At 38.1% G+C, this 57,671-nt stretch carries 47 protein-coding genes, 3 pseudogenes and 1 riboswitch (1 of these 51 running past the window's edge); of the genes and pseudogenes, 37 read left to right on the top strand and 13 right to left on the bottom strand.

From position 1 onward, the window contains the following. A protein-coding gene (locus ACQKL5_RS03530; RefSeq protein ID WP_427606650.1) for a heavy metal translocating P-type ATPase crosses the window boundary here: on the top strand, positions 1–2,328 show its 3' portion. The gene continues 81 nt to the left of window position 1, outside the view; only the last 2,328 of its 2,409 coding nucleotides appear in the window; the start codon falls outside the window, past its left edge; its stop codon occupies positions 2,326–2,328. 103 nt (positions 2,329–2,431) lie between these two features. Here the strand turns inward: ACQKL5_RS03530 and ACQKL5_RS03525 are convergent, their stop codons facing one another. Next, on the bottom strand, positions 2,432–2,806 hold the full coding sequence (locus ACQKL5_RS03525) for a DUF2294 domain-containing protein (RefSeq protein ID WP_427606649.1): 375 nt from the start codon (positions 2,804–2,806) through the stop codon (positions 2,432–2,434). A gap of 245 nt (positions 2,807–3,051) precedes the next feature. Then, positions 3,052–3,194: riboswitch (cyclic di-AMP (ydaO/yuaA leader) on the top strand. A gap of 583 nt (positions 3,195–3,777) precedes the next feature. Between ACQKL5_RS03525 and kdpA the strand changes: the two genes are divergently transcribed. The 7 genes from kdpA (at position 3,778) to ACQKL5_RS03490 (ending at position 12,963) form a co-directional block, all read left to right on the top strand. After that, positions 3,778–5,451: a potassium-transporting ATPase subunit KdpA gene (kdpA, locus tag ACQKL5_RS03520; RefSeq protein WP_427606648.1), complete on the top strand. Its 1,674-nt coding sequence runs from the start codon at positions 3,778–3,780 to the stop codon at positions 5,449–5,451. Positions 5,452–5,473: 22 nt separating this feature from the next. Then, positions 5,474–7,513: a potassium-transporting ATPase subunit KdpB gene (gene kdpB, locus ACQKL5_RS03515; RefSeq protein ID WP_427606647.1), complete on the top strand. Its 2,040-nt coding sequence runs from the start codon at positions 5,474–5,476 to the stop codon at positions 7,511–7,513. A gap of 25 nt (positions 7,514–7,538) precedes the next feature. After that, positions 7,539–8,096 carry a potassium-transporting ATPase subunit KdpC gene (gene kdpC / locus ACQKL5_RS03510; protein ID WP_427606646.1) on the top strand — a complete coding sequence of 186 codons (558 nt, stop codon included), beginning with the start codon at positions 7,539–7,541 and terminating at the stop codon, positions 8,094–8,096. A gap of 61 nt (positions 8,097–8,157) precedes the next feature. Then, on the top strand, positions 8,158–10,488 hold the full coding sequence (locus ACQKL5_RS03505; protein WP_427606645.1) for a universal stress protein: 2,331 nt from the start codon (positions 8,158–8,160) through the stop codon (positions 10,486–10,488). Positions 10,489–11,113: 625 nt separating this feature from the next. Beyond that, the gene (locus ACQKL5_RS03500) at positions 11,114–11,650 is read left to right on the top strand and encodes a VanZ family protein (protein ID WP_427606644.1); all 537 of its coding nucleotides are present in this window, start codon (positions 11,114–11,116) and stop codon (positions 11,648–11,650) included. Between the two features lie 5 nt (positions 11,651–11,655). Next, positions 11,656–12,060, top strand: coding sequence for a hypothetical protein (locus ACQKL5_RS03495; RefSeq protein WP_427606643.1), 405 nt, complete (start codon positions 11,656–11,658; stop codon positions 12,058–12,060). A 342-nt stretch (positions 12,061–12,402) separates the two neighbouring features. Continuing rightward, on the top strand, positions 12,403–12,963 hold the full coding sequence (locus ACQKL5_RS03490) for an ATP-binding protein (protein ID WP_427606976.1): 561 nt from the start codon (positions 12,403–12,405) through the stop codon (positions 12,961–12,963). A 373-nt stretch (positions 12,964–13,336) separates the two neighbouring features. Here ACQKL5_RS03490 and ACQKL5_RS03485 read toward each other — a convergent pair whose 3' ends face one another. Both ACQKL5_RS03485 and ACQKL5_RS03480 read right to left on the bottom strand, forming a co-directional pair. Then, complete coding sequence (locus tag ACQKL5_RS03485; RefSeq protein WP_427606642.1) at positions 13,337–14,668, bottom strand: gluconate:H+ symporter; 1,332 nt, start codon at positions 14,666–14,668, stop codon at positions 13,337–13,339. Positions 14,669–15,200: 532 nt separating this feature from the next. Continuing rightward, positions 15,201–15,956: an IclR family transcriptional regulator gene (locus tag ACQKL5_RS03480; RefSeq protein ID WP_427606641.1), complete on the bottom strand. Its 756-nt coding sequence runs from the start codon at positions 15,954–15,956 to the stop codon at positions 15,201–15,203. A gap of 651 nt (positions 15,957–16,607) precedes the next feature. Between ACQKL5_RS03480 and ACQKL5_RS03475 the strand changes: the two genes are divergently transcribed. The 3 genes from ACQKL5_RS03475 (at position 16,608) to ACQKL5_RS03465 (ending at position 18,825) form a co-directional block, all read left to right on the top strand. Continuing rightward, positions 16,608–17,852, top strand: coding sequence for an MFS transporter (locus ACQKL5_RS03475; protein WP_427606640.1), 1,245 nt, complete (start codon positions 16,608–16,610; stop codon positions 17,850–17,852). Positions 17,853–18,096: 244 nt separating this feature from the next. After that, the gene (locus ACQKL5_RS03470) at positions 18,097–18,429 is read left to right on the top strand and encodes a hypothetical protein (protein WP_427606639.1); all 333 of its coding nucleotides are present in this window, start codon (positions 18,097–18,099) and stop codon (positions 18,427–18,429) included. Positions 18,430–18,531: 102 nt separating this feature from the next. Continuing rightward, positions 18,532–18,825, top strand: coding sequence for a DUF2087 domain-containing protein (locus tag ACQKL5_RS03465; protein ID WP_427606638.1), 294 nt, complete (start codon positions 18,532–18,534; stop codon positions 18,823–18,825). A gap of 389 nt (positions 18,826–19,214) precedes the next feature. On the opposite strand, the gene ACQKL5_RS03460 is transcribed toward ACQKL5_RS03465, so the two are convergent. After that, positions 19,215–19,997, bottom strand: coding sequence for an SDR family NAD(P)-dependent oxidoreductase (locus ACQKL5_RS03460; RefSeq protein WP_427606637.1), 783 nt, complete (start codon positions 19,995–19,997; stop codon positions 19,215–19,217). Between the two features lie 200 nt (positions 19,998–20,197). On the opposite strand from ACQKL5_RS03460, the gene ACQKL5_RS03455 reads away from it, so the two are divergent. Then, positions 20,198–20,539, top strand: coding sequence for a winged helix-turn-helix transcriptional regulator (locus ACQKL5_RS03455; protein ID WP_427606636.1), 342 nt, complete (start codon positions 20,198–20,200; stop codon positions 20,537–20,539). Between the two features lie 393 nt (positions 20,540–20,932). Here ACQKL5_RS03455 and ACQKL5_RS03450 read toward each other — a convergent pair whose 3' ends face one another. Next, positions 20,933–21,787 (bottom strand): helix-turn-helix transcriptional regulator, encoded by an 855-nt coding sequence (locus ACQKL5_RS03450; protein ID WP_427606635.1) that lies wholly within the window; start codon positions 21,785–21,787, stop codon positions 20,933–20,935. Between the two features lie 246 nt (positions 21,788–22,033). Between ACQKL5_RS03450 and ACQKL5_RS03445 the strand changes: the two genes are divergently transcribed. The 4 genes from ACQKL5_RS03445 to ACQKL5_RS03430 all read left to right on the top strand — a co-directional run bounded on the left by ACQKL5_RS03445 (position 22,034) and on the right by ACQKL5_RS03430 (position 25,410). Further along, positions 22,034–22,828, top strand: coding sequence for an SDR family NAD(P)-dependent oxidoreductase (locus ACQKL5_RS03445; protein ID WP_427606634.1), 795 nt, complete (start codon positions 22,034–22,036; stop codon positions 22,826–22,828). Positions 22,829–23,315: 487 nt separating this feature from the next. Then, positions 23,316–23,726, top strand: coding sequence for a hypothetical protein (locus tag ACQKL5_RS03440; RefSeq protein WP_427606633.1), 411 nt, complete (start codon positions 23,316–23,318; stop codon positions 23,724–23,726). A 257-nt stretch (positions 23,727–23,983) separates the two neighbouring features. Further along, positions 23,984–24,664, top strand: coding sequence for a FadR/GntR family transcriptional regulator (locus ACQKL5_RS03435; protein WP_427606632.1), 681 nt, complete (start codon positions 23,984–23,986; stop codon positions 24,662–24,664). Positions 24,665–24,741: 77 nt separating this feature from the next. Beyond that, positions 24,742–25,410: an MOSC domain-containing protein gene (locus ACQKL5_RS03430; RefSeq protein ID WP_427606631.1), complete on the top strand. Its 669-nt coding sequence runs from the start codon at positions 24,742–24,744 to the stop codon at positions 25,408–25,410. Positions 25,411–25,577: 167 nt separating this feature from the next. On the opposite strand, the gene ACQKL5_RS03425 is transcribed toward ACQKL5_RS03430, so the two are convergent. The 3 genes and pseudogenes from ACQKL5_RS03425 to ACQKL5_RS03415 form a co-directional block, all read right to left on the bottom strand. After that, positions 25,578–26,405, bottom strand: coding sequence for an alpha/beta fold hydrolase (locus tag ACQKL5_RS03425; protein WP_427606630.1), 828 nt, complete (start codon positions 26,403–26,405; stop codon positions 25,578–25,580). Positions 26,406–26,640: 235 nt separating this feature from the next. Continuing rightward, positions 26,641–26,850 (bottom strand): annotated as a pseudogene (locus tag ACQKL5_RS03420) (IS1595 family transposase); the annotation flags it as partial. A 57-nt stretch (positions 26,851–26,907) separates the two neighbouring features. After that, positions 26,908–27,234 (bottom strand): annotated as a pseudogene (locus ACQKL5_RS03415) (CGNR zinc finger domain-containing protein); the annotation flags it as partial. Between the two features lie 623 nt (positions 27,235–27,857). Here ACQKL5_RS03415 and ACQKL5_RS03410 point away from each other — a divergent pair. Beyond that, positions 27,858–28,988, top strand: coding sequence for an MFS transporter (locus tag ACQKL5_RS03410; protein WP_427606629.1), 1,131 nt, complete (start codon positions 27,858–27,860; stop codon positions 28,986–28,988). 126 nt (positions 28,989–29,114) lie between these two features. Continuing rightward, positions 29,115–29,939, top strand: coding sequence for a methyl-accepting chemotaxis protein (locus ACQKL5_RS03405; protein ID WP_427606628.1), 825 nt, complete (start codon positions 29,115–29,117; stop codon positions 29,937–29,939). Positions 29,940–30,186: 247 nt separating this feature from the next. Here ACQKL5_RS03405 and ACQKL5_RS03400 read toward each other — a convergent pair whose 3' ends face one another. After that, positions 30,187–31,083 carry a LysR family transcriptional regulator gene (locus ACQKL5_RS03400; protein ID WP_427606627.1) on the bottom strand — a complete coding sequence of 299 codons (897 nt, stop codon included), beginning with the start codon at positions 31,081–31,083 and terminating at the stop codon, positions 30,187–30,189. Between the two features lie 226 nt (positions 31,084–31,309). On the opposite strand from ACQKL5_RS03400, the gene ACQKL5_RS03395 reads away from it, so the two are divergent. The 10 genes from ACQKL5_RS03395 (at position 31,310) to ACQKL5_RS03350 (ending at position 44,467) form a co-directional block, all read left to right on the top strand. Then, the gene (locus tag ACQKL5_RS03395; RefSeq protein ID WP_427606626.1) at positions 31,310–33,118 is read left to right on the top strand and encodes an assimilatory sulfite reductase (NADPH) flavoprotein subunit; all 1,809 of its coding nucleotides are present in this window, start codon (positions 31,310–31,312) and stop codon (positions 33,116–33,118) included. Positions 33,119–33,144: 26 nt separating this feature from the next. Beyond that, positions 33,145–34,872, top strand: a complete 1,728-nt coding sequence (gene cysI / locus ACQKL5_RS03390; protein ID WP_427606625.1) for an assimilatory sulfite reductase (NADPH) hemoprotein subunit — start codon at positions 33,145–33,147, stop codon at positions 34,870–34,872. Positions 34,873–35,090: 218 nt separating this feature from the next. Beyond that, positions 35,091–35,609, top strand: coding sequence for an NUDIX hydrolase (locus tag ACQKL5_RS03385; protein WP_427606624.1), 519 nt, complete (start codon positions 35,091–35,093; stop codon positions 35,607–35,609). Between the two features lie 439 nt (positions 35,610–36,048). Then, positions 36,049–36,738: a GntR family transcriptional regulator gene (locus ACQKL5_RS03380; RefSeq protein ID WP_427606623.1), complete on the top strand. Its 690-nt coding sequence runs from the start codon at positions 36,049–36,051 to the stop codon at positions 36,736–36,738. A 232-nt stretch (positions 36,739–36,970) separates the two neighbouring features. After that, entirely contained in the window at positions 36,971–38,287 is a 1,317-nt protein-coding gene (locus tag ACQKL5_RS03375; protein WP_427606622.1) for an MFS transporter, read from the top strand. A gap of 227 nt (positions 38,288–38,514) precedes the next feature. After that, the gene (locus tag ACQKL5_RS03370) at positions 38,515–39,309 is read left to right on the top strand and encodes a class I fructose-bisphosphate aldolase (RefSeq protein WP_427606621.1); all 795 of its coding nucleotides are present in this window, start codon (positions 38,515–38,517) and stop codon (positions 39,307–39,309) included. A gap of 273 nt (positions 39,310–39,582) precedes the next feature. Continuing rightward, positions 39,583–41,100: an FGGY-family carbohydrate kinase gene (locus ACQKL5_RS03365; protein ID WP_427606620.1), complete on the top strand. Its 1,518-nt coding sequence runs from the start codon at positions 39,583–39,585 to the stop codon at positions 41,098–41,100. A gap of 4 nt (positions 41,101–41,104) precedes the next feature. Then, positions 41,105–41,863 carry an SDR family NAD(P)-dependent oxidoreductase gene (locus tag ACQKL5_RS03360; protein ID WP_427606619.1) on the top strand — a complete coding sequence of 253 codons (759 nt, stop codon included), beginning with the start codon at positions 41,105–41,107 and terminating at the stop codon, positions 41,861–41,863. 37 nt (positions 41,864–41,900) lie between these two features. Continuing rightward, complete coding sequence (locus ACQKL5_RS03355) at positions 41,901–42,905, top strand: 2-hydroxyacid dehydrogenase (RefSeq protein ID WP_427606618.1); 1,005 nt, start codon at positions 41,901–41,903, stop codon at positions 42,903–42,905. Positions 42,906–43,459: 554 nt separating this feature from the next. After that, a complete protein-coding gene (locus ACQKL5_RS03350; RefSeq protein WP_427606617.1) occupies positions 43,460–44,467 on the top strand; it encodes a thiamine pyrophosphate-dependent dehydrogenase E1 component subunit alpha in 1,008 nt (335 codons plus the stop codon). 133 nt (positions 44,468–44,600) lie between these two features. Here ACQKL5_RS03350 and ACQKL5_RS03345 read toward each other — a convergent pair whose 3' ends face one another. Continuing rightward, the gene (locus tag ACQKL5_RS03345) at positions 44,601–45,623 is read right to left on the bottom strand and encodes a hypothetical protein (protein ID WP_427606616.1); all 1,023 of its coding nucleotides are present in this window, start codon (positions 45,621–45,623) and stop codon (positions 44,601–44,603) included. Between the two features lie 154 nt (positions 45,624–45,777). Further along, positions 45,778–46,689 carry a LysR family transcriptional regulator gene (locus ACQKL5_RS03340; protein WP_427606975.1) on the bottom strand — a complete coding sequence of 304 codons (912 nt, stop codon included), beginning with the start codon at positions 46,687–46,689 and terminating at the stop codon, positions 45,778–45,780. Positions 46,690–47,005: 316 nt separating this feature from the next. On the opposite strand from ACQKL5_RS03340, the gene ACQKL5_RS03335 reads away from it, so the two are divergent. From ACQKL5_RS03335 to ACQKL5_RS03305, 7 genes are all read left to right on the top strand, one after another. Beyond that, positions 47,006–47,977: a TAXI family TRAP transporter solute-binding subunit gene (locus ACQKL5_RS03335; RefSeq protein WP_427606615.1), complete on the top strand. Its 972-nt coding sequence runs from the start codon at positions 47,006–47,008 to the stop codon at positions 47,975–47,977. 61 nt (positions 47,978–48,038) lie between these two features. Next, entirely contained in the window at positions 48,039–48,557 is a 519-nt protein-coding gene (locus ACQKL5_RS03330; protein ID WP_427606614.1) for a DUF1850 domain-containing protein, read from the top strand. Then, positions 48,550–50,550, top strand: a complete 2,001-nt coding sequence (locus ACQKL5_RS03325; RefSeq protein WP_427606613.1) for a TRAP transporter permease — start codon at positions 48,550–48,552, stop codon at positions 50,548–50,550. The genes ACQKL5_RS03330 and ACQKL5_RS03325 overlap by 8 nt, the downstream gene beginning before the upstream one ends. A gap of 329 nt (positions 50,551–50,879) precedes the next feature. Next, on the top strand, positions 50,880–52,952 hold the full coding sequence (gene ggt, locus ACQKL5_RS03320; RefSeq protein WP_427606612.1) for a gamma-glutamyltransferase: 2,073 nt from the start codon (positions 50,880–50,882) through the stop codon (positions 52,950–52,952). A gap of 597 nt (positions 52,953–53,549) precedes the next feature. Continuing rightward, positions 53,550–54,110 (top strand): GNAT family N-acetyltransferase, encoded by a 561-nt coding sequence (locus tag ACQKL5_RS03315; RefSeq protein WP_427606611.1) that lies wholly within the window; start codon positions 53,550–53,552, stop codon positions 54,108–54,110. A 230-nt stretch (positions 54,111–54,340) separates the two neighbouring features. Then, positions 54,341–54,496: a hypothetical protein gene (locus ACQKL5_RS03310; protein WP_427606610.1), complete on the top strand. Its 156-nt coding sequence runs from the start codon at positions 54,341–54,343 to the stop codon at positions 54,494–54,496. A gap of 28 nt (positions 54,497–54,524) precedes the next feature. Beyond that, on the top strand, positions 54,525–55,193 hold the full coding sequence (locus tag ACQKL5_RS03305) for an SOS response-associated peptidase (RefSeq protein WP_427606609.1): 669 nt from the start codon (positions 54,525–54,527) through the stop codon (positions 55,191–55,193). Between the two features lie 195 nt (positions 55,194–55,388). Here ACQKL5_RS03305 and ACQKL5_RS03300 read toward each other — a convergent pair whose 3' ends face one another. Continuing rightward, the gene (locus ACQKL5_RS03300; RefSeq protein ID WP_427606974.1) at positions 55,389–55,538 is read right to left on the bottom strand and encodes a Spo0E family sporulation regulatory protein-aspartic acid phosphatase; all 150 of its coding nucleotides are present in this window, start codon (positions 55,536–55,538) and stop codon (positions 55,389–55,391) included. A gap of 343 nt (positions 55,539–55,881) precedes the next feature. Here ACQKL5_RS03300 and ACQKL5_RS03295 point away from each other — a divergent pair, with 343 nt between their 5' ends. Continuing rightward, positions 55,882–56,154 carry an HU family DNA-binding protein gene (locus ACQKL5_RS03295; RefSeq protein ID WP_402872569.1) on the top strand — a complete coding sequence of 91 codons (273 nt, stop codon included), beginning with the start codon at positions 55,882–55,884 and terminating at the stop codon, positions 56,152–56,154. Positions 56,155–56,320: 166 nt separating this feature from the next. Here ACQKL5_RS03295 and ACQKL5_RS03290 read toward each other — a convergent pair whose 3' ends face one another. Then, entirely contained in the window at positions 56,321–56,521 is a 201-nt protein-coding gene (locus ACQKL5_RS03290; RefSeq protein WP_402872572.1) for a cold-shock protein, read from the bottom strand. Between the two features lie 425 nt (positions 56,522–56,946). On the opposite strand from ACQKL5_RS03290, the pseudogene ACQKL5_RS03285 reads away from it, so the two are divergent. Beyond that, positions 56,947–57,671 (top strand): annotated as a pseudogene (locus ACQKL5_RS03285) (hypothetical protein); the annotation flags it as partial.

Below are 57,671 nucleotides of genomic sequence, written 5' to 3'. Positions count from 1 at the left end.
AAGATGGAAGGCGTCGAAGCGGCTACTGTTAATTTGGCCCTAGAAAAATCAGTCATTTCATATGACGCAGAAAAAGTAAAAGTCCAGGATTTGGAGAGTAAAATACAAGATTTGGGATATGACGTGGTGAAGGAGAAAAAAGAACTCGCCATCACGGGCATGACGTGTGCGGCCTGTGCCAATAGAATAGAAAAAGGGCTTAATAAGATGGATGGGGTTTCCTTGGCTACTGTAAATCTTGCGCTTGAAAATGCGACCATTGAATTTAACCCCTCTCAGACTTCCACTCAAGAAATCATTCAGCGAGTCGAGAAGCTTGGATATGGCGCGTTGATCAAGGAAAACGAGCAGGAAGCGGTGGATTATCGCCAGAAAGAAATTCAAAAGCAAAAGAGGAAATTCATTATTTCCCTCATTCTATCGCTGCCTTTGTTATGGACGATGGTCGGGCATTTTAGTTTTACTTCATTTATATATATGCCAGATTTCCTGATGAATCCCTGGGTGCAAATGGCTTTCGCTACCCCCGTACAATTCATAATCGGTGGACAATTTTATGTAGGAGCTTATAAGGCTCTGAAGAATAAAAGTGCTAATATGGATGTTTTGGTCGCCATGGGGACATCCGCTGCGTATTTTTACAGTGTATACCAAGCAATCCTTTCTATTGGAGCACATCATCATACGGCACAGTTATATTTCGAAACAAGTTCGATACTGATTACACTCATCCTCCTAGGTAAGCTTTTTGAAGCCAGGGCCAAAGGGCGTTCCTCGGAAGCCATTAAAAAGCTGATGGGGCTTCAGGCCAAGACGGCATTGGTGCTGAGGAATGGAGTCGAACAAACGATATCTCTTGAAGAAGTCATGGTGGGAGATATGGTCTTGATTAAACCCGGTGAAAAAATCCCGGTGGATGGAGAAGTCATGGAAGGCAATTCCGCTGTCGATGAATCCATGTTAACAGGAGAAAGCATTCCAGTTGATAAAAGTATTGGAGACACGGTAATTGGTTCCACATTAAATAAAAATGGTTTCTTAAAAATGAAAGCTGTCAAGATTGGAAAAGACACGGCTCTTTCACAAATCATCAAGGTGGTTGAAGCAGCTCAAGGCTCGAAAGCACCGATTCAAAGGCTGGCAGACAAAATTTCTGGCGTTTTCGTACCTATTGTTGTGGGCCTAGCGATTTTAACTTTCCTCGTAAGGATAATTTGGGTGAATCCAGGTGAATTTACGCCAGCTTTTGAAACGATGATTGCAGTACTGGTCATTGCTTGTCCCTGCGCCTTAGGTTTAGCTACACCAACATCGATTATGGCTGGTTCCGGTCGTGCGGCAGAGTTCGGCATTTTATTCAAGGGTGGGGAGCACCTGGAAACGACTCACCATATTGATACGGTTATTTTAGATAAAACAGGAACTGTCACAAATGGAACTCCCATATTGACTGATGTCATCATTGAGAATGGAATGGATGAGACACAGTTTTTATCTCTGATTGGAGCTGCTGAAAAGCAATCTGAACATCCTCTTGCGGAGTCTATTGTGAAAGGTATACAAGAAAAGGAAATTCCTCTTGGGCTGGTTCAGGAGTTCGAGGCTATACCAGGTTTCGGCGTAAAAGCACTCGTGAATCAAAAAGTGTTATTGGTAGGAACCCGAAAATTGATGAAGCAACATCATGTGGATGTTACAAAAGCGTTGGCCATGATGGAACACCTTGAAGGGCAGGGCAAAACATCGATGCTTGCTAGTGTTGATGGTGAATATGCAGGTCTCATAGCAGTGGCTGATACAATCAAACAGACATCTCAAACAGCCATAAATCGATTAAAAGCGATGAATATTCAAGTTATCATGATAACGGGTGATAATGAGAGGACTGCTAAAGCGATCGCCAATCAAGTCGGGATAGATCAAGTGATTGCGGAGGTGTTGCCTGAAGGGAAAGCGGAAGAAGTGAAAAAATTGCAGGCGTCCGATAAAAGGGTCGCAATGGTTGGGGATGGAATCAATGATGCACCGGCTCTTGCACTCGCTGATATCGGAATGGCAATCGGAACGGGAACGGACGTCGCCATGGAAGCCTCGGATATTACGCTTATCCGGGGGGATTTGAATAGCATTGCGGATGCCATTCTCATGAGTAGAAAAACGATGCGTAACATCAGGCAAAATTTATTTTGGGCATTTGCTTATAACGTGGTAGGGATACCAATCGCTGCATTTGGTTTTCTCGCACCGTGGCTTGCAGGTGCCGCAATGGCCTTTAGCTCGGTATCTGTAGTACTGAATGCCCTTCGTCTTCAAAGGGTGAAGCTTTGAACTTTGGTATTGATCGGTAAGTCTTTTTCAAAAGGGGCAGAAATGTTGTTTATCAACGTTTCTGCCTTTTTTAGGTTTGGTTATTGTTTCCTAAAACGACCCTTTATTTGAAACTTTCCAAATGTTTTTCCAAATCTTTATCAACAATGAATACTTCGATCCGTTCACCGGTTTTGGTACTAATATCACTATGGGAGGATAGGACCTTACAGCTTGTTAGTTCTTCAACTATTTTTTCATACTCCTCACTGTACATTTCACGAAGAAGTGAGCGCATTTTCTTTACAAGTTTCTTTCCAGAATCCTGACTGACAAGATGTTTTTCTTCGACAGTCAAAACTCCCTTGAAACGAGTGATGATCATGTCATTTATTATGTAGGTTTTGACTTCTTGTGGACCTCTGCCGATTAAATCACGCTGGAATTTAATGAATGCTGCACTAATTTCGGCTTCGATTTTCTTTTTTTGATTTAGCATAATGCCTCCGATTTTTTCATCGATTATATATGGGACTTATCATAAAGCTGAATTCAAGTTTTTGTCAATGGAATTATGAGTTTATGTGTTATTGATAGAAAATAATAGATTATTAGAGTAAATAATGTATTTGGATATAAAAATGAAGTTAAATGATTTAAAATGACTTTATTTACGTATATATGAGGTTTTTTAAAGGTTTACAAAAGTTAAGTAATGAGCGTAGAATATGCTCATCAATAACAATTTGATATCGGCCAAATCTCAAGTGATTGAGAACGGAGGACCCACTTTTTATGGGGTTAATTCTGCATTTTGCAGAAGGGATGTGATACTCTTTCGCCATCCTACCCGTCAGCTAACTTCGTCGGCTAAAGCGAAGGAGGTCATAAGACCACCTTATTTCAGGAGGCTTTTTTGTTGTGTTTTTAGCAAAATAGCAACCTGGCATTTTAGTAGGTCTTTTTATTATGCCTATAATTAAATGAAAAGGTTTCTTGGAAGACAGATCGCAAAGAGGGCTATAGCTTGCTAGGCGATAAGTAGACCAATGAGTACTTTTTCTCCACTAATCTTGTTTGCTTTTGTTAATATTCTTGTTTTAATTGTGAATCATTTTTTCACGATTTTAGCTAGGATAGCTATGCGATGGCAGATTCTCGGAGGAAGAGTATGCATTGGTCTATTTTTTATGGTTTTGGCACAATTTTCCAACTAATCATTAAGGAGGGGGATTGTAAAGGATTTCAAATGGTTGTGAAAGGGGAGAATCAAATGGATTTTGTAACAATCTTACTTATAGCGATACCCTACTTTCTTTTCTCGGGATTTATTCATTTTTGTAACACAGTTATAACGAAAAAAGGAGAGTAGTATATGTTGTTTCTTATTGCAGGGGCGGTAACCTTGTATTTAATTCATGCTTTACTATACCCGGAAAAATATTAAGAACATTAACGGAGGAAATGTAAATGGATTTTTTACAAATCAGTGTGGTGTTGCTTTTTGCAATTTTACTAGCAATACCAATGGCCAAATATTTAAAGACTGTGTATTCGCTTGAAACTACCAGGCAAGATCGCATGTTTGGGTGGATAGAACACGGTATTTTTAAAATAGCTGGAGTTAAGTCAAGTGATATGAATTGGAAGCAATATGCACAGGCATTGCTCTTGAGCAACTTAGTCATGTTTATTATCTCATATATCATCATACGTTTTCAGGGACTTTTGCCAGGGAACCCAAGCGAGATAGCTAACATGGATCCTTTGTTGGCCTTTAATACGGCCGCAAGTTTTCTTACCAATACCAATTTACAGCACTATAGTGGAGAAACTGGTCTATCGTACTTATCACAGATGGTTGTCATCATCTTTCTGATGTTCACGACACCTGCAACCGGTCTTTCCCTGTGCATCGCTTTTTTCAGGGGTTTGACCGGCCAAAGGAGTTTAGGAAACTTCTACGTCGATTTAATTCGATCAATTATTCGGGTGCTGCTGCCACTCTCAATTTTGGTCAGTTTGATCCTTGTTTCGCAAGGGGTGCCTCAAACCCTTGATTCTACAGCTGTTGTTACTACTTTAGAAGGAGCGACTCAAAATATAGCAAGGGGGCCTGTCGCTGCATTGGAGTCTATAAAACATATAGGGACGAACGGTGGTGGATTCTTTGGTGCCAATTCGGCGCATCCATATGAGAATCCTAATGGCTTTACGAATGTTTTAGAGATTTTATCGATGTTCCTCATTCCTGCTGCCCTTCCATTGACATTTGGATATATGGCCAAAAGTAGAAAACAAGGATGGATTCTTTTTTCAGCCATGGGGCTTATGTTACTTGCCTTCCTATGCGTGAATTACTTTAGCGAACAAAATGGAAATCCCCAATTGGAGGTATTAGGCCTATCGCAAGAAAGTGGCAGCATGGAAGGTAAAGAGGTGCGTTTTGGGATTGCTCAAAGTGCGCTCTTTACAACGGTTACGACAGCAGCAACCACAGGGACTGTAAATAATATGCATGACACTCTGACTCCAATCGGGAGTATAACGCCACTAGCGATGATGATGTTGAATTGCGTATTTGGCGGTGATGGGGTAGGTACGGTAAATATTCTCATGTATTCAATCCTGGCTGTATTCATTGCGGGGCTCATGGTTGGACGTACACCTGAGTTTTTAGGAAAGAAGATTGAAGGAATGGAAATGAAATTAATAGCCATCGTCATTCTTTTGCATCCGCTAATCATCTTGGTGCCTTCTGCTCTTGCATTAACTACACAAATGGGGACAGAGGCCATTTCGAATCCAGGTTTCCATGGGATTTCTCAAGTTATCTATGAGTTTACTTCATCTGCCGCCAATAACGGATCCGGATTTGAGGGCTTAGCGGATAATACACCTTTTTGGAATATTTCCACTGGGTTAGTGATGTTGTTTGGCCGTTATTTTTCCATGATAGCACTGATTGCTGTTGCTGGATCATTACTTGCCAAAAAACGTGTCCCAGAAACGATGGGAACATTTAAAACGGATAATCCTACATTTCTTGTCATTTTGTTAAGTACTGTTTTAATTATTGGAGCTTTGACTTTCTTCCCAGTTATTGCACTTGGTCCTATCGCAGAATGGTTAACATTTAGATAAATGATGAAAAGGAGTATTACCGATGAATACGAAGCATATTGGAAAAGTAAATAATGATGTGATTTTTGAAGCGATGAAAGATGCTTTCAAAAAATTAAATCCCAGAACCATGGCCCGAAATCCTGTTATGTTTGTCGTGGAAATTGGGTTTGTCTTGACTCTTTTTCTCACCATATTTCCTCATTTATTTGGGGGGATATCGGATAGGGGATATACCAGTGCAGTGACGGTTATTTTGTTCCTGACCATTCTTTTTGCCAATTTCGCTGAAGCGTTGGCTGAAGGCCGTGGAAAAGCACAAGCAGATAGCTTAAAAAAGACAAAGCAGGATACGAAAGCAAAGGTACTTCAAAAAGACGGATCGATAAAGATTGTCGATGCCACAGAGCTGCGTAAGGGTGACACAGTTTTAGTAGAAGCTAATGATTTAATCCCTAGTGACGGTGATGTCATTGAAGGAGTAGCTGCTGTCGACGAATCAGCCATCACTGGTGAATCTGCGAATGTCATAAAAGAACCAGGCGGGGATTTTAGTTCGGTTACTGGCGGAACTAAAGTGATTAGTGATTATATAAAAATTAAAGTGAGCAATGATCCTGGGGAGTCATTCTTGGATCGGATGATTAACTTGGTGGAAGGGGCTAAACGGCAAAAAACACCGAATGAGATTGCACTTAGCACACTACTTGTGAGTTTGACGTTAATCTTTTTACTTGTTTGTGTGACACTCGTGCCCATTGCTTCTTATATAAAAGTGACATTGCCAATCGCCACGTTGGTGGCATTATTAGTCTGTTTGATACCGACGACAATAGGGGGACTTCTTTCAGCTATAGGAATCGCTGGAATGGATAGAGTTACCCAATTCAATGTAATTGCTAAATCGGGAAAATCCGTTGAGGCAGCTGGAGATATCAATACCATTATTCTTGATAAAACAGGAACAATTACACATGGTAACCGGATGGCTTTTGCTTTGCTGCCCGTGCAAGGTGTAAGTCAGAAGGAACTTAATATGTTCGCAGGTTATTCATCATTGCATGATGAAACACCAGAAGGACGTTCTGTTGTCGAATTTGTCAAAAAAGCGGGATTGCCTGAAAAAGAATTAGATAAAAGAGAATCGGAAGGCATTGAGTTTACGGCAGAAACCAGGATGAGCGGGACAAATTTTTCTGATGGGAGGATTGTCAGAAAAGGTGCAGTTGATTCAATTAAAAAATATATAAAGCAACAGGGCGGAAACATTCCTCCTGATTTACAAGATATTAGTGATGAAGTAGCAAGCCAAGGGGGCACACCACTCGTTGTCGCAGAAGGAAATCGGATATTTGGTGTCATTTATTTAAAGGATACGGTAAAAGCGGGGATGAAAGAGCGATTTGATGAATTGAGGAAAATGGGCATTAAAACCGTCATGTGTACGGGTGATAACCCTTTAACTGCTGCAACAATAGCCAAGGAAGCCGGGGTTGATGATTTCATTGCTGAAGCAAAGCCTGAAGATAAGATTGCTGTAATTAAGCGTGAACAGGCCGAAGGAAAACTTGTCGCAATGACCGGGGATGGAACGAACGACGCCCCTGCTTTGGCACAGGCAGATGTGGGTTTAGCGATGAATACAGGCACCAATGCAGCCAAAGAAGCCGCCAATATGGTGGATTTGGATTCAGATCCTACAAAAATCATTGAGGTGGTGGCAATCGGAAAACAGTTACTCATGACACGTGGAGCATTAACAACGTTCAGCATAGCAAATGATGTGGCTAAATACTTTGCAATTATACCAGCAATGTTCATGTTAGCTATTCCACAAATGAAGGCATTAAATATAATGGGGTTGGCCAAACCTCAAAGTGCGATATTATCTGCCTTGATATTCAATGCCATCATCATCCCACTCCTGATTCCGTTAGCCATGAAGGGGGTAAAATATGTTCCGATGAGCGCTACAAGGTTATTAACGAAGAATTTATTTCTGTATGGATTGGGCGGGGTGATCGTCCCTTTCATTGGCATCAAGTGTATAGACCTAATTCTTGTACTGTTTGGCTTAGCTTAATTCAAATATAAGGGTGAGAATAAATATGTTGAAAAATATACGTGTTGTATTGGTGCTATTGTTTATATGTGGAATGGCCTATCCGTTACTCATAACGGGTCTTTCACAAGTATTGATGCCTGCTCAAGCTGAGGGTAGCTTAATTAAAAATGATAAAGGGCAAATGATTGGCTCGGAATTGATTGGTCAATCTTTTGAAGGACCTGGATATTTTCATGGGCGCATTTCTTCGATAAGTTATGACGCCGCAGGCTCAGGTTCACTTAACTATTCACAGTCCAATGAAGAAATGATAAAACGAACAGAAAAGGAAATGGCTGGATTTCTAAAAGAGAATCCTTCAATTAAAAAAGAGGAAATACCTTCTGACCTAATGACGAACTCGGGTTCAGGTCTGGATCCTAATATCTCTCTAAAAGGAGCACTCGTTCAGGTTCCACGGATTGCAAAAGAGCGGGGATTACCTGAAAAGACTGTATATAGACTTGTTGATGACCAGACGGAAAATCGTTCATTTGGAATTTTTGGAGTACCCCATATTAATGTTTTGAAGTTGAATATTGCTTTGGATGAAGTGAAATGATTGAGAATGGGGAGGGCTTTTCACTCCCTATTAATCTAGAAAGAAATCTGGAGGGGGTTTTTTGAGAGAACAATTCAGAAGAAAAACGCCAGCTGAAATCCTACAATCCATCTCCGACATCAAAAAAGGCCGGTTGAAGATTATAATGGGATCTGTTAGCGGTTCCGGGAAAACCTATCATTTGCTTCTTGAAGGACATGAGTTGAAAAGGCGTGGCGTTGATGTCGTGGTTGGGTTATTGAGTGATTCTAGTAACAAGATCACGATGGAGCAAGTAGGTTGCCTAGAAGTAATACCCACCATTGAGTGGGAGCAAAATGGGTTTATAAGGCAAGACTTAAATATAGAAGAAATCCACAAAAGGAACCCGGAAGTGATCTTAGTCGATCAGTTAGCCCACAAAAACCGGCCAGCTGCTAAAAATGCAACTAGATTAGAAGATGTCATGGAGTTGATCAGAAATGAAATCAGTGTCATCACAACGATAAATATATATGAATTGAAAGGGGTGAAGGAAGTTGCGGAACATCTACTGAATCTCCCGCTCCATGTAAGTGAGGTCTTACCTGAAAACACGTTGACACAAGCTGATGAAGTACGACTTTTGGATGTTACACCTGAGGCAATCCTCAAGCGGTTTCAAGAAGGAAAAATCGTAGAAACACTAGCACGAAAAGATGTTGATGTGAAACTCTTTCATAGAGATAACCTAGCCGTTCTAAGGGAACTATCACTCCGGTTCCTAGCTGGAGAAGTAGAAGAAGACTTAACCGAACATAGAGAACAGGAAGGGTTAATGGGACCTACAGGCGCTTCCGAGCGGATCTTGGTTTGTGTACAATATCATTGGAATGGCTCCATCTTAATTCGGAGAGGAGATCAAATAGCCAAACGATTAGGCGGAGATTTAGTGGTGGTTAGCTTTATCCCAAGTCAGAAAGAGCTAACTAGAGAGGAGTCGTTATTTAAAAGTTCTATACAAAAACTTATCGTAAAGTTAAATGGAAAGTTTGAAGAAAGAGTCATAAACGGGGGTGATATTGCTGAAGAAATCGTTGGATATGCCATGAAGCACTATATAACCCGGATCATCCTAGGTCAATCCAAAAGGACGAGGTGGGAAGAAATCATCCATGGTTCTATAGTCAATAAAATATTGGGCCAAACTAAAAACATTGATGTATGTGTTGTAGCAGACCGGACAAGAGGAGAAGGAGAAAGGGTATTACCTGCCGTTCACTCAAAGAAAAAGAAAAAGAAAAAAAATCCATACCGAAGACTTTCGCCTGCAGAAATAAAAGAAAAGATACAGGGGGTGAAAAGAGGAACATTAAAGGTGTATATTGGTTCTGCTCCTGGCGTAGGAAAAACGTATACCATGCTGAGGGAAGCCAATCAATTAAAGAAAAGTGAAATTGATATTGTAATAGGATTATTGGAGACACATGGTCGAATAGAAACGGCTTCCCAAGTTGACACGTTAGAAATTATACCTCGCAAACAGGTTCCGTATAAGAACGTCGTGCTGGAGGAAATGGATCTTGACGCCATCATCATCCGCAATCCTGAAGTTGTACTTGTAGATGAATTGGCACATACAAACGTGCCAGGAAGTAAAAACCAAAAACGTTATCAAGACGTTTTGAACATATTGGAGGCTGGGATATCCGTTATTTCTACCATGAATATTCAACATGTAGAAAGCTTGAATGATAGTGTAGAGCAAATTACAGGGGTTCGCGTACGAGAAACCGTTCCGGACAGAATTCTGCAATTAGCGGATGAGCTTGAATTAATTGATGTCTCCCCAAAGGCACTTAGACAGCGAATGCAAGAAGGAAACATATATAGCATGGATAAGGTGGAGCAGTCCTTGAACAATTTCTTTAAGACTCGTAATCTCATAGCTCTAAGGGAACTTGCACTCCGTGAACTGGCAGATGATGTGGATGACAGATTGGAATCATTCAAGCGTAAAGAAGGAGTAAGGGGGCCGTGGCGAAAAGAGGAAGTCATTTTTGTTTGCGTCAACCTTAACTTAGAATCTGAGCGCTTAATTAGGAGGGGCTTCCGAATTGCCTATCGACTTAAAGCGAAGTGGTATGTAGTCTATGTTAAAGACCAACGTTCACTACCTAATGACAAGCAGATGATATTGGATAAAATAAGAAGCCTTACGAAACGATTAGGTGGCCATTTCGAAATGTATTCAACAACCAACAGGCGATTGGTGGTAAGTGAAATTACTAAACAATTACAAGACAAAAAAGCTACACAAGTTATCATTGGACATTCAGCAAAAGAAAGATGGCAAGAAATCATACAAGGCTCAATTGTGGCTCAACTTTTACGAGAGGCGAGGCACCTTGATATCTTAATTGTGGCGGATTGAAAGAATAAATTCATAATGATGTAGATTAAAAGGGGTTAACGGAAACCGGATCATTCAAAATGAAAGGTGTGTTTTCCAAAGCACAGAGTATCATGTTTTTATTCAAAAACCTCTCCAATTTATTTATTATGTCAGTCCATATTGAGCTATAGGTAAGGTTTATAGAATTTCATATGTATATAAATTTATTTCAATAAGCGTATGCAAATCTACGTTTATTGAAATTTTTGCTTTTTTAAGAAGTATTCAAGGAATTTAGAAATAATATAAAGAACAATGAAGGTAGCTCTTACAAGCTGTGCCATATTTAATAATTGTTGTTCTAAGACTATAACAATATAAGGGAATGGGATACTATATTATCTTCTACAGCAGTTCCATAATAACCTATTACACTATGGAGAATTGAAAATATCCTTGATTCTTGTGGAACTAAAGGGAAATGATTGTTTAAGAAGAAAAGTGTGTTTGGACTGTACGGTATAATGAGAAACAAATGAACGAGAGAGAACATTTTGAAAAGAACTCAACAATGGAGTAAAGAAAAGAATAATAATAATATAGAATTTGTGCATCACTTATGGTAAAATCATACAAAAATGTATAATTAATATAAGTGGTCATTATGGATATAAAATTAAGGAAACGCATCTTAGTTGGAACTATTATTTATACCCTTTTAGTTTTCTATTTTCTCTATCTTGCATTTGGTCGATTAGAACATTTTTCATTATCTAGTAGAAATGGTTACACATTTATTTTCGTTCCAGAAGGAGGCCCACTTTCTTTCCCTAGACTAGATTTTGGTTGGATATACAGTTTCGGAAATATTGCTACGTCTATCCCTTATGGAATCCTGATTCCTCTGTTGTATCGTGTGAGTTTCAGGAAATTCATTTCTTTGTTTGTCTTGTCTATCCTCATTCTTGAAACAATCCAGGCTTTAACCCATTTGGGTAGTTTTGACTTAGATGATGTATTTGTAAATACACTAGGCGCTGCAATCGGATTTGTCGCTTATAAAGTTGGATTTTCTTCAAAATTATCTCTTAAAAAGCTTATTGCTTCTGCCCTTTCTATTGTTGTTCTTCTAGTTGGAGTAATCGTGATCTCGGAAACGGTTGATTATGTTGTGGCAAAAAGAGAGCCTTACACGATGTAAAAGAATTGAACGGAATCATGCCTATGACTGGAAATCTTTCAAGTTTCACTGTAGCAGGGAAGAAAATAGAACCCAAACTGAACGTGTATACCAGTGAAGATGGTAAACGCAAATCATACACTTACATCTTGGGGAACAAGGGAAATGTGACGTTCTATTCTTATTTTGGCATTCCATACAATGGTGATTCCAAGGGAGAAGTTACGATAGAGGTAGATGGAAACCGTATAATTCAGCGAGATGAAACATGGAATAAAGAGGCAGAGAAAATAATCGTTCCACTTTTCCACATGATGAATCCTAAAACAAATATGACATATAGTAATGTTAACGAAATTTCGATTACCGTTTCCGGGAACGCGAAACTAAGGGACGTTAGGTTCAGTGAACAGAAGCATTGGTGGGAGTAAAGAAAAACAAACAAGCAAACAATGAAACTATGATATCACTAAAAGGCTGTCGAGAAGGTCTCGAGAGCTTTTTAGCGATAATCATTAAATTTAAAATAGACTCCTCAACTAGAAGTGGAACTACTTTTTTATTTGTAAATCGTTCTTAAATTGTGAAGTGATTCACTTGAATTTCAGGGTGCGTTACTTCAATAAGGATTAGTTTTTACACCGTTTCAATTCTGTACAGTGTTTTCGAGTTTTTATAAATGTGGATTTGGGGCTTATTAGCTTAACAAAAACAAATAGAGGGGTTTTATGCTGTTTCTAGAATTTTAGCTAGAAGGAGTTGAAGTTATGATTATGAAAAGGGTAGTGATTATTACTGTGGGTAAAACTCATTCTGGAAAAACAACATTTGCAAGGGCTTTGGAAAAAAAGTTAAACAATGCTTTTGTTATGGATCAAGATAATCAAGCTGAATTTATAAACACATATTATAAAAACTTACTACCCAAACAAGGGCCTAATACTCTTAAGCATTCTCTATCAAAGCTAATAGTCGATTATGCTAAAAGAAACACTGATCTTAACTTTATAATTTGCAACTCAAATCGAAGTCGAAAAGGACGATTATATTTGCTAGGTGAGTTGTTTACAACTGATGAGTATGTCAGAATCTTGGTCCATTTTGATATTCCTGATGATGTTCTTCAAGAACGGGTTACCCAAAGTCGAAGAAGGACGAATATATTTAGGGGTCCGTATTCTAATTATGAGGATGTCCTTGTTAGACAACAGGCTGAATCTTTTAAAGAAGATGTAATTGATCCAATAGAAGGGGAAGCAGACTATTTATTTGTAATTAAAGACAATGAGGATGTCAATTCAGTTATTCAAAAAATTATTCATATAGCTGAATGAAGGTGTCTTAGTAATGTCAGACATCATATATTCAAATTCAGGAAAAAAACTATTGTTCAATTCTCTTTGTAAATTAATTGAACAATAGTTAGATAAATTAGAATATTAATTAGCTAAATAGGGAAAAAGCAAGTGCGGTTTTGTTATTTCAGATGTGATTTACGGTTGATGGGTATCGTCTTCGGAAGTGGACTGAGCATTGTGAATAGATAACTACAAGAAGATACCCGTTATTGGTCGTTAATGTTTTTTTACTAGCACCAACCTAAGGTAAAATACTGCTTAAAGTCCGTTAGATTCAAAAAATCTCTTCTTGATTAACGGCCATAAACTTGATGATTTATTGTTGGCTCTTCTTTTATTTCTTATCTCATCAGATGAATAAACTTAAAATTAATACCATTAATAACCCTACAACAGAGTTGACTAATTCCAGGAGTCCCCATGTCTTAAAGGTATCTTTCATGGAGATGCCAAATGTTTCTTTGAATAATAAGAAACCACCATCATACATTAATGTAATCGTATTGGAACCACACGCGACAGCTAAAACCATCAAAGCAGGATTTAAATCAAATTGTGTCACCAAAGGAGCTACCATTCCAGCAGATGTTATCGCAGCAACTGCTCCTTGTCCTGTTAGAATGCGAATAATTGCCGTAATAATCCATGCAATAATAAAAGGCGAAACAGGAATATCATTAACAAGATGAACAATATGATCTGATACTCCACTATCTATAATCACTTGCTTTATAATTCCTCCAGCTGTAATCACCATAAGGACATCAGCAATTTGAGAGATTCCTTGACTTACTGTTTTGGTTAAATCCGACATTTTTTCTCCACGGCGTATGCCTAATAGGTACATAGCTGCAAACAAAGCTAATAACATTGAAATTTCTGCTGAGCCAATGAATGTACATAGTTTTCCGACAGTAGAATCATTTCCGAAAACTGGTTTCACAATGGATGATATAATCATTAAAATGGCTGGAATCAGTGGAATGATTATAGAATTTCTAAAGGAAGGTAATTGTTCCTTTGGTATCTCATCTACTGGCTTTAAAATTGAATTTAAAGGCATATCCTTTAATCCCGGTATCATTCGTGGCAAGACAATCCCTGCACAAAAAAGGGTGGGAACAATGACGATAGCTCCTAAAATATAAACCTGTGCAATATCTGCATTAAATGCCGCGACTAAAGCTACTGGCCCGGGTTGTGGTGGAAACAAGCTGTGTCCCATCGTTGCCCCGACTACAGTTGGAACAATCAATTTCATATAGGGGATCTGTGCTTTTTTTGCAATATTCAGAACTAGTGGAACGACTATCAGAAATGCCACCTCATAAAACATAGCAATCCCAAAAATCACTCCAATAAACATCAAACCAACCGGTAAAAATTTAGTTCCGCATTTTGCGATTACCGTGTTGGCAATTTGTTGACTTGCCCCACTATCGGTCATGATTTTTCCAATTATTGCCCCAAAAACGATAATTAAGGCGAGATGACCAAAAATTCCGCCAATTCCGGTTTCAATAGTAGTAACGATTCCATCGATCGGCATACCTTCCATAATGGCAATAAATATTCCTACCACTAATAATGCAATCACATTGTGTAACTTGAACTTTAAATTGAATACCATTAATAATCCGATTCCTACGAGTACCCACAAAAGGGCTAACATTGGTGCCATTATATTTCCTCCTAAATCAACTGATTCAACACGTCTTCTTGTATTCGTTAATGACCTGTTGAATTCTCATCCATTCTGCTTTCATGATTGTTAATATGACAAAAATTACTTTCTAGCTTTTTTGTAAAGGCTTACAAAATTAAGTAACATACATAGGGTTTAACACTCAATCATATAGTTGATATTCTTTCTATCATATGAGGGTATGACAATACTTCTCTAGCAAATGCTAGGCACCAAAATAAATAGTCTTTAGGTAATCTTCAAATATTAATTCGTGGGGTTTATATCTCTCCTAAAACATAGTTTCCAATAAGGAAACTATGTTTCCTTATTTATATTAAGAGTATATTCATTACTAAATTAAAATGCAAGCGCTTTTATTAATAAGAGTCAATTAAACAAGTCTTCTTGAATATGTTAGAAGTTTGAGTTTTGTGATTTTTCACCGTTTCCTTTATTAAAGGTGTGGGATTATTATTGCATAAAAAAAGCCGATAGTTTTCGCTATCGACCAAATCCGTGTTTATTTTTATAATTTTTCTTCCACTTTTTCTTTTGCAACTAAGAGGGAGGAATAGATTTCTTGTTTCAATTCTTTAGTCATTCGGTACTTTGGTATGCTTATACTCATAGCACCATAAACTTCACCAAACTTAGTAAATGTAATTGCCGCACTTTGAACACCCAATTCATACTCTTCTCGATCAATTGCATACCCGTCTTTGCGGATTATTTGAATTTCTTTCATAAATTCATCAAAATTAGTTATTGTATTTTCTGTATATTGAATGATATCCACAGAATGATAATAGTCCTTAATGACACGATCCGATTTTACAGCAAGGACCGCTTTCCCCATTGCTGAAGCATACATCGGAACATCTTGTCCCACGCGGGAACGTAAATTCACTGTTGAAAATGCCTCATATTTTTTTAGATACATCATTCGTCTATTCTGTTCAATTCCTAAATGGATGGTCTCTCCAATTTTTGAATGAAGTTCCTCCATGACTGGTGTTGCTAGCGTTTCGATATTGAATTGTCTAGCAGCTGCTGCACCATATCCAATCAATCGGCTACCCAATGTAAAGCGGTTCGTTTGTTCATGTCTGATGACAAGGTTTAAATCCAACATGGAGTTCATAATTTTAGAAGCAGTTCCCTTATTCAATGTGAAGGCCTTGCAAATCTCCATAAGACTTACGGGAGCCTCAATATCTCTTAAAAAATCCATTATCTCAACCGCTTTATATAAAACACTGCCGTATTTCTTTTCTTCCGACACAATCAAATCCTCCTAGAACTATGATTATTTATTAAATGATAGAATTTTATAATATTGATTCTTGCATGATCCAGTCTTTTAAATAAGAAAAAGGAGTACCTCTCCATAATTCCGAATTGAGTAAGTGACTATAAACTCAGAGACTGGAGGAAACTCCTTTTATTTATTATAAGACAGAAAGCTCTTTTAGTATCAATGTAAAGAAAAGATATTTGACGAGCTATAAGCTAATACGGTAATTATTAATTGTTTATATGATAACAGGCTGATTTCTTGTTCTGATGTGGAAAACCACTTCTTGATGGGTTATGGTGAATCGTATCATTAGTAGGTGACATTTTATAGTAAGAAGGGTTTTTCTGCTTCACCTAACGGGGGAGGATATTCACCTAACGGGGGAGGATAATTTTACAAGTATGACATTTACTTATAAAGAAACTTTATGTTACTATTATAATACTAATTTTACAAATTAACCCTTAAATAACTCCCTCTTATTTAAATGATTGGATTAACAATTCATTACCATTTTAACCCAGGTTTATTCAGTATGTAAATATTCAGAGATACAATTCAAAAATTCAAAGGAGTGAAACCAATGTAAATCAATATTTCTCATTCGAAACAATTGAATAAGAGGGGTTATTTACATTGAAGAATAGATCATTTAAAGTTCTACTAGCTGGACAATCTTTAGCTAATGCTGGAGATGTTTTTTATATTGTTGCGCTTATAACAAGTGTTTACAATGTAACACATTCATTATTTTATGTATCGTTGGTTCCTGCAATAAATATGCTTGGTGGATTTTTAGGCGGATTATTAGCACCACTGCTAATAGATCGGTATAAGTTAAAAACGATTTTATTTAACTCTCAATTCATTAAAACTTGTTTCTTACTTATGCTAACCCTGTACGTATCATTATTATTAACACAAGATACGATTGTGACAATTTATATAATTATTTTCTTTATCACTTTTTTAGATAGTTTCTCTAACCCATCAAGTAGTGCATTGATACCTCAACTTGTTTCAGAAGAAAACTTATTAAAAGCAAATAGTCTAATGTCTTCTATGTATCAATTCATTCAGATGGGTGGGTGGGCCGCAGGTGGTGTATTAGCAGCATTCTTGCATACTAATGGGCTATTAATGTTGACGTTTAGTTTGTATGTACTATCTACGTGCTTACTGGCATTTGTTAAAGTCAAAGAAAAAAAACCATCTGAAGAACAATCAGTAAAGGAAAGTAAATGGGCTTCATTGTTTGAAGGTTGGAGAATAATTGCAGGTGATAAGAGGCTACGTGTCCTCCATCTAACGCTAATTTTTAGTTCTATAGCTGGTCCAGTTTGGGTATCGTCCATTCTATACCCTTTTATAGACATAAGGCTAGGGGTAGGAACTGAGTGGTGGGGCTATATAAACACTTCTTTATTATTCGGATTATTTTTTGCCGGAATAGTTGCATATAGACAATCTGATTTCATAAACCGAAATATTCTAAATTTGATATTAGTTGGAGGATTTATGGTCTTTCTAATGACTATTTTGTTTGGACTAAATGTACATCCCATCTTATCTCTTTTACTGATTGGTATGTTTGGTCTATTCGAAGAGCTGAGGATGATTTCTATTCATACAATCATCCAAAGTTTAGTTAGGGATAAGCTTTTAGCTAAGGTTTATGCAGTTCAGAGTTCTTTAACAATGGCAACATTCGGAATATCAACCCTTATGATGGGAATACTGGGACAGCGATATAGCATAGTTGTTGTCTTTATTATTGCTTCGATATCCTTATGCTTTTCCTTTTTTTATATTGTTACCTCTAGAAAGTATTTAACATTCACTATAGGTGCATCTAATATTAACCTAGAAAAGCAGTTGTAAATGATTAAGACAAAAAGCCTGTATCGATGATTACTTGGTAATCAAAGATACAGGCAGTATATTTGGATAACTAATGATTCATATATGGCACTCATTATCTTTTTTGGTGTCGTATCCGGAAGATACTCTTCATTAAGAATGAATTATTAAGACCTTTCCTTAATACCAAATAGTTCTCGTAATGGATAATTTAGAAAGAGGTATGTTGTAGTTAAAAGAAAACAAGGTGGACAGGAGATATAAGGTGAATAAATTAACAAAACGAGTTTTTATATGGTTAAGTGTACTAGTTGCCCTGTTTATTCTTTATGTAGCTTTTGATTACTTGGATAACCAAAAAAAAGCAGAACAAAGTAGGGCATTTATGGAAGAAAGTAATGAAGTGTTAAATGATTATTATATTATTGCACTAGGAGTCAATCCTCATAACAAAACGATTAAAGTACACGTACCATTAAAGGAAGAAAAAAGGAATGAATTGGCCTATTCTTTGGCACTTATCGCCGAGAAGCATGGTATGGAGGATTATGAAGTCATAGTTAAAGCTGTAAGAAAAGGGAATTCAATTGAAATTTGAGAATTATGACGACTAATTTAACTAGAAGATGTTAAGGCAGGCAGGGTGATATCTGTTACCTTTTTTTATGAATAAAGCACTTACGTTAAGGGGGCCAAAATGGTGAATGTACGATATTCAACGACAGAAGAAGAAAAGCATAAGGTCCTGTCCTCTTATTTTAAAAATGGAATGGATAGTAACTTAGATACTTTTCCAAGAAAAGAAAAAAGAAAACTAATAGTTCTACAAAATATTATTAAACATTTTGAACCGAGTAGAGTATACAGTGAAAAAGAAATTAACGAAATATTAAAAATGATATTTAATGATTTTGCAACCATCAGAAGGGCCTTAATTGATTATAAATTAATGGAGCGAAATAAGGACTGTACCGAATACTGGATAAAAAATTAATTAGAATAATAACATATAAGGTATTAGTAGATTCGTCAGTTATAATAGGAGGGTTTATTTATCCGATAGTAAGTAAAGAGAGAACGCCATATAAGAGTTCAGGCTTCTTGCTAAACTAAAAAGTATATAATTGAAAATGGGCTTCAAAGAAATGAGCTTGGAAATACATTTTCCAGCTCATTTTTTTGTGCCATATTATTACCTTTAATATAGTCTAATATAAGTAAACTCCAAAAAAATGAAGGTCTTTCTTCATAGTTATTTAAAATGGATCATAGGCAAAGCTTTCTATAACTTCGTTTGGTTTTCCGTCTATAATTAACATACTTAGAATTTCACCATTATTCTAATTTTTGAAAGCTTTTTCGCCAGTTTACTTCATTTTGCTATTAAAGTCTGCTTCCTCCAGAGGCATCAATAACTTGCCCAGTAATCCAACGCGCTTCCTCAGATGCTACAAATACAACGATATCAGCAACATCTTCAGTCGTACCCACTCTCGAGAATGCAGAAAGTGCCTCTGCTCCAGCACGTCCTTCTGGGGTCGCAAGCATATCTTCGTTCATATCAGTATCCGTAATTCCCGGAGCTACTGCATTAACCGTAATGCCTTTTGAAGCAAAATGTGGAGCTAAGGCCAAAGTAAGGGTGTCAATAGCTCCCTTGGAAGCCGAATAAATGGTATGTGTAGGTCCAGCAATACGAGTAAAGCCAGTAGAAATGTTAATGATTCGTCCTCCGTTCCTAATAAACGGACTAGCTGCTTGAGTAATGAAGTATGGAGCTTTTAGGTTAACATTAATAACATCTTCAAACGTTTCAATTGACGTTTCTTCAAATGGAATGGCTGGTGAAATGCCTGCGTTATTAATTAAGATGTCCAAGTGCACTGTCCCCAATTCCAAGCGAGTTGCCTCTTCAAATGCGGTCCATAGCCTTTTTACACCTGAAATACCCGTAGTTAAGTCTGCTTGCAATGCCACGGCTTTTGAACCCAAGGACTTAATATCATCAACAACCTTTAAAGCAGCACCCTTATTATTGGCGTAATGAACGCCTACAAATTCCGCTCCGCCCTCAGCTAATTTTTTTGCTATTTCAGCACCTATACCACGACTTGCCCCTGTCACCAAAGCAACCTTGCCATTGAATTTTCCTTCGTTTGCCGACATATCATCTACTCCTTTAAAGATAAATTGAATGCATAATCAATACTAAAAGATTATAATAATTTTGAATAGTACGATATTTAAGTATCATTACGATCAAATGGTATATCAAGAAGGAAGTACAACAGTTTAAAAGCAAGTTTGTTTTTTGGGTTTTCTTATAGAGGTATATTGACTTAGAGCAAAGGAGGAGGTGAAGTTTCATGATTGAATTAACAAGTGCTGATTTAAATTGCCCGTTCACTACAGCTCAGAAGGTATTGTCTGGTAAATGGTCTCTTATAATTATATTTCACCTAAAGGACGGTCCCATACGATTTAACGAACTATTACGGAAATTTGACGGCTTAACGCACTCATCACTGACTAAACAACTGAGGCAACTGGAAAATTTTAAACTTATTCATCGTGAGGTCTATAATCAGGTTCCTCCAAAAGTGGAATACTCATTAACCGATTTGGGGAAAAAGCTCTATCCCACGATTAATGAGCTGACGGAATGGGGAAGCAAGTATATTGATGATTGCAAGAGTGTTGAAGGATAACTGAAGCTAGTCGGGCCTCAATACGCTTCATAGCCGGTCTGTTGCGTTCACTACTTTTTTGAATGATTGGGTGTATTTATTCAAATCCTAGGAGTGATGTCCCCTGATATGACTGGGCTTTAGAGTAAGATGAGAGGGGAATGCTATAACGTTGAGGATTTTAACGGAGGCTTCTCATGAGTTCAGCGAACTTTTGAGAAGCTTCTTTGCTATGTCAAGAATATAGGGGCTTCTACAATCATGAAACCACAGAAAGGAATTCAAGATTTTAATCTGAAGAGTAAGTTACATAATTAAAGATGACGATATCAGAATCAATTAAACTAGTTATTTTTAAGGATTTTTTTCAAGTGGACAAGCTGAAACGGTAACTAATCATTGCGAGCTTGAATACTAATGTCGCTTATTGTCTTGCTCCAGTAGACGCAATAAACTCTCGTCGGTCCCTGATCCAGGTACCGGGACGTAGAAACACCAGTGCAGGCCTGGATCGTTATCGACTACAGAAGCGGAATGAATCACGAACTCCATCTCCTGTGAGTCTGGAAGACGAAATAAAGCAGTTGCGACCCGCTTTTGCTTGATTTCATAGAGATCCCAGAAATGCACAAACTCCTCACTTTCCAGCCTCAAACGTTCGAACCGTTCCATATACAATGGATTATCCTTATAACGGTCTATGTTTGCTCGCACCATCGCCGTCATGTACCGGGCATACCCCTCCCAATCTACCAGTCTTTGTCGGTAATCTGAATTAAAGAACATAATGTTCATCATATTCCGTTCACATAGCGGCAGACTACCAAAATCGGCTATAATCAGTTCAGCTGCCCGGTTCCAGGCGATAACGTCTGTTCCTTCGTCTGTGACAAAAGATGGATAATGCAGTTGATCAACGATTTTTTGCAAAAATTCGCTATCTGATTTTTCACTATTTAGCACTGCACCTGCACTCGCCGGGTCTACATTTGCCAAATCAAATAGATGCTTTTTCTCGTCTTCATCCAACCTCAGCGCGTTACTGATATTTAGCAATACTTCCGGAGACGGATTAACCTCTCTGCCTTGCTCCAGCCAAGTATAGTAAGTCATGCTTAAATTAGCGAGATAGGAGACCTCTTCTCTTCGAAGCCCCGGGGTGCGTCTTCGTCCGGGAAGAGGCTTTATCCCCACCATTGAAGGGTGCAATCGTTCCCTGCGTGATTTAATGAATTCACCCAATGCGGATGAGGAATGATTCGTTTTCACATGTATGACCTCCCATTAATCCTATGTGAGAATACAAATCGAAACTAACAAAATTAACCAAAATATACTTGTGCACGAACATTATATCTTGTTAAAGTGTCCGTTGCAACAGGACATAACCTCCACGGAGAATGGATGCCTGTTAATCCCGCTAATAGTATAGATATGATGTGGTTAACAACCTCTACCGACAGTATGATTAAGGTATTACGACAGAGAAGAGATGTCGATAGGAGGTTTTGTTTCGTGAACAAGTATGCTTATAGAAACAAGCTAGCTGTAGTCACCGGTGCTTCATCCGGAATAGGGAAGGCGTACGCTAAAGAACTGGCGGCACGAGGTTGTCATGTCGTTCTGGTAGCGCGCTCCAAGGACAAACTCGATGCAATGGCTGAGGAAATGAACCGCCAGTATGGAGTGAAGGCATATGTGTTGGCTTGTGATTTATCCAAAGCGAACGCCCCGCGTCAACTGGCTGAACAAATTTCTGAACTGGGTTTGTCGGTCGATATTCTCATCAACAACGCAGGCGTTGGCACTTATGGTCGTTTCGAAGAATTAGATCCAGAGCGTGAGCAGGAAGAGATTATGCTGAACACGGCATCGTTAGTCGATCTTACGCATCGGTTGCTGCCTAATATGCTGAGGCGAGAGGACGGAGTAATCGTTAATGTGGCTTCGATGGCCGCGTTTATGCCATGTGCTTATTCTACAGTTTACGGGGCTACCAAAGCGTTTGTATTGTCCTTCTCGGAGGCGCTATGGGCGGAAACGCACGGGCGAGGCGTACGCGTGCTCGCATTGTGCCCAGGTGCAACAGAGACTGGGTTCTTTGATGCGGTTGGCAGTGATGAGATGGGAGCGGGTCAAAAGCTCTCGACCCCGGAGAAGGTTGTACAGGCCGGAATCCGCGGGATTGACCAGGGACGCAGCTATATCATCGATGGCCGTAACAATTACCTTATGGCTCAAATGATCCGAATTTTCAGCAGACGCAGGGTAGCTCTGATCATGGAAAGCATGTCAAAGCCAAAAAGATAGGGGAGAAGAATGCAACACCTTCTTTGAGATGCTGATGTTCATGTTCATAATTTAGTATATGCCTTTAAACAGTCCAAAAATTTATGATTTTAGGTATGCTTTTTACTCGACTCCAGATGATTTTAATGTAGAGACGCTGTTGTGGTCTTTCTCATTATTGACACATGAGGTCCCCTATAATATAGAAAGGCTTTTAGAGGAAGTTATTTTCTATTCACACGTATAGGCGTTTGCATTAGGGTTCCCCACATGACTTAAGTGTCTATCATTTCTTAAAAAAAATGGATAATGTAAGTTCTTAGTTAACTATCGGGGCAGGATAGCTCAACAAGGATAATTCACGATGAAATTACCACCTAACTGAAGTTATTAGAACTTGTGGTGACGGAACCAATAGTTGTTTGAAAACAAGAAGTTATGTAATTAATTTAAAATTATGTTTATTGGGATAATGTCAGTGGTATTAAATGGTAAAGGAGGTGATGGAATGAAACGTTTATTTGTAATCGTTAGTACCGTTCTGTTCGTTCTGGTTGGTGGATTGGTAGTGGGTTCTTCTACTGCTCAAGCAAGTGTTCCACGTTATTCTTTTCAAACAGAAGATGGAAAATGGGATGGTGAAATTTATAATCCTAACAAAGGAAGTGACATACAAATAGAACTAGTTTCCCCGATCTATTTAAAGACCTCTACTGGAAGTAAGAAATTAACTGATTATAGTAAGATACAGGTTCGCCTCGTCAATGCTAAAACGGGAAACACCACAGTCTATCAGAGCTTAGCAGGTGGTAAGACGTTATTCACTGGTATGAAACCAGGTAAATTTTATGTTGATGTGATAGATGGATACTCTTCTGGTAAAGTAAAAGGAAAATTAGATATAGTTTTCATGAACTAGCGCAAGTGTTAGTGTCTAAAAAGACTGCCAATTGGCGGTCTTTTTTTTTAGGCTCTGTTCGCAGAGATAGCTGCTCTAGATACCTTATCTTATTCAACTAACGGAGCAGGTTAGTATATTAAGAAAAATTCTCAAAGACAATTATTAATAATCTCAAGATGTCAGAAATGACGGCTTTTCTTTTTCTTGTAATTTAACTGAGAGGAGAGTTTACAACTATTCTCCTCTTAGTTAAAATATAAACAGGAGATGAGCAGATGAATTTAGAAAATAAAGGGTCTTTATCAAAAGTTCAACATCGAAAACTTGTTGATGAGGTTTTAGAGCAATTAAAAAATTATTTACTTTCAGGGAAATATAAAATTGATGATAAAATTCCAACAGAACCCCAATTGATGGAGGAATTAGGCATTGGTCGTTCGACACTGCGTGAAGTAATTAAAATATTGGTTTATGCTGGTGTTCTTGAAGTAAGGCAGGGAGATGGCACTTATATTCGTTCTCTTCATCTTTCTTCAAATAATTTTGAACAAAAACTGAATGAAGCAACAATTGAGGATATTTACGAAGTAAGGCGAATGCTGGATTTAGAAGTGGTAAAATTAGCAGTCCAAAGACGTTCAAACGAAGATTTACTTAAAATGAAGGGCTGCTTGGATAAAAGGAACCAGGCACTTCATTTAGGGAATTATTCGGAATATATTGATTCAGATATTCAGTTTCATCTGGCTATTGCCAAAGCAAGTAAAAACGATGTTTTATATGAGTTGTACCAAACCATTACTCCCAAACTACGAACTATTTTGAGTGGGCTTATTCTCAAAACCAATAATTATAATGACAATACTAATATTCACGTACAGTTATTTAATTCAATCTTAAATCAAAATGCAAAAGAGGCAGAAAAATTTGCGATAGATAATTTGGAGTTGAAATAATCTCCATTTAACCTTAAACATCTGATGATATGCTGAATATATATGATTGAATTTTTATTATATATGGAGGTTTTAAAATGAAAAATCAAAAATATCAAGTCAAATCATTAAATGTGGGGAAAATCGAAACACTAACCTACGGCAAAAGAACATTCGAATCAGCTATCAGAAAGAAATCTGTCCTAGAACCCATTTTTTTAAGTAAAACAGGATTTATGAGTGATGAACAAGCTTATGAACATCACGGTGGAGAGGATAAAGCTCTATGTTTATATCCTTATGATTACTACTCCTATTGGAGTGATATTTTAAATAATTTTAGTAATATAGCCTTGTTCGGCGAGAACTTAACAGTTGAAGGATTAAAAGAAGATAATGCTCATATTGGAGATATTTTTACTTTTGGTGAAGCAGTAATTCAGGTCTCCGAACCCCGAAATCCTTGCTATAAACTTGCTGCAAAATATGAAGTACCCAATATGGTTATTCGAATGAGAGATACTGGCTATACAGGGTTCCTTTTAAGAGTATTGAAGGAGGGGATGGTAACACCAAACGATGACCTAGTGCTTCTTGAAGAACATCCTCAACAGGTTTCTGTATCATTAGTTAATGATATAAAATTTTTTGACAGATTTAATAAAGAGAAACTAGAAAAAGTTTTATCGGTTGATGCTTTATCAGAAAATCTGCGTGCTATTTTATTAAAACAATTTCTATCTAAATCAACAAATCGATGGGAATAGTTCTTTTTGAATGGCTGTTTTCGTAAATATTGTTGCTATTTCATAATGGATCAAAAAAAACTCGCAATAGAAATTTGCGAGTTTTCTTTATTATATAAGGATCTGCTTAATCCGCTAAATCACCCGTTAGTATAAGTAGATCTCTTCACACACTATTAATATATACTTTATTGTAGAAAGGATTTTATGTAACTGATTGCTCGAATATCGGTCAAATGGGCGTAGTGACCACCATTTAGTTCTTTAATGATAATATTAGACTTTCTAATTCGAGTAACTTGACGATGTATTTTATTTTGAAGTTTTAGAGGTTTGTTATAACGATTCCCATAAAGGACGAGGCAGGGCACTTTAACCTGACTTAGCATTCTTGGCATATTGCAACGATATAGTGCCAAAAGAAGACTAATACCTCTTAATGTAGTTTCTTGCTGATTTTCAATTGCTTTTCTTACAAATTCAGTGTCTACAAGTTCCAAATTTTTGATCAACGTATTAATTTCTTCCTCGGTTTTTTGTTTTGAGATTTTATCTGTATTTTGTTCTTTTTCTTCACCTAGAAATTTTTGTCCCAAAATTCTATGTAAAATACTAATTCCAGGGAGAAAATACCCAACTGACCCAAACATCTGAACAGGAAATCGTTCAATTTTAGCAAAGTCAATATCAAGTAAAATCAGTTTATTTACCTTTTCGGGATAAAAATAGGCAAAGGATAATCCAATACCTCCTCCTAAAGAGTGACCAATTATTGTGATTTTATCTATTTGTTTTTCTTCCAAGTAATCATTTAACCATTTTGCTGCATCACTCATTTTTACTACTCCATCAAGCCCTTCGCTTCTACCGATTCCAGGCAAATCCAACAAATGAATATTGAATTTTTCAACTAATGATTCTGCGATAGGCATTCCAAAATCCCCTGCCCATCCAGTGCCAGGTAAGAAAACTGCTGTTTCATTACCCTTACCCAATACTTCTACAAAAGGATTCACTAACTGCCCCCCTATTTTCGATTTCACCAAATGAAAAAGAACTTTTTAGACATATAGGAAATTGCCGATAAATTATATGCATACAGAGAATCTTATTACACTAACCGCCTTCGTTAGTTGAACAAAATTTTTTTTATTATCCTAATTTTAACATAATTCTCCTGCCATATTTGCTTATTGGTCGGCTTATTTCAAAATTTTGGCACACCAAAGAAACCATTTGAGCAGATTTTTTTTATGCTGACCTTAACATTTCAACTGTAGAATGCTTTGAGTTCCGGCAAGAACCTAAGAGTAGCTGTTTTACCCGTTCAGATTTAGCTATAGATTTTGATTGGTTAATATATTTGTACCAGAAAAGATAGTTATCCAAGTACTTGGTGGCCACACCTTGAAACCTTTGCATAAATTTCTTGAGTTGAGTGTGATAGGCGTTGACGTGTTTTTTTCCTAATCCACAAGAAAGATTGTGCAGAAAGGCATTACAAAAATAATACTCAGCCGCCTTATTGAGATTTCCGCATAACTTCATGCTACACCAACGTCTTTTTCCTGATTTTGATGTAGCTACAAAGTAGAGTTTGCACTCTTGATGCTCGCATTTCCTAATGCGATTGATTGAGGTGTTTTCCAGTGTGTGTGTAATTGAGTCATTAATACTGTATAGGATGTGACCGATAGCCGTTATGCCTTCGGCGACCAATTTTAACGTTTCATTCTTGGGGAGTAAAGTCAGGCTTACATTAACCTTACAAACGAACCTTTCAAGTTGATCCAAAGTGCTTAGTGAGAGTCTCCCTTTTTGCTCTAAATCAGACAAAATCAGCATACTAAGATGACGCAGCATATGAAGCTCACCTATTAACGAATCCAGCAAGTCTTTGGTCTTTAAAGCCAGAGCATCAGACTCACGCAACAGACTTTCCTCCAACCATTGAAAAGCGTTTGATTTATCGTCCAGGGACATTTTCCTTTAGAAGAAGAGTTGGACACCAGTGCTTTTTTGACAAAACAATTTTTAAGAGAACGTTTAACGTAATATTGATTGTCTTTGAACCATATATCATTGGCTTGGAACCTTTGCTATGAATTTGGAAGGGAAATGAGAGTGGACTATTAACAGTTTGCTAACATTGCAGATATTAAAAAAAGTTGCTCATGAGTTAATCATACTTTTGGGAAGCTTCTTTTTTTCTTGGGTAACATGGGGGTACACGTTTTTGTTATTTGTTCAGTACATTCATCTACTCCGTTTTTGTAACAATAAAGTCTTTATTGTGATAATCTAGACCTAGTAGCGAATTTTGGTATTTTAGTGACCTTTAAAGCCTTGAGAACATCTTCAATTGGAATATTTTTCCGTATGGAATCTCTTTTCGTGTGATCAGGTCTAAAGAATAGGTTCATTCAAAGATAAGCAATCCATTAAACCAAAAAATAGGTGATTTTGAAATGTTGAGAATAGTGCTTCCAAGTATAGCTATGATTGCTGTAACATATGCTCTTGCCCGACTTAGTTTTGGATTGTTTCTTCCCGATATATCCAATGCGCTTGGATTAAGTGAAAGTGATGGTGGCTTTGTTGGTTCTACAGGGTACGTTTCCTATTCACTTGCTTTATTTATTTCATCGTTCTTAATTAGAAAGTTAGGACAACGTAAGGTGAATAATTTAGCAGGTCTTACTGCTGTAATAGGGTTATTAGGTATAGCTACTGCAAATTCATTCGTTTATTTGGTGATTGCTGTATTTGTAGCAGGCATAGGTAGTGGATTAGCATCTCCAGCTCTTAGTCAAATGGCAACAAATATGTTTACAAGAGAAAAGCTTGACCAGGCAAATACCTGGATAAATAGTGGGACAAGTTTTGGGGTGATTTTAACGGGACCCATCGTATTATTGTTCACGGACCAATGGCGACTGTCATTTTTCTTTTTTTCATTTATCGCAGGTATAGTCCTCATTTGGAATTATTTTATTATTCCATCTAATAAAGATCAAAAAGAGGACTCTTATGATAACACAAACTGGTTATCAGTAATAAAAAGAGCAAAGTTCTTAATAACAGCTTCCCTGATAATAGGTATATGTTCTTCTATTTTCTGGACGTTCTCAAGAAGTTTTATAACAACAGAGTATGATATGACGACTAAAGAAAGTGTTGTATTTTGGATTGTCATGGGAGCGGCAGGTATCGTAGGAGGAGTGGCAGGAGGTTTAATACAGAGAATTGGTCTAGGATGGTCTTATCGTTTAATCCTTTTAGTATTGTTAGGATCAATCGCAATGTTAAACATTTCAGCTGAGGTATTTGTTTATATATCTGCAGGGTTATTTGGAGTTACGTATATACTTATTACTGGTTTGTATATTGTGTGGGCAACAAGAATCTTTGAAAAATCACCAGCAATAGGTGTTAGTTTATCGTTTTTATCTTTAGGTATTGGTCAGTCCCTCGGTTCTTTCTTAGCAGGGAAAACAATAGAAATGACATCTTATCCGTTAGCTTTTATTTTGTTTTCTATTTTAGGACTCGTTGGTTTATTTGTGCCGACAGAGAGTAAACATGTACCCACACCCTGAAAATTCTACATCCATATTTTCACTCAATTGTGTAAGTTATATATAGTACAGAGAGTTCGTGGTGGATGTAGATACCAAATATATATTAAAATAGAAATTAGTCATAATAAAAGGGAGTTTTTATACATGAACCAGTCTTTACAAAATAATAAAAGTACTCAAATATTAGATGAAACTTCCGTTTTAGCAGCATTAGAGTTTAATTTATCTATGATAGAATTTAATTTAAATAGAGAAGTGATTTGGGTAAATGAAAATTTTGCGAAGACTTTGGGATATACAGTCAATGAAATGAAAAATATGTTCCATGAACAGTTTTGTACAGAAGAATTTAGAAATAGCAGTGAATATAATAAGTTATGGGATAATCTCGCAAAAGGAAAAAAGTTTCAGGAAAAAATTCAGCGGGTTGGTAAAACCGGAAGTTTATTTTGGTTTGAAGCTACGTATATTCCAATTTTAAATGATGAAGGTAAAGTTGGATATGTTCTTAAAATCGCCACTGATATCACTGAACGTGAAAATAACACGATAAAAATCATTTCTCAATTGAAAGAAATGCCAGCTGCATTAGTAAATATTGTGGTGGAAAATTCTTCTGAAAAAATACAAGCAGTTGAATCGCTAAAGAAACAAACTGATTTGATAAGTGATGTAGCCAAAAATATACGCAATATTTCCTCGCAAACAAATGTACTTGCATTGAATGCAGCCATTGAAGCTGCACGTGTAGGAGAACAAGGAAGAGGATTTAAGGTTGTAGCTGATGAAGTAAGAAAAATGGCTAGTAATGTTGATGAGGCTATTAAACAAGTTAATTCTAACGTTGAAAATATTACAAAAGAAGTTGGAAAGGTTAGCAAAATAACAGATGATTTACAAAACACAGTCAAAGAAACTCAGACCATATTCAATAAGACAATTGGAGAATTTGAAGGTGTTACTAAATAAACGAGTATTAAGTGAATAAGGAATATAGCAATACTGGTCTAATTGTGTTTCGGGATTTTTTTCAAAACATTTTGTTATAATTTATAAGAATATTCCTTCAATGGTAATGAATTATCACTTTAGAAGGGCTTCCATCTGTTACGAAGGATGGTAGCCCTTTTGTTCCATGATGTCAGTTACTTGGTCGTAAGTTGTTCATCATTATTTGTTTATCTGGATAGCATTTTTTATCCTTTTTTCCTCGAGTTTATTCAATTGTAGGCCATTTTTGTTTTAATGCACTTATGAAGGTTTGGACGTTTCTCTTATCTTTCATTATAGGTGAATACACATAGGAAAGCGTTCGTGGAAAAGTCTCGTTTTTCACCTGTAGAATAGACAGTGTTTTGTGTTGCACATCTCGTTCAATGACACTACTGGATAAGAGGGAGAGCCCCATTCCATTTTTTATGAGTGTTTCCTTAATTCCCTGATTGCTGCTGATGGTGAGAAGCGATTTGATTTTCAGTCCATTAGAACGGATAAGATGGTTAAGGTATTCACGTGTACCCGACCCCACTTCTCGAGTGACCCAGGCTTGATTTTGCAAGTCGGCAATCGTAATCTCTTTTTTTCTGGCGAGTTCATGATTATTGGATGAAACAATAAATAATTCATCTTGCATGAAAGAGTGAACGGAAAGCTCCTTCTCATTGGTCTGGCCCTCAATCAAACCGATATCTACATTATATAACCGGACAGATTGGATAATTTCCTCCGTATTGCCGATCACCACTTGAAGCACCAGTTCAGGGTAGTCCTTTTGCAAATCGATGAGTAAAGCAGGCAGGATATACTCACCAATTGTAAAACTGGCACCTATTTTTAATTCCCCTTTTATTGTGTTATGACGTTCTTCGATATCGCGTCTTGTTTGTTCGTAAATGGTGATCATTTGCTTTGCTCGCTCGTATAATATCTCGCCAGTTGGGGTGATTTTTATATATTTTGGAGATCGTAGAAGCAACTTAGTCTGGAATTCTTGCTCTAATTTTTTAATATGTAAACTAACATTTGGTTGTGACATTAGAAGCATGTCAGCTGTTTTTGTGAAGTTTTTAACCTCCACAAGGGTTACAAAAGTTTTTAATGCATCGTAATACAAGAGAATCCCACCTCATTATAAGTAATCCTAATAGATTTAATAATATATATATATTTTACTAATGATTTTACATCTGGTAAAGTTTAACTAGTAATATCTGTAATTAGCATGTCTTTTAAGGTAGATTGTCGATTTAGTTATTTTATGTTTTTATAATAGAATTAAATATTTGAATATTCGTTATACATAAGTGTGAAGTTATTATTCTTTTGTGAGGTGGAAATCGTTGCAACTTCAGGTAATGAACAGTCCGTTTAGTCAAGAACAGGCAGATTTACTTAATCGCCTATTGCCAAATTTGACAGATACACAAAAAGTTTGGTTGAGCGGTTATTTGTCTGCGACCCAGTCTTTTTCTCCGTTAACAGAAGCACCATCGCAAGTTCTTGTTAAACAACAAGAAAAAACCATATTAAAAGAAGTGACCATTCTCTACGGATCTCAGACAGGCAATGCCCAAAGGCTTGCTGAACAAGCGGCTAAGAAGCTTGACGAGAGAGGATTTCAGGTAGTCACTTCATCCATGAGTGAATTTAAGCCGAACAATTTGAAGAAGGTCAAAAACCTTCTTATTACTGTCAGTACGCATGGTGAAGGCGATCCGCCGGATAATGCGTTGACCTTTCATGAATTTATTAATGGAAGACGTGCGCCGAAATTGGATGATTTTCATTTTTCCGTTCTGTCGCTTGGAGATAGCTCGTATGAGTTTTTTTGCCAGACGGGGAAAGATTTTGATGAGCGGTTAGAGGAGCTTGGCGGAACAAGGCTTTATCCGCGCGTTGATTGCGATTTGGATTACGATGAACCTGCAACGGAATGGCTAGAAGGTGTTATTGCGAGCTTAAGTGAGGCTGGGGAAGCGACTATTGTCCCTTCTGCTGAGCAATCAGTTGCTGGTGAATCAGTATATTCGAGGGAAAATCCATTTAAAGCAGAAGTGCTGGAGAATTTAAACTTGAATGGTCGTGGCTCGAATAAAGAAACTTGTCATCTTGAATTATCGCTGGAAGGGTCAGGACTGACGTTCGAACCTGGGGATAGTCTTGGGATCTATCCAGAAAATGATCCTGCTGTTGTGAATCTTATACTTGAGGAAATCCAATGGCCGCCTGAAGAAAAGGTGACTGTCAATAAACAGGGAGATGTTCTTTCGCTAAAAGAGGCACTCACATCTCATTTGGAAATTACCGTATTGACGAAATTGCTTCTTGAGCAGGCTGCACAGCTTACAGGTAATGAAAAATTACGGGAGCTATTATCACCAGGAAATGAAGAAAAGTTAAAAGCATACCGTCAAGGAAGAGACCTGCTTGATCTAATCCGTGATTTCGGTAAGTGGGGAGATTCGGCACAAGAGTTCGTTTCCACTCTTCGGAAAATGCCGGCCCGTCTTTATTCGATTGCGAGCTCTTTATCAGCAAATCCGGATGAAGTCCATTTGACAATAGGAGCAGTCAGATACAATGCACATGGGCGTGAACGGAACGGTGTTTGCTCTATATTATGTGCAGACCGTTTAAAACCTGGCGATACTTTGCCGATTTACATTCAACAAAATCAAAATTTCAAGCTGCCGAGTGACCCTACTACACCAATCATCATGGTTGGACCAGGAACAGGCGTGGCTCCGTTCCGCTCGTTTATGCAGGAACGTGAGGAAGCGGGCGTACAAGGTAAATCGTGGATGTTTTTCGGAGATCAACATTTCGTGACGGATTTCCTTTACCAGACCGAATGGCAAAAATGGCTGAAGTCAGGTGTGTTAACGAAGATGGATGTTGCGTTTTCGCGTGATACCGATGAAAAAGTATATGTGCAGAACCGGATGACTGAACATAGTGCTGAATTATATGGTTGGTTGCAAGAAGGTGCAGCCGTTTATATTTGCGGAGATGAGAAAAACATGGCACATGATGTCCATGAAACCCTTATTGGAATCATCGAGAAAGAAGGTAGCATGAGCCGTGAGGAAGCGGTAGTCTATCTTACCGATATGCAAAAAGAAAAAAGATATCAACGAGATGTATACTGAGTTTGGATCGAAAGGAGAGAAATAATATGGTGGATTCTCTAAAATCAATACTAAAAGCACCTGACGGCCCGCCAAGTGACGTCGAGGAGATAAAAGAAAGAAGCAACTACTTGCGCGGTACGCTCATGGAAGTCATGGAAGACCGGATCAGTGCCGGAATTCCGGATGATGATAACCGTTTGATGAAACATCATGGCAGTTACTTGCAGGATGACCGTGATCTTCGTAATGAACGCCAGAAGCAAAAGCTTGAGCCAGCTTATCAATTCATGCTGCGCGTCCGGATGCCCGGTGGAGTGGCGCAGCCTGCGCAATGGCTTGTTATGGACGAACTTGCCCAAAAATATGGAAATGGCACGTTAAAGCTGACTACACGCGAGACGTTTCAAATGCACGGTATTTTAAAATGGAATATGAAAAAAACCATACAAGATATTCATGCATCCATGCTCGATACGATTGCTGCATGTGGTGATGTGAACCGAAATGTCATGTGCAACTCCAACCCCTATCAATCTGACATTCATGGCGAAGTTTATGAATGGTCAAAAAGGCTGAGTGATTATTTATTGCCCCGAACAAGGGCCTATCATGAAATTTGGCTTGATGAAGAGAAGGTGGTCGGAACACCGGAAATAGAAGAAGTGGAACCGATGTACGGGCCGCTCTATTTACCACGGAAGTTCAAAATTGGTATCGCTGTTCCGCCATCGAATGATATTGATGTATATTCACAAGACCTAGGCTTCATTGCAATCGTTGAGGATAGTAAACTTGTTGGTTTTAATGTTGCGATAGGTGGCGGCATGGGAATGACGCATGGCGACACAGCTACATATCCTCAGCTTGCTAAAGTAATCGGCTTTTGCACACCAGACCGAATTCTGGATGTAGCGGAAAAGATCATTACGATTCAACGGGATTATGGAAATCGTTCCGTCCGAAAAAATGCCCGCTTCAAGTATACGGTGGATCGGCTTGGCTTGGAAAATGTAAAAGCTGAACTGGAAAACCGTCTTGGTTGGAGCCTGGATGAAGCGAAAGAATATCATTTCGACCATAACGGGGACCGTTATGGCTGGGTGAAAGGTGTGCAAGACAAATGGCATTACACACTGTTTATCCAAAGTGGTCGGATCGCAGATTTCGATGATTACAAGTTGATGACTGGTTTGCGTGAAATCGCTAAAATCCATACAGGGGATATCCGGTTAACGGCGAATCAAAATTTGATCATTGCCAACGTCACAAGCCAAAAAAAGAACGAAATCAATGAATTGATGGAACTGTACGGTTTGACGGATGGCAAGCATTATTCAGCTCTTCGTCGCAGTTCACTTGCATGCGTTGCACTTCCCACATGTGGTTTGGCAATGGCAGAAGCTGAGCGTTATTTACCGGATTTACTTGAGAAAATCGAGAGCATTGTTGATGAAAACGGTCTGCGGGATAAAGAAATCACCATCCGTATGACGGGTTGTCCTAACAGTTGTGCACGTCCGGCCCTCGCGGAAATAGGTTTTATCGGAAAAGCGCCAGGCAAATACAATATGTATCTCGGGGCCGCTTTTGATGGCAGCCGTCTAAGTAAAATGTACCGCGAAAATATTGGCGAAGAAGAAATATTAAGTGAGTTGCGTGTACTTCTTTCTAGTTATGCGAAAGAGCGGCAGGAAGGTGAACACTTTGGAAACTTTGTCGTCCGCACAGGAGTCATAAAAGCAACAACAGACGGGATGAATTTTCACGCTTAATCTGATGAAATGAGACAGGATTTGTACCTGTCTCTTTTTTTGAATGATTTCTGTCCAAAATTTGGTGTGGAAAACCAGAATATTAGATAGAATGATAATTGCTATTTTAGTTTTAGGCTATAGTAGAAGTAAAGATTGACTTAAAGCTCCAAACTCGAATATAGATGTTTGGGTTTTTTATTGGGACCTTGTTCAAAAATATACATAAGGAGTTAGCAATGGAAAAGTGGGATTTATATGATAAGCATCGAAATATATTAGAAAAACAAATAACCCGTGGAGATGAACTAACGCTAGACGAGTTTCATTTAATAGTACACGTATGTATATTTAATTCAAAAGGAGAAATGCTGGTTCAGCAACGTCAGCCCTTTAAGCAAGGGTGGCCAAACCTTTGGGATATCACTTGTGGCGGTAGTGCGGTTGCAGGAGATACAAGTCAGCAGGCTGCTTCAAGAGAGTTATTCGAGGAGTTGGGGATTCATTATGACTTTGAAAAGATACGGCCACACTTTACTATTAACTTTGAACGCGGATTCGATGATTATTATTTGATTGAATATGACGTTCATGTGAATGATTTAATATTACAGACTGAAGAGGTCCAAGCGGCGAAATGGGCTTCTGAAGAGGAAATCTTAAAGCTAATAGAATTAAAGAAATTTATACCTTATCATGAGAGTATCATTTCGTTTCTTTTCGAGGGTCGACATCATTATGGCTCTATTCGTCTATGAGTGATTATGCAAGAAATCAATTCAATAGATGTTATTGAAAATAAAACATGGGCTATCCTTAAAGCGATAACTGCAACGGAATTATATAATTAGTAAAAGGCAGAAACGTTGATATAACATTTTTGCCTCTTTATTTTGTGGAAATTCTTAAGGAAATGGAATGATTAGACAGATCCATTTTTCTTTATCTCGTTCACAGTTAATTTAGCACAATTATTTTTTGTTTAAAATAACAAGGTTTTCAACGGTCAAAAGGGAAATTATATGTTTTTAAAATCTATTATAGTCAGCCAATTATATAACGTTGTAATCAGCTTTACATAGCTTCGTTTTTTAAAATAGATTCGAGTAGAATATTGACATTAATTGGATAAATATATTTAATTGAATTATGGTATAAGTGTATACAATTATACTAAATACAGAGAGGAGGTTACCCATGGATCTTACCTCAATAGATAGTAAAAGGTACTCAGCAAAAGATTTTGTCTATATGGAATTGAAGAAACTTATCATTTCTGGAAAGTTAGAGCCGTCCCGACAAATCAATGAAAAAGCATTAGCAGGACAACTTGAAATTAGTCGTACACCTATTCGCGAAGCTTTACATCGAATTGAGCTGGAAGAATTAATCGTACGCCTCCCTAATGGTCGGATTAAAGTAGCTCCTGTTTCAGTCCAAGAAGCAAAAGAAATCTTTACAGTTCGTAGTTTATTGGAAGGCTTAGTCGCAAAAGAAGCCGCAATAAAGATTTCAGAAAGTGAATTATCTGAAATGAAATTATATACGGATTTATTAGTTCAAGCTGCTGAGCAATCTGATAGTGAAAGAGTAATCTTATATGGCGATAAAATACACCATTTGTTGTACGATGTTAGCGGCAATCGAACAGCTGTAAAAGTATTGAATAATATGAATGATCATATTATGCGTTATCGCGGACTAGGTCCTAAAACAAACAAATTTCGTAGTTTTGCTGCTGCGAAAGAACATCTAGCACTTTATAAAATTATCAAGCTAAAAGATGGAGAACAAGCTGAGTTATTAATGAGAGAACATATCAAAAATAGTTTAGATGCAGCAACCCAATCAATAGAGATTCATCTTGATCAAAAAGATAAAGACTAAAAAAAGGTTCTATTTATAGTGGTTTCTTCTCGATAGAAAAATGTAAACGATTACAAATATATAATGACTATGAAGTATCTTAGTAATCTGATTCTAACAGCTAAAACCCACTTATTATTAGTTCATACCTTCTTTCGTTCCCGCTGTATACGTATCAAAAAAAGGAATTAAAACGCTTTTAATAAACTGAATTTTCAAATATATACAATGATCAATCATAGGAGGCTTAATTATGATAAGTAGCGTTCGGCCACAAAATGAAAAAATGGATAAAGGTAAATATAAAATTTTCTTTGGGGCTTATATTGGATGGATTTTTGATTATTATGAAGTATTTGTATTAAGTTTCCTTGTAATTCCAATGGCAACAGCTTTGCAGTTAACAACTGGACAAGTCGCGTCTGTTTTTTCAGTTCAACTTGCTTTCCTTGCAATTGGTGGTGTTTTTTTTGGTTATTTAGGAGATAGAGTGGGGCGTAAAAAAATCTTAATCGCAACATTAGTTATTTTCTGTTTAGCGACACTGATGCGAGGCTTTTCATTCAATTATGAGTGGTTGATTGTTTGGACTGCTGTTGCTGGATTTGGCTTAGGAGGTGAATACGGTGCAGCGCAGGCACTCGTAAGTGAATCAGTACCTTCTAAACAACGTGGATTTTGGAGTAGTATGCTATATGGTGGCGCCTATATGGGGATTTTCTTGGGAGCAACTATGGGTGGATTTGTCCTCCCAATAATCGGATGGCGTTGGACTTTCATTATCTCTGCTATCCCAGTCTTATTTGCTCTCTGGCTCAGAAAAGGTGTGAAAGAATCAAAAGTTTGGGAGGAAGAAGTTCAAAATAAACAAATAGCTATTGAAAAAGTCGATTGGCGAAAAAAGTATGGCTTAAGACGCTTCTGGAAACCTTTCACAATCGCTTTGATTGCTGCCGTGTTGCAATATTTCGCTTACTATGGCATAACCAACTTCCTTCCAACATATTTAGTCAAATACGAAGGATTCGAAATGGGTGCGGCGGGATGGTGGTTATTCTTCACTGCATTCGCAGGTTTAGTGGGATCTTTTATTGCCGGTTACACAGCAGATAAATGGGGAAGAAAAATAACTTTAAGTTATCTAGGCCTAGTTGCGGCCCTTGGCGGTATCGCCCTTTATTTTACATGGTCGAGTTTAATTAACTCGTTGTGGATTTTAGTACCGATTTTCTTTTTATACTTTGGTTCGAATGGTGCCTCTGTTTTTGGATCATTATTTAGTGAAATTTTCCCTACAGACGTGAGGGCAACAGGAATTTCATGGGCTCTCCAAATTGGCCGCGGTCTTTCAGCAATTCCTCCGCTAATCACAGTAGCAGTATTTCCTGTGTATGGGTATGAGCCGATAATCTTAGCCGGAGCCGGTTTATTCTTCTTATTGGCTATATGGGCTTGGGTATTTCCCGAAACTAAAAATCGTCGTTTGGATTTTCTTGATGCCGAAACCCTGAAGGTTGAAGAATACAGTGAAAACCCGGAACTTCAACCTAATAAGACAACATTGACTTAATTTATTTCTTGAGAAAGACCTTTTTTGGGCATTTTCTTATATGAGGTAGAATAAATTCATATGTATAAGGAAAGTGAATATATTGTAGTAAGAAAACTTTAAACGGATAATAAAATATAAGTACCGAATTGTATGTGATTAGGCGAATCCCCACAAATGTTGACAGATGGCTGTCAATTATTTGTGAGGATTTTTTGTTCTTATTATAAAGTAACGGGGGAGATTACATGTCAAAAACAAGACGAATGGGTAACATATTTGCACGAGATGGGAAGTCTATCACACTGGCACTTGATGGCCATTACTTCTCGACGAATACCACGGGCATTGATGACACAATTGGTGAATTGCCAAAGATGATTGAAAGTGGCCTTGATGCAGTACTTGTAACTTATGGCATGGCAAAGACCTACGCCAATTCCTTTACAGGCGTAGGAATGCTCATCCGTGCAGATTTATCGACGGGAGTATTTGATTCGAGTGTGCCGAATACAATGGGATTAGTAACCGTTGAGGATGCACTCAAGATGGGAGCAGATGGGATTATATCTATGACGTTTCCGGGTGCCCCTAACGAAGCAACTTCCCATCAAATTGCATGGGAATTAGCCCGTGAGGCAGATAATTGGAACATGCCATTTATGTGTGAGTCGTTGCCCATTGGCTATGCAGTTACGAGTGAGGAGTCCAATAGCCCGAAAGTGATCGCAGCTGGTGCGCGACTTGGGACAGAGCTGGGTGCGGATATTATCAAGACCCGTTTTACAGGGGATGCAGGGGATGCTGAAATTGTAAAAAGAGCGCAGCGACCCGTGCTGGCCTTGGGTGGGCCAAAAACCAGGCACATACTCGATTATTTTTTGTTCGTCAAGCATTGTATGGACGTTGGTGCAAAGGGGGTAGCGGTTGGACGAAACATTACACAAGACAGACATCCTTCTGGTGTTGTAGCTGCATTAAATGTAATTATCCACCAGAACGGGACAGCTGAGGAAGCCTATGAAACGTATAGAGCATATTAAAATCGTGGATTATTGAAGGTGAAAGTACGTCAATTGACACATAGTTGAGATGGCTTCCTGATTCTATTTGATTTTATGAATCGCAATGCTGATTGGCCAATAGCAGTAACAATCTTTTTTGCCCCTTCCAGCCGTTCTTGCCACTGGAATTTCAATGACTCCTTTGGCCCTAAAGAGCAAGACTACTAAACTCGCTAATGACCGTGGACTCCATGCATTTAGATGGTTACTTATCAAAATCGCATCTATTTTTGGTTAAGGGGGGAAAAGGTAATGGAGAAGTATTTGCTGGGTATTGATAATGGTGGCACAGTTACGAAAGCAGCCCTTTACACACTAACTGGAAAAGAAGTGGAGATTGCCTCGCAAAAGACAAAGATGATCATGCCAAAGCCATTTCATACGGAACGGGACATTGATGAGCTTTGGGGAGCCAACGTTACGGTAATAAAAGAAGTATTGAGAACATCGAAGATAGATGCAGGGCAAATTGTTGGTATATCCATTACTGGTCACGGAAACGGTCTCTATTTAGCAACGAAAGAGGGCGGGTCGCCATATAACGGGATCATTTCCACTGATAACCGCGCGAAGAAGTATATAGATGAATGGTATGCAGATCCCCGCTTCGAGACTGAAGTGCTTCCAAAGACGATGCAATCTGTTTGGGCGGGTCAGCCAGTCGCATTGCTGGCTTGGTTGCAAGACCATGATCAAGATGTAATTAATCAGGCAGATTATATATTCACGGTTAAGGATTACCTACGATTTAAGTTGACGGGCGAAGCTTATTTGGAATTGACGGATATATCAGGAACAAGCTTATTGAATGTGAGGGATCAATGTTTCGATGAAGGATTGCTCAATTTTTTCGGACTACGGAATATCATGCAGAAGCTTCCCCCACTTAAACAATCGACTGACATATGTGGCTGCATCACTAAAGAAGCTGCAGAAGCAACAGGGCTAAGGGAAGGGACCCCGATTGCCGGGGGAATTTTCGATATTGCCGCTTCAGCCATAGCCTCGGGTCTAGTGGAAGAAAATAAGCTATGCATCGTCGCTGGAACATGGAGCATCAATGAATACATCACGAAAAAACCAGTCATCGATAAAGATTTATTCATGACGTCAATCTATTGTTTGCCTGGCTACTGGCTCACTACGGAAGCAAGCCCAACATCAGCTAGCAATCTTGAATGGTTTATTGATAAGTTCATGGTCGGGGAGAAGCTTGAATATGAGAAGCAAGGTAGGTCGGTGTATGATTGTTGCAATGAAATGGTAGGTTCCACTGCCCCGGAGGATAGTAATCTACTCTTTTTTCCTTTCCTGTTCGGGTCAAACTCGGTCCCGAATGCGACCTCTTGTTTTATCGGCATGAATAGTTGGCATAAGCAGGAGCATTTCGTAAGAGCGGTTTATGAAGGAATCGTGTTTAGCCATATGTACCATATCGAGCGATTGCTTAAGTATGCTGATAAACCAGATTCCTCACGAATTGCCGGTGGAGTAACCAAATCAGGTGTATGGCTTCAGATGTTTGCAGATTCCTTGCAGATTCCACTTGAAATCGTCGAAGTGAAAGAGCATGGTACGCTTGGTACTGCCATGTGCGCCGCGGTAATGAAGGGACACTATGAATCTATTAAGGAAGCAGCCATCAAAATGGTGAATATCAATCGCATCATACAACCGAATCCGAATAAAGGAAAAATATATGCCGAGAAGTATAGTCGCTATAAAGAAACACTTAATTATATGGAAAAAATATGGAAGGTAGGAATTTAATATTATGGATTTAGGAATTCAAGGAAAAACGGCAATTATCACGGGAGGTTCCCGGGGAGTGGGCCGCGAAATCGCCCTCTCTTTAGCGCGTGATGGTGCTAACGTCGTCTTAACATACCAAGGCAATAAGGAAAAAGCACAAGAAGTGGTCGAGGAAGTTAAGTCCCTTGGATGTGAAGCTGTCTCTTTCCAAGTGAACTTAGCCGATGCTGATGCAGCTGTTGAGTTGATTCAAAAGAGCATTAGTCAATTCGGTGAGGTAGACTTGCTGATAAATAATGCCGGTGTATGGCCAACGAGCTTTGTGAAGGATATGTCGTTAGCAGAGTGGAATGAAACGTTGGACATCAATTTGACCAGTGTCTTTCTAACATGTAAAACCTTTGCCAATCACTGCCTTGAACGGAACAAACCCGGAAAAATCTTGAATATCACGTCGCAGGCTGCGTTTCAAGGATCGACTACCGGGCACGCCCATTATGCGGCAAGCAAGGCGGGGATGGTGGGCTTTACAATCTCGCTTGCCCGTGAACTTGCTAAGAATAAAATTAATGTGAATAACCTAGCGTTAGGCATTGTCGAAACCGACATGATCAGAGAATCACTTGAGAAGAATGAAGATTATTATGTGAATCGCATTCCGCTTGGCCGAGTCGCAAAAGCAAAGGAAATCGCCGATATTGCCTGCTTTTTGGTTTCCCAAAAGGCAAATTACATAACGGGCGCTACTCTCGACGCCACAGGCGGGATGTTAATGCGGTAAAAATATAGAAAAGATTATGGGAAAGGGGCGTCCGACAATGAAATGCTTAGCCATCGCTGATTTATTCATTCCAAAAGGTATGATGGAGCAGGGCTTGAAAAAACTAGCTGATGCCGGAATGGACATTACTGTCCGGGAGTGGAAACATGAGAATTTGGAACAGTTGCAAGAAGACAATTTAAGGATAGAAAATGGAGGGAGCGAAGTCGTGGAGTTACCGGACTATTTGCTCGAGGACATAGAGGAATTTGACATCATCATTACGCAATTTGCACCTATTAATGAGACGTTAATCCTTGCCGCTAGTAATTTGAAGGTAATCGGTGTCCTCCGTGGTGGCACGGAAAATGTCAACGGGACTCTGGCGAAAAATAGAGATATTAAAATCATTAATACACCAGGACGGAACGCCCGTAGCGTCGCTGAATTTACAGTCGGTTTGATGCTATCAGAATTACGGAATATCGCTCGTTCCCACTCCGCTTTAAAACAGGGAAAATGGCGAAAGGATTTTCCAAATGATGACTATGTTCCAGAACTCCAAGAAAGGACCATCGGTATAATAGGATTTGGTAACATCGGTCAACTCGTTGGACGTTTCTTAAGCGGATTTGATGCACGCATCATATTCCACGACCCGTATTATAAAGGTCAGACCGACTTCGAACAAGTTGACCTGGAAACGTTACTTGTTCAGTCTGATGTCGTTACAATGCATGGACGGCTAACAGAAGAGACAAAAAATATGATCCGTTATGAACACTTTCAAAAAATGAAGGAAACGGCTATCATCGTCAATACAGCGAGGTCGGGACTTATTAAGGAAGACGACCTCATTAAAGCGTTGCAAAATAAAGAAATTTCTGGAGCGGCTATCGATACCTTTGATCATGAGCCGTTGGGTAATGATAGTCCATTCCTGCGGCTGGACAATGTGACCATCACCTCACATTTGGCCGGCAGTACAAATGATGCCTTTCGAAACACGCCGAAGAAATTGGCGGAACGGCTGTTGGAGTATTATGAGACCTTTCATATGTGAAAATGCCCCGGCAAATCGTCGGGGTTTTGCATATGGGAAAATCAGAGGGAAGAAGCGTAACTTAGTGCTAATAAATTGGACTAAGAAAAGATGCTTATAGCGTTACGCGCAATTATGCTCACTTTGGTTGTTATATATTGAAAGGTGCGAAACCACGTCCTAATCCAAATACAATGGCCACTTTTACTTTCAACTCTTCTTTAAAAACCCCACTACAAAAATTTCTTTAGCTTTTATTGTGCTTCTTTGATGCCTTTTATTTTTGCATTGTTTAGTGATAATTCATCAATGGAAATATTCCAGTCACAATCGACTGTCGCCTCTTTCGAAGATAAAAGTACCTAATTGGTAGAAAATTTTTTAAAGACATCGTTCTTATTTGCAAGCCTTTACTTTAAGCATTTGTTTCTTTTTTTAATGAAAAATCATCTCTAATAGTTTAATCAATAAAAAAAAAGTGGTAGAATGATATAGTATTTAATTAGTACCAGGTATTAAAACCAGATAATAAGTGTTCGTTTAATTATATTATTATTAGAGTAGGGGTGATTCGCATGGGGGAAAAACGTCATTTACAAGCAGGCCTTAGTGATGAAAAGGTATTAGAAATGTATAAAATGATGCTATTAGCCAGACGTATTGATGAGCGGATGTGGTTATTGAACCGATCAGGGAAAATACCATTTGTGGTTTCATGTCAAGGGCAGGAGGCCGCTCAAGTAGGAGCCGCTTTCGCATTGGATCGTGAAAAGGATTACGTACTTCCTTATTATCGTGACCTTGGAGTGGTGTTAGCGTTTGGCATGACGGCAAAAGATTTAATGTTATCGGCTTTTGCGAAGGCTGAAGATCCCAATTCAGGGGGGCGGCAAATGCCAGGCCATTTCGGACAAAAAAAGCATCGTATCGTGACAGGATCATCGCCGGTTACCACGCAGGTGCCACATGCAGTTGGCATTGCGCTGGCAGCTAAGATGGAGGGGAAAGATCTCGTTTCATTTGTTACATTTGGGGAAGGGTCTTCTAATCAAGGTGACTTCCATGAAGGAGCGAATTTTGCGGGAGTTCATAAACTTCCGGTCATCTTGATGTGTGAGAATAACCAATATGCCATATCTATTCCGATTGAGAAACAGTTAGCCTGTGAAAAAGTATCAGAACGTGCTATTGGATATGGGATGCCAGGCATAACGGTTGATGGAAATGATCCAATTGAAGTGTATCGAGCAGTGAAAGAAGCGGCTGACAGGGGGCGGCGTGGTGAGGGCCCAAGTTTAATTGAAACGGTTTCCTACAGGCTAACACCTCATTCAAGTGATGATGATGACAGTACATACCGCTCTTCAGCGGAAGTGTCAGAAGCGAAAAAAAAAGATTCAATTGTAACCTTTGGTGCCTATCTAAATGAAATAGGGATACTTGATGATAAGCTTGAGAAACAGATTAACGATGAGCTGATGACTATAGTAAATGAAGCGACCGATTATGCAGAACAAGCCCCTTATGCAGATGGAGAAACTGCCATGAAATTCGTTTACGAAGATTCATTCCAAAAGGATTGAAACGTTTTGAATTATTGTGTGAATATTGAGCATACATGCTTAAATAAACCCCGATTCATTCGGGGTTTATTTTTTGTGAAATATACCATGTGTATAATGACTACTTAGTGAAAAAGCAGGGGGTGGCACAACTTTAGATGGATACAAACTCAGATTGATGGCTGTTTCTTGGCAGGCCGATGTCAGCCATGGTAAGTAATCCTGGTTTTCTAATCGCATCAATTTGTTTAGCTGTATTAATAACCATGGAGGCAGTAGCGGTATCGCCGAATATTCCATTTGGTATAAGGAGTCTTTGCGTCTCGTTCCCTTCAATAATAATCTCATCTTCTTGGGTAGTACCTACAGACATGACTAGGTCCAAGCAAATTTCTTTTCCCGTAGAGGTCAAACCCCTTGCTACTTGATGTAGCCCGCTAACCGCCCCTTTTTTCAAGGACGTAAGTGGGACGGTTATATCTTCTCTAGCAATCGTTGGCTCAATGATATTATTTAAACTAGAAAGCTCCCAATCTAGGCCATATGCAATCAATCTTACTGATTCTTCAAGACCAACATGTCCTATCTTATCCTGTTCAGCTAATGATACGAATTCTTCTTTAGTCATACCGATCCCTACTTTTTTTTGTAAGGGGAGGCGACGCTTCGAAACATCGACCTTCCGATTGATAAGTACTCTGTCTACCGTTGTTACTACCGTTGAAAAACAGATAGCCATGGTATCCATGATGAATCCTGGATTAATACCAGTCCCGATGACACTTAGCCCTTTGCTCTTTGCATAACTATCTATCTCCTTGGCAAGGTCAGGATGGCGCTCCCAAGGAAATGAAAGCTGTTCGCAAGTGGACACCACTGAAAATCCATGGTCTAAAAGCTCCTTAATTTGTGGCCATACTTGGTTTGCATTAGATCCAGTTGCATGGAGGGCAATGGGGTGCTCTGCATTGGTTTTTACTTCGTGGATACTAGAGACTACATTCACATTCATTTTATTTTCATTCAATAGCAACCCAATATCCTTCCCAATCTTTTGGGGGTTAATATCTACAGCACCAATAATCGAATGAGGATTAGTAAGGTAGGCACTACGGAGAATTTCCATGCCAATCGGACCTAAACCGAATATGGAAAATTTAGAAATTTCATTTGACATTTATTTATCATCCTTTCAAATGTTGTATAAACAAAATGCTAACATTGAAAGGGGCATAACAAAAATAGGATGTTTTTATATACATATAAACCGTACTTATAAAAGAGGTTACCTACACAATGATTCTCTTAAGGTATTTATCATTTCAGGCATTCTACATATCAAGAAGAACGTTGGTCTGGAGGGTATGGATAATCTTGTCGATCAAGAAAGGTGTCTGTTCGCTATTTTTCCAAACAGCAGATATGGAACTCGACAAATTAACATTTTCGATGTCTATTGCCTTCACTTTCTTGGTTTCTAATAAATCAATCATGTCTTTAGGCATGAGGGCCACGCCTAAATTATTTGAAACTAAATTGGCAATCGTTAATAGCTCTGATCCTTCACATAATTTTTTTGGTGAAAAACCTGAGATTGAACATGCCTTTTCCAAAAGAAATTGAAGAGAGTGGGCTTGTATTGAATGATAATGAATAAAAGGTTCATTCTTCGCTTCATGTAATTGTATGGAATCCTTTTGAGCTAGCCAGTGATCAAAAGAAACGACTAATTGCAAAGGAGATCGTTCGAATTCAATCATGTTGACCCCTTCATTAGCGATAAGGTTATTATGTATGGGAGTTCGAATGAAACCGATGTGATACTTTTGCTGCTTAACTAGCTTAACGGCCCTTGCGGAAGTGGTTTCTTGGAGGTCCACTTCTACTTCAGGAAATTCGATAAGTATTTTCTTTAATAAATTCGGTATATAAATACTAGCAGCTGAAGGGATTGTGGCAATTTTGATTTTCGGTTTGGGGACGATTTTGTTCTCAACGATATTGCTTACCGTTTTTTCAATGTCATCAAAGGATGGAGCGAGCTTCTTGTAAATATACTCTCCTTCTTCGGTCAACGTTATTTTTCGTGTCGTCCGATTTAAAAGCTTAAAACCTAGTTGATTTTCTAGTGTTGAGATTTGTTGACTCAATCCCGGTTGGGATATATGAAGAATTTTGGAGGCTTTGCTGAAACTAAGGTGGTTTGAAACCTCAATAAAATAACGAAGGGATAGGAAATTAATAAGATCACCTCTGTCAGTCAGATTTTAATAGTAGGTTGTAAACGTCACTGAACTCATCCTGTCAAGAGTCGTATATAATCTGCACTTATAATTGTATAACAATAATATATTTCTCAAATGGATGAGTCAATATTATCTTTAAAGGAGATTGAATATTTAGTAAATTAAGACGAGTTAATCCAGAGGGTACAATGAAAGAAAGAAATTATGGTTTTTATTTCCAATTGTAAAATGGAGGAAAATGAGATTTTTCACAGAATACTACTAATAATATCGTCTCATTAATGGATGATAAAAATGAAAAAGGGGGGGTTTTATGAAAGGATTTAAAATTCTTTTTTTATTCGGAATGATCCTGACACTTATACTGGTAACCGCTTGTAGCAAGGGAAATGAAGGGGCATCAGGTGACGAAAGACAGAACTTGAGTCTTTTAACCGGTGGGACAGGTGGTACATATTACCCACTTGGTGGCCAAATTGGAAATGTCATCACCGACAATACCAATGCGAATATTACACCCCAAACATCGGGTGCTTCAGCAGAGAATATGGAAACGCTAAGAGCTGGAGAAGCTGAACTAGCTTTTTCACAGACAGATATTGCCGCCTATGCTGTTGAAGCAAAAGAAATGTTCAAGGGAAATCCAATTGATAATATCCAGGCTATCAGCTCTTTATATCCAGAAACTGTACAACTTGTAACAACAACTAAAAGTAAAATTAAATCAGTTGAGGATCTAAAAGGGAATAAAGTATCAGTTGGGGCACCTGGATCAGGAGCGTACATTAATGCCATGCAAATACTAGCAATACATGGATTATCAAAAAAGGACATTAAAGCACAAAATCTTTCCTTCGATGAGTCTACGGATGGAATTCAAGCTGGAAATATTGACGCAGCATTTATAACAGCTGGGACTCCAACTGGTGCAGTAGAGGCACTCTCAGTACAAAATGAGATTATTGTCCTTCCTATTGCAGATGAGAAAATTAAAGAATTAGTTGAAAAGTATCCGTATTATGCAGAGGATACCATTCCGAGTGGGACTTATAAGATTAAATCCGATGTAAAGACCGTTGCTGTTAAAGCTATGTTAGTTGTTAGAGAAGACGTTGATGAGGATTTAGTTTACAAAATGACTAAGGCTATGTATGAGAATACGGATAAAATCACGCATGCAAAAGGTAAATTAATTACTGCTGAAACGGCACTTGAAGGATTAGGCAAAATGGAACTACATCCTGGTGCAGCTAAATATTTTAAAGAAAAGGGGATTACTAGATAAATGCTTCGACGGTCGATAGCTCGCTATCGATTTCGTTGTTTCTTATAGTGTGGAGGTATTGATGAGATTTAAGTCTTTTAAGAAACTTGCGGTTTTTTTAACACTTCTACTGTTCATCGCTTTACTTGGTTTCATACCGTATAAACAAGTCATCGCATTATCCTACCAAGATAAAGGTGAGTTACTTGCTTACTTACCTTTAAAAACAGAAAACACCTTTCAAATAGAATATACACATTCTATCCACCTCTCGGAAGTGATTGAGACCTACCACCTCTCAGAAAATTTAATTAGACAAACAGAGCTTGCCTATGATGACTTTGCAGTCGGCATGCCTTCTAATGCGGAGGGTAGGGAAGTTTTTGAAGAAAAAAATGGTACGTATTATATCAAAAATATGGATCGGACATTTGAATATATCGATTTGAGGATTGGGCAAGTTATAGCTAATCATCGGTTAATCTATAAAAATCAAACAATGCCGCTTTCCAAGTTTATAAAACCAGGAACATGGATCAGGGTTTCAACGAAAAAAATTTCATTTTGGGAACAAAGGAATGGAGTGAATATGAATGGATGATGATAAAGAAAAAGTGAAGTACTTAACGGAAGAAGAACAACAGAAGCTTTTAGAGAAATACGATCCCGAAGCAGGAACGAGAAAATTAAAAGGGATGTTGGGTTATATAGCATTTATCGGCCTCTTAGCTTTTTCTTTATTCCAATTGTATACAGCCATTTTTGGTGTTTTTACTGCACAGATTCAAAGAACGATTCATTTAGGTTTTGCGTTATCTTTAATCTTTATATTATTTCCTGCAAATCGGAAGAAACGACAAAAAGGAAAGTTTCAAATTGCATGGTACGATATTGTTTTAGCTGTTCTTAGTATAGGGGTCGGCGCGTATTGGCCGTTATTTTTCGAAGACTTGGTCATGAATGTTGGCCGTTTAGGTACGCTGGATTTCACGGTCGGATTACTGGCCATTTTACTAGTGTTAGAAGCTACGAGGCGAGCTGTAGGCATTCCTATCACCACTATTGCGGTTCTCTTCATTTTATACGGGCTGTTTGGTCAATACATGCCTGGTTTTCTATCACATCGCGGTCTAACGTTTGAACGGATGGTCCAGACGATGTTCTTCTCTACAGAAGGGATATTGGGAACTCCGTTGGCAATATCATCAACCTTCATCTTCCTGTTTTTACTATTTGGTTCCTTCCTTATTCGAACTGGGGTTGGCCAATATTTCAATGATCTCTCAACTGCAATAGCAGGTAGAAGGGTTGGAGGACCTGCAAAGGTTGCGATTTTTTCAAGTGCCTTGCAAGGAACCATCAGCGGAAGTTCTGTAGCAAATGTGGTTACTTCAGGAGCATTTACCATTCCCATGATGAAAAATTTGGGCTATAAGAAAGAATTTGCTGGTGCAGTGGAGGCGTCTGCTTCAACAGGTGGACAACTAATGCCACCAATAATGGGAGCAGCAGCATTTCTAATGGTAGAGTTTATTGGCAACGGCATTACGTATTGGGATATTGCGAAGGCAGCCACTATTCCAGCCATTCTTTATTTTACGGGCATTTGGATCATGACGCATTTTGAGGCGAAGAGGCTTGGCTTGCGTGGTCTAACAAAAGAAGAAATGCCTAGTAAAAGAGAAGTGATTGGAAAGGTGTATTTATTAATTCCAATCGTCGCAATTATTCTGTTGCTGATGTCAAATATAACGGTAACGCATGCAGCCTTATACTCTATTCTTATCTCGATTGTTGTAGGTTTCCTTAATAAAGATGTTCGGATGAAATTTAGTGATATCATATATGCCTTAGTCGATGGAGCTCGAACGGCACTTGCGGTAGCGGCAGCAACGGCGAGCGCCGGTATTATCGTAGGGATTGTCACAAAGACAGGGCTAGGTCTAAAACTGGCAAATGGTTTAATTGATTTGGCTGGTGGTTACTTAATTCCTACACTAATGCTTACGATGGTCGCAGCATTGGTATTGGGTATGGGGTCACCGACCACGGCGAACTATGTCATTACCTCTACGATTGCAGCACCAGCCATCATTTTATTAGGAGTACCAGATTTATCGGCGCATCTATTCGTATTCTACTTTGGTATTATCGCGGATATAACCCCTCCTGTCGCATTAGCAGCTTTTGCGGCAGCGGGCGTGTCTGGCGGAGACCCGCTAAAGACAGGGATAGAATCTTCTAAACTTGCTATAGCTGCATTCATCATTCCCTACATTTTCGTCCTTTCTCCACAAATGCTAATGATTGATTCCACATGGATAGAAGTGGTATGGGTCGTCTTTACGGCAATGACTGGCATGATCGCTATTGGAGCTGGTGTAATCGGTTATTGGATACGCGGGATGCACTGGATAGAAAGAATTACTGCCATCATAATTGGCTTGCTATTAATCTATCCTGAAACCATAACTGACATCATCGGATTAACTTCGTTTGCGATATTGCTTGCATTGCAATACTTTAAGAAACAAGGCAATAAGAATATGCCAACTATTTTAGAAGATAGTCATAATATTGAAAGAGTAGATTAAAGGTGTGTTTATATATCTATCAAGACGGTTGCTTTACCAAACTACATCATTTATCAGTTAAGGAGGTGAGTGTGTTATATGAGGTAAAGCCACCGTTTTTAAAATCAAGCGATAGGTAAGGGGGTATTTAACTTTTTTGATTATTGAAAAATGGTATATCGCTTGCAGCTCAAGCATCTTAAGATGGCATCTGAAATCTTGGAAAGTTAATAAAATTATCTTCATAGATAAACATAGGGTTTGTCCCACCTATAGACTCTTTATCAGAAGTAGAGTTTCATTTTTATTAAATGAAAAGGATTGATATCCGTTTGAAAGGGGACTTATGGATGACCTATCTAAAGAGTTTAATTTTAGCTACTTTCAGTTTCTTTTTTGTTGTTTCAACCGTTATTGCCAGCGTGCCTGGAGTAGACGATTCGATGAAACCCGGAACAAAAAAAGGAATCGTTTCAGTTTCCCACCCAATAGCTGCTGAAGCAGGTAGAAAGATATTAGAACAAGGTGGAAATGCTGTTGATGCGGCTGCAGCCATTCAGCTATCGTTAAATGTAGTTGAACCGATGATGTCGGGAATTGGCGGCGGTGGTTTCATCATGATTTACAGTAAAGAGGAAAATAAAATAACCATGCTTGATGGCCGTGAAACGGCTCCACAAAATGTTACTCCCGAACTTTTTCTAGATAAAAACGGAAAGGTAATACCGTTCAGTAAACGTCATGTAACTGGAAAGGCGGTTGGGGTTCCAGGGACTTTAAAGGCAATAGAAACGGCACTTGAGAAATATGGCACGATGAATTTATCGAAAGTAATAAAGCCTGCCATTAAGCAAGCGGAAAGAGGAGTAAAGGTAAACTGGTCCGCGGCTCAATATATCGAAGAAAATAAAGCGAAGCTTAAAAATAACCCAGCGGCTGCTAATGTATTCATTCCTGGTGGAGAACCATTAAAAGAAGGCGATACGCTCATTCAACCGGATCTCGCCAAGACTTTTAAATTAATAAAAGAACAAGGCTCTGATGCACTTTATACAGGGGAAATCGGTGAAGCACTCGTGAATGAAGTTCAAGAGCGACAAGGCGTCATGACCACGGATGATTTGGAACGATATGAGGTTAAAGAAAGAGAACCGATTAGGTCCGATTATAGGGGATATGAAATAGTAGGTGCTGCTTCGCCTAGTTCAGGTAGTTTGACAGTTCAACAAATCCTAGAATTGATGGAAGGTTATGATGTGAAGAACATGGGCATCAATTCTCCTGAGTATCTTCATCATCTAACTGAAGCCATGCACTTGGCATTTGCTGACCGTGCAGCCTATATGGCTGATGAAGATTTTTATGAAGTCCCTAAAAAAGGGCTTTTAGATGATGAATATATAAAAGAAAGAAGAAAACTTATTAATCCAAATAAATCAACTGCAGACGTTAAAGAAGGAGACCCCTGGAAATATGAAGGGAAAGAACCCTCTTCTATGCCAAAAGTGGAGGAAAATCATCCTGAAGGACAAACCACCCATTTCTCAGTGATGGATAAGTGGGGGAATATGGTTTCTTATACCACCACGATTGAACAGGTGTTTGGTTCGGGCATCATGGTGCCTGATTATGGATTTATGCTTAATAATGAAATGACTGATTTTGATGCTTTACCGGGAGGAGTCAATCAAGTAGAGGCTGGGAAACGCCCAAGAAGCAGTATGGCACCAACCTTTGTCCTAAAAGACGGTAAACCATTCTTGGCCCTTGGCTCTCCAGGAGGGGCGACAATTATTGCATCTGTATCAGAGACAATCATGAATGTAATCGATCATGGATTACCGATTCAAGAAGCCATTTTATCGCCGCGCATATACTCGGCCAGCTACCCCACTGTTCGTTGGGAACCGGGAGTCAATCAAAATACAAGATTGGAGCTAATGGCGAAAGGTCATGTCTATGAAGAAGTACCACAACACATTGGAAACGTACAGGCCGTCGTATTCGATTATGAAACTGGCAAGATGTATGGCGGGGCTGATAATACGAGAGAAGGTACTGTTCTTGGAGTGGATAAAGTATCTTATACGTCGAAACAACCCGCTAAAATAATACCGAATAAGGCAGGGCCGTTCAAAGTGAAAGTAAATGGTGCAGTTTTCCCTTATTTAGCTAAACAAATGAAATTACTAGATGGAAAACCCTATATTCAGTCAGATAAATTACTTCTTGGTTTAGGACTAATTAGCTCAAAAGACTTAAAAACCTATAAACCAAATGAAGAATCATATTTACCCGTTATCAAAGCTGCGAAAGCAACAGGTTTTAAAGTGACGTGGAACGACAAGGAAAAAATGGTTCTTTTAGAAAAAGATCCAGCTGATATTGAAGATCCGGATGATGATGGGTCCATCACCAATTAAAAGATAGAAGTCCAAATATTAAATAAGAAGCTCAATAAAGCCATTTATGACTTTATCGGGCTTTTTTTTGTTAGATGGTGTTAAAGTACTTGTTTTATTTGAAAAACTCTTTTTGCCAATGCTGTGGTAGATACTTAAGGGTACCTCGCTTAAAATAAAGGGTCGCTTTTTTGTAATCAGTGATAAGTTTTGGTGGGCAATTATGGATATTTAAAGTATGGTATTAGTACTACCATGTGAATGATAAAGATTTGTGAATGAAAGGGAATTTAAGATATGTTACTAAAAAATATTTTGAATTTTTACAATTTATCTTTGTCTTTAGGAGCTTTTTTTATGGGTGCTTTGCTTTTCTTATGTACGATTATATCGTCTAGGTTGATAGGAGAATGGTACTTACCAACAGGACAACTATTGATATTTAGCATCATCCAAATAGTACTTGGATTAATTGGCTTCGTTATATCATATTTCACTAACAGAGCTTTGGTAGAAGAATAAATTAATAGGCTTTGTTGAAGGTTTTTATGTGCATTTCGTTGAATACGAGTTCATAAAATTTTAACGATAATCTAAAAAAATAAGGGGATTAAAGTAATGGATCAACTTTTATTCGATATACCATTCCAATTAGAAACAGAAAGACTAATACTTCGAGCACCAAGACAATCAGGGGACGGCAGTATTGTCAATGAGGCAATAAAAGATTCATTTAACGAATTAAAAGCATGGTTACCATTTGCACAACAACTTCCTTCTATTGAAGAAACAGAAGTCAATCTGAGAAAAGCTCATATTAACTTCCTTAAAAGAGAGAGTTTTCGCTTTCTAATCTTCAGTAAAGTTACCAATGAATTTATTGGAGTAACGAGTTTTGAGGGAGTAAACTGGAACATACCTAAATGTGAAATTGGATATTGGATCAATACAAAATATAGTCAAAATGGATATATGTTAGAAGCTGTAAGAGAATTAACTAAATTCGGAATAAACCATTTGAAATTTAAAAGAATAGAAATAAGATGTGAATCGGCAAACCTTAAAAGTCGTTCTATCCCTGAAAAACTAGGTTTTGAATTGGAAGGGACCTTAAAGAATGATGACTTATCCGCAAATGGAACCAAACTAACTGACACTTGTATTTATGCCATAGTTTGATAAGGCATTTATTTCAAGTTTTGCAATTAATGAGAAGTTTTTTAATGAAATGGAAATAAATGGACTTTTGTTATATCCTTGTTTAAAAGTTTATTTCTAAAAAGTCCGTCAAGAAGCGTCACAGACTTTTTTATTGAGAAATTAAGACTAACGTTTAATCTTTTTGTTTTTACCTTCCCCTGTATGTGTATATAATACGGTTAACTAACCTATTGAAGGGAGAAACTAATATGAATGAATATAAAGTTACAGTAAAGAATGGCAGTATGGTAATTCTGACCGATATTATTAAAGCAGAAGATGAAAGGGAAGTACTGGGCACACTATTGATTAATAGTGAATTATTCAATCAACCATTCACCGATATTAAGATTCTAGAACGTTAAAAATAGAAAACAGTAGGTGATAGATACTATGTGTGGACGTTTCACCCTATTTACGAATATCGAAGAAATCATTGATCGCTTTGAAATACAGGCTGCATTCAATGATGAATACCATACGAGCTACAATGTAGCGCCAACTCATCCCGTTTTATCTGTCATCAATGACGGAACAAAGAATCGGCTAGGCTACCTTCGCTGGGGATTGATTCCATCCTGGGCCAAAGATGAAAAAGTTGGCTACAAGATGATAAATGCCAGAGCCGAGACAATTGCCGAGAAAGTTAGTTTCAAGAACGCTTTTAAAAAGAGACGGTGCCTGATTGTTGCAGACTCATTTTATGAGTGGAAGAAGACTCCAAATCGTAAAATACCAATGCGGATAAAACTAAAGAATAACGCACCCTTTGGTATGGCAGGTCTATGGGAATCATGGAAATCCCCAAAAGGTATGATATATTCTTGTTCAGTCATTACTACAACTCCAAATGAGTTGATGACAAGTATCCATGAGCGGATGCCTGTGATTCTAAGGCCTGAGGATGAGAAAATATGGCTGGATGCTTCAATCCATGATACTGAATATCTGAAACAATTTTTAAAGCCAATTGATACCCAACTCATGGAGGCATTTGAAGTTTCCTCGAATGTAAACTCCCCAAAAAACAATGCACCGAACCTCATAGAACGTATTTGTTAAGAAATTAAGCGTGGCTAAACAACTTTAATGTTTTACTTAGTTAACTGAATAAACTAAGTGCATTGATAAAATCGGTTAATCTTTATTTTTATATAAAAAAAGTTAACCTTTACTTCAAAAGAGTTAAGGTTAACTTTTGCTTTCGCGTTATATTTTTGCGTTATTTAATGTGAAATTTTATATTTTATTGAAAGTCTAGCACTTTTGTTTACACAAAAGTAAGTTATGAAGTTTATCGAGTTCCTGGCTTATATGTAATGTTTTTGGTGCGGTAAATCCATGGTCTAATGCTGTATTTATTAATTCTGTCCTCAAAATCTCTATCTTCGTATGTAATAGTTCCATACTTTCCAATGAAAATCCCTCAAGTTCTTATACTTTTTTGTAATGCATCTATTATTACATAAATGAGAATTCATTCAAATGATAAGTGTGCTTTCGTTTAAATAAATTTCAACTATTACTTATTAAGAAAACTAGCTCTCATAAAAGGGTATCCAAAAGCTTGAGAATTGAATAAAATAATCTTGGCCCTGTACATCTAACATACAAAGTTGATATCTTTAAAATATATCATATAAGGATTATATTCCCTTTTTTTAGCCATATTAAGTGACAGACCTTAAGTAAATATGTTATGGTGTGTTTTCTACATACTTTATAGAATTAAAAGGATGAGGTGTTTGATATGAATAAAACAGAATTAGTAACTACTGTAGCAGCACAAGCAGAACTAACAAAAGACGACGCTAAAAAAGTTGTGGATGCATTGTTTGAAACAATCACAACTACACTTGCTAAAGAAGAAAAAATTCAGTTGGTTGGATTTGGAACTTTTGAAGTCCGTGATCGTGCAGCACGTACTGGTAGAAATCCACAAACAGGTGAAGAAATTCAAATCGCAGCAAGTAAAGTACCGGCTTTTAAAGCGGGTAAAGAATTAAAAGAAGCTGTAAAATAAATATAAATAGTTATTTTTTAACTCTGGAGATAACATGGTCTCCAGAGTTTTTTTATTTCTTTAAATAGCTTTAATAGAGTGGAAAAATTGCTAGAGCCATAATTGATAAAGTAATAAAAACAGGCCCTGATATCAGGACCTGTTTATTAGTGGTGGTATAAGTTAATTAAAGTTTATTTACGTTTGTTGCTTGAGGTCCACGTTGACCTGATTCTACTTCGAATTCAACTTCTTGGCCTTCTTCAAGAGATTTATACCCTTCCCCTTGAATAGCTGAGAAATGAACGAATACGTCATCTCCATTTTCACGCTCGATAAAACCAAATCCTTTGTCACTATTAAACCACTTTACTTTTCCACGTTCCATTTAAGTACCTCCTAGCATGGTAAAACCTGCATTATTATCGTACATTCTTATAATAACCATTTTAGGAGCATTTAAACTCAAAAAAAATATTTGCTTCCACTATTCTACTTCATTATATAAATTCCAACAGTTTTCTTGATGTCGCTGATTTATGGTTTTTATAATCTATAAACATAAATGTAATTACTTTATCAACTAAATACCAAAAATTTATAAGTCCATTCAATCTCTTTAGTTTAGATCGTCTTATTTTCTTTGAATATTTTAAGTCTCCTTAAATTAGGTGATGTGAAATTGCATAAAGTATTTTTAAAAAAGCCCTTTTATTTAATATGCAAAAAAAGAAGCGGATTAATGGCATTTACCCAAACCAATTACCTTCTAGAACATAAGATACATTAATGTTTTTAAAGGAGGTCAAACATTTGGGTAACGATAAAAAGTGTAAAAAATGTGGACGAAGTAAATGTAGATGTGAAAAAAGAAAGTGTAAAAATTGTGGACATACAAGATGTCAGTGTAAATCTGGATCTAAACAAGAAGTAAAACAAAGTGTTGAGCTGTATATAGGTGGTGGTTATATAGGCTTTACTGGAGGAACTGGTATAACTGGAGTTGGACCAACGGGACCAACCGGACCGACCGGACCGACCGGTACAGGGTTTGAGGGTGCAGTGGTTTTTGATCCGGCAGCAGCCCCAGGATATCGAGCAGGTCAGATTGTCCTGTATGAGGGAAGTGTATATGTAGCAAATGTAGCCTCTCCAACTGGTACACCTGGCCAATCCCTAGATTACACATTGCTTTTCCCAGGAGGAGGAACAGGTACAACAGGTGTAACAGGACCCACTGGTCCAACGGGAGCGACAGGAGCAGGATTAGAAGGAGCGGTAGAATTTGATCCAGCAGCGGCTCCAGGATATCCAGCAGGTCAAGTAGTTCTATATGAAGGAAATGCATATTTAGCAAATGTAGCTTCTCCAACGGGAATACCAGGACAATCGCCAGATTATACGTTATTTGTAGCTGGAGGAGTAACTGGCCCAACGGGAGCAACAGGAGCAGGATTAGAAGGAGCAGTAGAATTTGATCCAGCAGCGGCTCCAGGATACCCAGCAGGTCAAGTAGTTTTATATGAAGGAAATGCATA

This window comes from Peribacillus sp. NPDC097675 (genome assembly GCF_050277655.1).
Lineage (GTDB): Bacteria > Bacillota > Bacilli > Bacillales > DSM-1321 > Peribacillus.
The sequence above is the reverse complement of the archived record's forward strand: the minus strand, read 5'-3'. Positions and strand labels throughout refer to the sequence as shown.

Bases quoted from the DNA above. Each gene is read 5' to 3' on its own strand.
- ACQKL5_RS03525 (WP_427606649.1), bottom strand. From the start codon at position 2,806: ATGCTAAATCAAAAAAAGAAAATCGAAGCCGAAATTAGTGCAGCATTC.
- kdpA (WP_427606648.1), top strand. From the start codon at position 3,778: ATGGATTTTTTACAAATCAGTGTGGTGTTGCTTTTTGCAATTTTACTA.
- kdpB (WP_427606647.1), top strand. From the start codon at position 5,474: ATGAATACGAAGCATATTGGAAAAGTAAATAATGATGTGATTTTTGAA.
- kdpC (WP_427606646.1), top strand. From the start codon at position 7,539: ATGTTGAAAAATATACGTGTTGTATTGGTGCTATTGTTTATATGTGGA.
- ACQKL5_RS03500 (WP_427606644.1), top strand. From the start codon at position 11,114: ATGGATATAAAATTAAGGAAACGCATCTTAGTTGGAACTATTATTTAT.
- ACQKL5_RS03490 (WP_427606976.1), top strand. From the start codon at position 12,403: ATGAAAAGGGTAGTGATTATTACTGTGGGTAAAACTCATTCTGGAAAA.
- ACQKL5_RS03485 (WP_427606642.1), bottom strand. From the start codon at position 14,668: ATGGCACCAATGTTAGCCCTTTTGTGGGTACTCGTAGGAATCGGATTA.
- ACQKL5_RS03460 (WP_427606637.1), bottom strand. From the start codon at position 19,997: ATGTCGGCAAACGAAGGAAAATTCAATGGCAAGGTTGCTTTGGTGACA.
- ACQKL5_RS03455 (WP_427606636.1), top strand. From the start codon at position 20,198: ATGATTGAATTAACAAGTGCTGATTTAAATTGCCCGTTCACTACAGCT.
- ACQKL5_RS03440 (WP_427606633.1), top strand. From the start codon at position 23,316: ATGAAACGTTTATTTGTAATCGTTAGTACCGTTCTGTTCGTTCTGGTT.
- ACQKL5_RS03435 (WP_427606632.1), top strand. From the start codon at position 23,984: ATGAATTTAGAAAATAAAGGGTCTTTATCAAAAGTTCAACATCGAAAA.
- ACQKL5_RS03430 (WP_427606631.1), top strand. From the start codon at position 24,742: ATGAAAAATCAAAAATATCAAGTCAAATCATTAAATGTGGGGAAAATC.
- ACQKL5_RS03410 (WP_427606629.1), top strand. From the start codon at position 27,858: ATGTTGAGAATAGTGCTTCCAAGTATAGCTATGATTGCTGTAACATAT.
- ACQKL5_RS03405 (WP_427606628.1), top strand. From the start codon at position 29,115: ATGAACCAGTCTTTACAAAATAATAAAAGTACTCAAATATTAGATGAA.
- cysI (WP_427606625.1), top strand. From the start codon at position 33,145: ATGGTGGATTCTCTAAAATCAATACTAAAAGCACCTGACGGCCCGCCA.
- ACQKL5_RS03385 (WP_427606624.1), top strand. From the start codon at position 35,091: ATGGAAAAGTGGGATTTATATGATAAGCATCGAAATATATTAGAAAAA.
- ACQKL5_RS03380 (WP_427606623.1), top strand. From the start codon at position 36,049: ATGGATCTTACCTCAATAGATAGTAAAAGGTACTCAGCAAAAGATTTT.
- ACQKL5_RS03375 (WP_427606622.1), top strand. From the start codon at position 36,971: ATGATAAGTAGCGTTCGGCCACAAAATGAAAAAATGGATAAAGGTAAA.
- ACQKL5_RS03370 (WP_427606621.1), top strand. From the start codon at position 38,515: ATGTCAAAAACAAGACGAATGGGTAACATATTTGCACGAGATGGGAAG.
- ACQKL5_RS03365 (WP_427606620.1), top strand. From the start codon at position 39,583: ATGGAGAAGTATTTGCTGGGTATTGATAATGGTGGCACAGTTACGAAA.
- ACQKL5_RS03360 (WP_427606619.1), top strand. From the start codon at position 41,105: ATGGATTTAGGAATTCAAGGAAAAACGGCAATTATCACGGGAGGTTCC.
- ACQKL5_RS03355 (WP_427606618.1), top strand. From the start codon at position 41,901: ATGAAATGCTTAGCCATCGCTGATTTATTCATTCCAAAAGGTATGATG.
- ACQKL5_RS03350 (WP_427606617.1), top strand. From the start codon at position 43,460: ATGGGGGAAAAACGTCATTTACAAGCAGGCCTTAGTGATGAAAAGGTA.
- ACQKL5_RS03345 (WP_427606616.1), bottom strand. From the start codon at position 45,623: ATGTCAAATGAAATTTCTAAATTTTCCATATTCGGTTTAGGTCCGATT.
- ACQKL5_RS03335 (WP_427606615.1), top strand. From the start codon at position 47,006: ATGAAAGGATTTAAAATTCTTTTTTTATTCGGAATGATCCTGACACTT.
- ACQKL5_RS03330 (WP_427606614.1), top strand. From the start codon at position 48,039: ATGAGATTTAAGTCTTTTAAGAAACTTGCGGTTTTTTTAACACTTCTA.
- ACQKL5_RS03325 (WP_427606613.1), top strand. From the start codon at position 48,550: ATGGATGATGATAAAGAAAAAGTGAAGTACTTAACGGAAGAAGAACAA.
- ggt (WP_427606612.1), top strand. From the start codon at position 50,880: ATGACCTATCTAAAGAGTTTAATTTTAGCTACTTTCAGTTTCTTTTTT.
- ACQKL5_RS03315 (WP_427606611.1), top strand. From the start codon at position 53,550: ATGGATCAACTTTTATTCGATATACCATTCCAATTAGAAACAGAAAGA.
- ACQKL5_RS03310 (WP_427606610.1), top strand. From the start codon at position 54,341: ATGAATGAATATAAAGTTACAGTAAAGAATGGCAGTATGGTAATTCTG.
- ACQKL5_RS03305 (WP_427606609.1), top strand. From the start codon at position 54,525: ATGTGTGGACGTTTCACCCTATTTACGAATATCGAAGAAATCATTGAT.
- ACQKL5_RS03300 (WP_427606974.1), bottom strand. From the start codon at position 55,538: ATGGAACTATTACATACGAAGATAGAGATTTTGAGGACAGAATTAATA.
- ACQKL5_RS03295 (WP_402872569.1), top strand. From the start codon at position 55,882: ATGAATAAAACAGAATTAGTAACTACTGTAGCAGCACAAGCAGAACTA.
- ACQKL5_RS03290 (WP_402872572.1), bottom strand. From the start codon at position 56,521: ATGGAACGTGGAAAAGTAAAGTGGTTTAATAGTGACAAAGGATTTGGT.